This window comes from Bacillus cereus group sp. MYBK222-1 (assembly GCF_051916425.1).
GTDB lineage: Bacteria > Bacillota > Bacilli > Bacillales > Bacillaceae_G > Bacillus_A > Bacillus_A paranthracis.
In genome coordinates this window covers 111,963-168,162 of the sequence record NZ_JBQAGP010000002.1, presented here as the reverse complement: position 1 = coordinate 168,162, position 56,200 = coordinate 111,963, and the positions used below count along the sequence as shown (strand labels likewise).

The following is a 56,200-nucleotide window of genomic DNA, read 5'->3' as shown; positions in this document are numbered from 1 at the left end:
GCAATGCAAGGATTAGATGCATTCTTTAAACCAGATTGGAGTCGTATTTTTGACGGAAAAGTATGGCTTGCTGCTTACGGTCAAATCTTCTTTAGCTTATCTTTAGCATTTGGAATTATGATTACGTATTCTAGTTATTTACCGAAAAACTCAGATACAACAAATAATGCCTTTATTACTGGATTTGCAAACTCAGGATTTGAATTATTAGCAGGGATTGGGGTCTTTGCGGCTCTTGGATTTATGGCAAATAATATGGGAGTACCAGTTGATAAAGTGGCAAGTGCTGGTGTAGGGCTTGCGTTCGTAGTATTCCCGCAAATTATTAATGAATTACCGATGTCACCTTTATTTGGCGTATTATTTTTCTTATCATTAACGGTTGCCGGAATTACATCCCTCATCTCGCTTGCGGAAGTATGTTTTGCTGCTGTATCTGAAAAGTTCAGCTTAAGTCGCCAAAAAACAATTGGAATTATGGGGACGCTTCTCGTACTCGTTTCTCTCGTTTTTGCGACACGTGGCGGGCTTATGTTCCTAGATGTTGTGGATTACTTCGCTAATAACTTCGGATTAATTACAATTGCTCTAGCGGAAGTAGTTACGATAGGACTCATTTTACGTCGTTTACCAGTTTATCAAAATCACGCAAACTTCGTATCTGATATTAAGTTAGGGACGTTTTGGAGAGTGAGTTTACTCGTTATTACTCCGCTTATGTTAGGGTACATGTTAATTGATGGTACAATCCAAAATATTAAAAAGAACTATGGAGGTTACCCAACGGAGTTTGTCGTAACATATGGTTGGTCAATTGCAGCAGCGTTCCTTATCATTGCGCTAATCATTAGTTTAAAGAAATGGAATGCACAAATACATTCAGATTCTGCTAAGCTTGAAAAAGAATGGAAAGATCGAGGTGTTTCATAATGAGTGGATCAGCGATTATGATGATGGTTATTGGAATAGTAGTCATTTGGGGAGGGCTCGCATTAAGCATTGCAAATTTATTTAAGAAAAAAGCATAAACTAAAAAACATCTGTACCGAAATGGTACAGATGTTTTTTTATGAAAAAATTGTATTAGAAAAAAATTGAATAACCATACTACAACTACGAGGAAGAGTGAAGAGGTGAATGGAAATTGGAACAAACAATTTATATTAAAATGCGTAATCGATTAAAAGTTTCTCCTACGTATGAAGTAAAGCTGGGAGATGTTGCTCAACTTGCCGGAGATGCTGCAGTAGTTCAGTCGTTACAGGATGAGGTAATTTATAAAATTACAGCGCGTGATAAAACGCATGTTGTAATTGATGTTATGAAAATAATTGAGATTATTAGGCGAAAAACCGCTCATATACAAATTAATTTACTCGGTTCTGGACAAACTCTTGTTGAAATTATATATGAAAAAAAGAAAGTACATCCGATTTTTTTCGGACTTGTATGGTTGTTACTTTTCATTGGAGCAGCTCTTGCCATCATATATTTTCATGAAGATGTAAGCATGCAACAAGTGCACCAACGGTTATATTACATGATTACGGGAGAATTTAAGGCGCAACCACTTTTATTTCAAATTCCTTATTCATTAGGTCTTGGGCTAGGCATGGTTTTATTTTTTAATCATGTATTTCAAAAGCGTATTAATGAAGAGCCGAGTCCGTTAGAAGTGGAGATGTTCCAATACCAGCAATCACTTGACCAATATGTAATTGTTCATGAAAACAAGGATAATATGAAACAACTTACCGATGATTGAGTCTGGATTCGTTATTTTAATTGCTTTAGCAGGAGGAATTGCTGTAGGTAGCGGATATGTTGCGTTTTTAGCTGTACTTGGTATAATCCCTCGTCTAGCTCAATTAACGAGAAGTGGAAAGCACATTCAATATTTTGAGTGGGCAGTTATTGCAGGTACATTAACAGGAGCTTGGTGTAGTTTGAAAAACATTACATTTCAAACATCGCAATATTGGCTTGTTATATTAGGAATATTTTGTGGTACATTCATTGGAATGCTCGCTGCCGCATTAACGGAAGTGTTAAATGTTCTACCTATTTTAGCGAAACGAGTAGGGATAGAGGGGAAGATTGTTGTTTTACTCGTTGCTCTTGTACTTGGAAAAGTAATAGGCTCGTTGTTTCACTGGATTTATTTCGTAAAGTAGGAGGCAATATATAAATGACAGGGCGAAAACTAAAGAACGATTACGTAAATAAAGTGAAGGAATACCATCCGAAGCCAAATTATTTTATAAATTGTGTTAAGGCATTTTTTGTAGGTGGATTCATTTGTACAATCGGAGAAGTATTGATGAAATTTTATATACATTATTTTCATTTTAGTGAACAAGAGGCAGGGAATCCAACAGTCGCAACTCTTGTACTATTATCGGCGATTTTAACAGGTTGTGGTGTATATGATAAAATCGGTCAATTTGCTGGAGCAGGTTCGGCCGTACCTGTTACGGGATTTGCGAATTCTATGGCAAGTGCTGCGCTAGAGCATAAGAGTGAAGGAATTGTACTTGGGGTTGCTACAAACATGTTTAAGCTAGCGGGAAGTGTAATCGTTTTTGGTGTTGTCGGTGCGTACATTATTGGGTTAATAAGATATACTTTTAAAATTTTTATGTCTTAAAGGAGGGGCTAGTATGAGGTTGACAGGAAAACAAACGTGGGTATTTCAAAATGATATTTATGTGAATGCAACCGGTACTGCCGTCGGTCCAAAAGAAGCTGAAGGCCCTCTTGGAAAGGAATTTGATATTTCATATGATGATTTACATTGCGGAGAGGAAAACTGGGAGCTTGCGGAACGAAGATTAATGTCAGATTCTATTCAACAAGTCATGCAAAAAGCAAATGTAGAAACATCACAAATTGATTTCTTTTTAGCGGGTGACTTATTAAATCAAACAGTAACAGCAAATTACGTTGCGCGTAAGTGGGGAATTCCCTTTTTAGGCATGTTTAGTGCTTGTGCGACCTCGATGGAGACTTTAGCGGTCGGATCAGCCTTTATAGATGGCGGATTCGCAAATCGTGTTTTAGCGACGGTAAGTAGTCATAATGCAACAGCTGAAAGACAGTTTCGTTATCCAACAGAGTATGGGGGACAAAAACCAGGAACAGCAAATTCCACTGTTACAGGTGCGGGATCCATATTAATTAGTAAAGAAAAAAGTGCCATTAAAATCAAGGCGGCTACGATTGGAAAAGTGCAAGATTTAGGAATTGCGAACCCTTTAGATATGGGATCGGCGATGGCACCTGCTGCAGCTCATACAATTCAGCAACATTTTGAGGATTTGAAGAGAAGTGCAGCCGATTACGATTTGATTGTTACCGGTGATTTATCAGCTATTGGGACACCAATTGCGAAACAACTGTTACTGGAAGAAGGTTATGATATTGGGCATATATATAACGATTGCGGATTAATGATTTATGATCCCGGTCAAGAAGAAGTATTTGCTGGTGGTAGTGGTTGTGCTTGTTCAGCTGTTGTCACATATGGTCATTTATTAAGCGAGATGCAAAAAGGGAATTTACAACGAATTTTTGTCGTTGCTACTGGTGCGTTATTAAGCCCGATGATGATGCAGCAAAAAGAAACAATTCCAACAATTGCACATGGTGTCGTATTTGAGAGAGTGAAGGGAGAGTGAATTGTGGATTATATATATGCATTTCTTGTAGGAGGCGCTATTTGTGTAGTTGGGCAAGTATTGTTAGATTTCGCAAAGTTAACACCAGCCCATTTAATGGCTACCTTTGTAGTGATAGGAGCAGTTTTAGATGGATTCGGATTGTACGATAAGCTTATAAAGTTTGCTGGTGCTGGGGCGACAGTTCCTATTACAAGTTTTGGACATTCCCTATTACACGGGGCAATGCATGCTGCAGAGAAACACGGATATATAGGGATTGGTATGGGTATGTTTAGTTTAACGTCTGCAGGTATTTCAGCAGCAATATTATTTTCATTTTTTGTAGCACTTATATGTAAACCGAAAGGATAAATCAAATGAGACGAAGGGTTGTTTTGGTCACAGATGGAGATGAATATGCAAAGCGAACAATTGAGCTTTTAACGAAGGAATTTGGGGGAAGGTGTATTTCAGCATCACAAAGTAATCCAACCAAATTGACAGGGAAGAAAGTTGTTGAGCTTATTATGCAAACGCCATATGACCCTGTATTTGTCATGTTTGATGACAGTGGATTTATTGGAGAAGGATCTGGTGAAAAAGCTTTAAAATATGTAGCCACGCATAAACAAATTGATGTACTTGGGATTTTGGCAGTAGCGTCTAATACACACCATTGGGAATGGGCACGTGTAGATGTAAGTGTAGATCGGAACGGGAATTTAACGGAATATGGTGTTGATAAATTTGGACTTCCAGATGGTGAAATTGGCAGAATTAGCGGAGATACAATTTATTGTTTAGATGATTTGAATGTTCCCGTCATTGTTGGTGTTGGTGATATTGGTAAGATGTGTGGAAACGATGAATGGGAGAGAGGCTCACCAATTACGAAAAAAGCAATTCAGTTAATTTTGGAAAGGAGTGGATTTTATGACGAAGCCTAAAAAAATAGATATTCCGATTTCAACTTTCATAAGTGACAATGAAAATTATTTAAAACAAACGGCTGGATTAGGCGTCACATTTGATGTTGGTATTCGTAAATTTCAAATTTTGAATAAAGAAATTGCAGTGTTATTCGTAAATGGACTTTGTGATACAAATTATATTATTCCTATTTTAGAAGAAGCTGTGGATACGAATGAAATAAGGGATGTTGAAGAAGATACTGTAAAGCTTTTAGAGAATCGTTTAATTCATCAGCAAGTAAGTAAAGTGAAAACGATGGATGAAGTAATGCTTCAAGCGTTATCAGGGCTTATTGTTATATTTGTGGAAGGCGAAACAGAAGCGTTCGTGATAGATGTTCGTAGCTATCCAGGACGAACACCGACAGAGCCAGATACTGAAAAAGTAGTACGCGGTGCGAGGGATGGATTTGTTGAAAATATCGTTGTAAATACAGCGTTAATTCGTAGAAGAATTCGAGATCCACGTCTTCGAAATGAAATTATTCGAGTAGGGGATCGATCGCAAACGGATATTTGTATTACATATGTACAAGATGTTGCAAATCCAGATTTAGTAAAGATTATAAAACAAGAATTAAATAACATCGATGTCGATGGCATTACGATGGCGGATAAAACAGTGGAAGAATTTGTTGTAAAGCAAAGCTATAATCCATTCCCGCTTATTCGATATACAGAAAGACCGGATGTAGCAGCAAATCATTTATTAGAAGGACATGTTCTAGTACTAGTTGATACATCACCGAGTGCTATGATTACGCCAACAACATATTTTCATCATTTACAGCATGCAGAAGAGTTTAGACAAAATCCAGCTGTCGGAACATTTTTACGTTGGGTACGCTTTTTAGGTGTTTTATTCTCCTTGTTTTTACTACCGTTTTGGTTAGTGTTTGTATTTGATCCAACTCTTTTACCAGAAAATCTTGCTTTTATTGGACCGACTAAGATGACACATTTACCAATTTTATTACAGGTGATAATGGCAGAAGTAGGACTTGAATTTTTAAGGATGGCAGCCATTCATACTCCAACGCCGTTATCGTCAGCAGCAGGATTAATTTCTGCCATATTAATTGGTCAAATAGCAATCGATGTAGGTTTGTTTGTACCAGAAGTTATTTTGTATGTAGCAGTTTCTATGATCGGTGCTTATGCAACACCGAGCTATGAATTAGGGCTAGGGAATAAGGTTGGAAAATTATTTGTTATTATTTTAACGGGTCTCTTCCATGAGATGGGCTTTGTAATTGGTATGACGATATTGATTTTATTTTTAACGTCTATAAAAAGTTTGCAAACCCCTTATTTATGGCCGTTTTTACCATTTGATTGGGGCGCATTAACAAAAATTCTACTCCGTCCGACGATGTCTAGTTTAAAAGTACGACCAAGTATTGTAAGACCTCAAAATGTAAAAAGACAAAAATAAACGGGATTATACACCCGTTTATTTTTTTAGCAAAAATTTATTGTTTTTTAACAAAAATCAAACATTTTTTGTGTACACTTAGAGTAGATATTGTGTATGGAAGGGGAAGAGGACATGATTAAATTATTTGTAAGTGATTTAGACGACACGCTCGTTTACAATGTAAATCATATGCAAAAAGAAGATGAACGTGCAATTTGTTGGTTAGCTGAAAAAGGGACAAATATTTGTTTTGCCTCAGGCCGCTTTACTCATCGAATTGATGAAGTCGTAAATAGGTTTGAATTCCCATATTACACAACTGGCTTAAATGGAGCGACAATGTTACTTCCGGATGGGAATTTGTTTTATGAATCGAGTTTTGAAAATACGGTTGCCCAGGAAATATATCGATATATACATAAAAAAGGACTAGCGGATATTGTTTGTGCAAATGAGCAGCGATATACAAAAAGGAAGAATGAACATCACCATAATTTTGAAGCGTATATGGGCGTGCATATCGCTGAAATTGAAGCGTTAGAAGAGGAATTTGGTAAAACTGTACATCCTGCGAAATTGTTTGTTTTTGGGGAAGAAGAGACAATTGAAGCATTAGATCAAGAATTACGAGATACATTTCAGAATGAAGCGGAAGTTTTTATGTCTGGTAAACGCTATGTTGACATTATGCCAAGGGGAGTAAGTAAAGGGAGTGCTTTAAGACGACTAATGGAACATTTGCAAATTGAAGCAAATGAAGTTGCATGCATTGGAGATTCTTTCAATGATATTTCTATGTTTGAAGTAACCCCGCATTCATTTACTCTGCACCATGCTCATCCATATGTGAAGGAGAAAGCGAATCATATTGTTCGTTCGGTTGAAGAAGCTATTATGAAATTGCCGTTACTTGTATAAAAAAGAAGCTCGCTACTAGCGAGCTTCTTTTTACTTGAATAACGATTTAACAAAATCAATGATACTTGAGAAGAAATCTTTCACTTTATCTAGGAAACTTTGCCCTTCTTCAGATCCTAAAAAGGCAGAAACGTGTTCTTTTGCTTTATTTAACTGACTGCCAACTTGATTCCAATCAATGTTAAGATTTTTCATTTTATCAAATAGAGCAACTAAGTTATCTAACTGTTCATCCGTTAATGTAATACCAAGTTGATCCGCAATTTTTTTAATTAATGAACGTAAATCTTCAGTCGTTTTTGGCTGCTCTTTCGCAATTTCTTCTTTAATTTTCGCAACAAGTTGAACTGCTTTTTCTTCACCAATTTTATCGCCAAGCTGGGATGTTTGCACCATTTCTTCATTGGCTACTTTTTTTACTTCCTCAGGAATTGCTTTGTTTGATGTTGTCTCATAGGCTTTCATTAAACCAGTTAAAGCAGCAGTTCCAGAAACTTTAAATGGTGCAGTAATTTGAATTTCTGCATCTTTCACACCTGCTGTAATAAGTGCGTTTGTGTACATTGCATCTGTTATTGAATTAATGTTTTTTGAACGTACAATGAGACCAGAACCTGGCTTTGTGTATGTGATCATAGAAGAGGAAATTGCTCTCGTACCAATTTGCGCTTTTGGAACAATCCCTTCTAGAAATTTATGTTCTTCCGCATTAGACACAGTAATAATTGTAGCATCTTTTGGTGCTTTCATTTCTTTTAACAGATCTTGTTTTTGTTGTTCAGACAAGTTTTCTCCTAGTGTAACAATTGATTCTCCTTCGATGATGTCTGCAAACGAAGCTGTTGGCATAATAAATACTGCTACAGCTAATAGCAGAGCTAGTAATTTCGTTTTCACGAAAAATCGCTCCCTTTCTCTTTCTAAAATTTTCGGGCAACACAGTTATTATAGTATATATTTCTTATTTGTCACCTAGCTTTTTCCACATTTCAAAAAAGAAGTATGTAGATTGTCGGATTCTTTTTGTTTCTAGTCATGAATGTGGTAATATAGTGCTGAGATAGTTGAAAGGAGACATATACGTATGAAAACTTTAGGATACATAGTAATGGAAAATGGTGAAAAAATCGATTTGGAATTTTTCCCAGAAGAGGCACCAAAAACAGTAGAAAACTTTAAAAAACTAGCAGAGCAAGGATTTTATGATGGTGTGACATTCCACCGCGTTATTCCTGGCTTCGTAAGCCAAGGTGGAGACCCAACAGGAACAGGTGCGGGTGGCCCAGGTTACTCTATCCCATGTGAAACTGATGGAAATCCTCATAGACACCTTGTAGGATCACTTTCTATGGCTCATGCTGGCCGTAACACAGGCGGTAGCCAATTCTTTATCGTTCATGAGCCACAGCCACACTTAGATGGTGTACATACTGTATTCGGTAAAGTAACAAGCGGTATTGAAACAGTATTAAACATGCGTCAAGGTGATGTAATGAAAGAAGTTAAAGTTTGGGAAGAATAAGTGAATGAGAAAAGAGAGCTATTGCTCTCTTTTTTTAATAGGAATGGGTATTTCGTTTACGGTACATGATACAAGTAGTAATGTGATTGTAGTGAAAATAAGTCGCTTATGAGAACAAAATATTAACAAATTACATAGAATACATTAGATTACAGATTTCAATAAAAGTTGTTTATTACATTCATTTTGCTAGAATTCATCTGCTCTAAGGTGATGAATAGTGAAGTGATAATGAGCGGTGGATGTTTCTTTTCACTTTCATATAACAGTGTTTCTTCTTTTATCTACTTAACAAAAATAGTAATGAAATGTATATTTGACTTTCTTCTTTTCGCTTTGTATGATTATCAAGTTGTTTTAAGCTCTTCTCACTCTGTTGAAAATATTGTAAAATGAATGTGATATGAAAAGAGTGATTGAGGGGATTTAATAGTTTGTAACTTTTGTAAGAAGGGATAAGGGTTATGTTAATTCGTTTTAAAAAAAGTTATGAAAAGATTGCAATGGGGCTTCTTTCATTTATGCCAACTGAAAAAGATGTGAAAACATTACAATTGACTATGAAAGATTATGAAGCAAAGGATGATTGGCAATTGTATTTGTGGAAACAAAACGAAGATTTTGTTGGGATAATGGGGATTGTAAAAAAAGAGAATCAAGTTTTGGAAATTCAGCATTTGAGTGTGAATCCATCTCACCGTCATATGGGTATTGGGACGAAGATGGTTCAAGAGTTAAAGAGTAAATTTCTTGAATTTACAATTTGCGGAAATGAGCAAACAGCAAGTTTTTGCAAAAAGTGTAAAGGGCTTGAACAAAATATACATTCGTGAAAGCAGAGATAAGTAGTTTATTATCTCTGCTTTCTTTTTTGTAATTGTTCGTTTCGTTCAGCGATGACTTCTGTTCGATCACGTAATGTGTGCTTATGTATTATAAATTCATTAGAAGTAGCATTCACGTCTTTCCAAGGAAGGTTTTGTTTCTGACATAATTCTATGCAGTACTTTTCTAATGTTGTATCCGACAATGGTAAAAATAACGGTGTAAAACTTTCTTTTTTCTGGATAGATTGCAATTTATCTTTGAGTAAGAACAGAAGTTGTGCCTCATTTATTCCTAAACGAAGTAAATGTGCACTGTTTTTTTCTAAAATCGTTATGGCGCTTTTCATCATCTTCTCTGCGCCATTCCAGTTAGAGCGTCTGTGATGGTATAAAGAAACTGCAATTTGAATGAGGCCGACTAAATAATGATCCCGATTTCCTCTCGGTTTTGTTTTCCAATATTCTTCCAGTATTTCGTGGCATTCAAAATAATCATAATCTCCGTGAAAATGAATTAAAAACTGTATGTATTCCGTAGGATACATTTTCTTCGCCCCTATCTAACGGTTATAAGTATAAGTTTATCATAGAAATATGAACAATAAACGACTAGGGAATTTCTCCCTAGTCGTTATTGTTCATATTAGCAGAAGCAAGCTGCCCCTACAATAATGAGTAAAATAAACAATACAACAAGTAATGCGAACCCACCGCTAAAACCACAATCAACGTGACCCATAGTTTTTTGACCTCCTACATTGTTCTTACTACACTGTTATCATATGAAGTGGTGGGCATGATGCTATAGGCATAGGTCTATTTTTAATTAAATTTCTTAAAAAGGTTGGATAGAACATGAGTATGCTCTATACTTATGTTGTTATAGAAAAAATGTGGTGGGATGCTTTGTGCAGTATAATTTTAAAGTAGAGGCTTTTGAAGGGCCTTTAGATTTATTGTTACATTTAATACATCGTTATGAAATTGATATATATAATATTCCTGTAGCGGAAATTACAGAGCAATATTTATCTTATGTTCATACGATGAAAGAACTACAATTAGATGTTGCAAGTGAGTATTTAGTAATGGCTGCAACGTTATTACAAATTAAAAGTAAAATGTTGTTGCCGAAACATGAAGAAGATGTACTTGATAACGGTGATGACTTTATAGATGATCCTCGTCAAGAATTGATGGAGAGGTTAATTGAATATAAGAAATATAAGCAAGTTGCTACTGAACTAAAAGAAAGAGAACAAGAAAGAGCACAGCTATATACACGTCCGCCAATTGATTTTACATCGTTGCAACAAGAAGAGGAGACAAGCTTGCCTCTTGATGTTACGTTATATGATATGCTAGCGGCATTTCAAAAATTAATGCGCCGTAAAAAAGCAAAGAAACCTGTGACAACACGTATTACTCGTCAAGAAATACCAATTGAACAGCGTATGACGGATATTTTAAAGCTGTTAGAAATACAAGGTGGTCGTCAAAGTTTTTATGATTTGTTTGTTGATGATGAACGGGAAATAATGGTTGTAACATTTTTAGCGGTTCTTGAGCTTATGAAAAATCAACAAATCGTAATTGAACAAGAACATAATTTTGATGAAATTTTCGTATCAAGCTATACTAAATCTGCATAGAGTTAGTATGGAAAATGGGATAGAAATAGTATATCTCATGCTAGGTTTGAATGTATCGTTTGGAACAAGAGAAAAAATATTGAACCGAACGCATTGATTGTGATTCGGTTTTTTGATGTGTATTTTTATGGAGAAAATAGGAGGAAGGAGCTCGTAAGATGGATAGAACAGAACAGAAATCAATCATTGAAGGGCTTTTATTTGTTTCTGGTGATGAAGGGATTTCTCCTGAACAAATAGCAAAAGTCCTTGAAATTGAAGGAAACGAAGTAATCGATATTTTAGAAGAAATGCAAAAAGAATGTGAAGGTGCACACCGAGGTTTGCAAATTGTACAGTATGCAAAAGTATATCGTTTTGCTACAAAGAAAGAACATGCGTCGTACTATCAAAAACTAATAGATATCCCAACAGCTGCTTCACTCTCTCAGGCTGCGCTAGAAACGTTAGCAATTGTTGCATATCGTCAACCCATTACAAGAACAGAAATGGAAGAGATTAGAGGAGTAAAAACTGATAAGGCGTTACAAACGTTAGTATCACACTTACTTATAAAAGAAATGGGAAGAGCAGAAGGACCTGGGCGTCCGATTTTATATGGAACGACGAAAGAATTTTTAGACACATTTGGATTAAAAACATTAGATGATTTACCTCCGCTTTCTGAAGAAAACGAACAAATGAATGAAGCGGATTTATTCTTTGGTTCTTTACAAGAGATATCGAAATAAAAGCTTAGCATTTTGCTAAGCTTTTTTTGTATATCAATTATATACCGTGCCATACTAATTGAAAAAAGGAGACGAGTTATGAGAGGTATACGAAGTATTTTATTATTAGTTTCTGTTTTGTTATGCTTTTCTTTAAATAGTGCATCGGCAAAAAGGTATATGATGTCTATTCATACCGCGTCTCCTTTACATATGCAGCGGCAACATTTTGGTAAAATGAAAGTGAGTTTCTTAAAAGTTGGGCAAGGTGATGCAACACTTATTATATTGCCAAATGGACAAACGATGTTAATTGATGGAGGACCTTATGAAGCTGGTGAGGTTATCATCCAAAAGCTAATTGAAAAAGGAATTAACCATTTAGATGCTATCGTCAGTACTCATCCTGATATGGATCATATTGGAGGGCTCATTCCGATTGTAGAGCAAATGCCGGTATCACTTATATTAGATAGTGGAAAAACATATAGTTCTCTTACTTATCATACGTATCGAAATCATATAAAGAAAAGGGGAATCCCTTTCATTTCAGTAAAAGAGGGCCAATACATACCGCTAGATCCGCATGTTTCCATACAAGTATTAAACAATGGGAAGTCCAAAGATGAAAATAATGAATCTTCAATTGTATTAAAGGTTCGGTATGGTAAGGCAGATTTTTTACTAATGGGTGATGCTGATGTGCGGACGGAAACTGAAATATTAAAGCAATTTGATGTACATGCAGATGTGCTAAAGGTGGGACATCATGGCTCATATACTTCAACAAGTGAAAGGTTTATAAAGAAGGTAGAACCACAGTTCGCGATTCTTTCTTATGGTAGCAAAAATCCGTATGGGCATCCGCATCAAAGTGTAGTGAGACGATTAAAACGGCGTGGTATAATGATGTATGGAACAAATAGACGTACGGTAGAAATGGAAACAGACGGCGAACATATTACAATAGGGTCTAGCGGATTAATGCCATTACTTAAGTGATTCATACGTTAGATGATATAGTTCCTTTTTGGAAAAAATGAATAACATATATTATAATTGCGAGAGACGTACTAAGCTTCCTTTTTGTTAAGCAAAGAGGAAATTTCATTAGAATGTATAGACAACTACTCGTGCATATATTAAGATGGAATTAGGCGAATAAGGTAATAATAACAAGTAGGTATTTCATGGGAAAGGATCGATGAAAATGAAAACGCAAGTTGTCATCAATGCCAAAATTTATACAGGTCAAGAAGTAGTAGAAAACGGATTTATTCGTTACGCAGAAACAATTAAAGAAATTGGTTTGATGGCTCAATATGTATCACAAGAAAATGAAACTGTTTTAGATGCGGCAGGGAAAATTGTGATTCCAGGTATGATTGATGTTCATATTCATGGTGGATACGATATTGATGCGATGGATGCAAATAGCGATGGGTTAGTAACTCTAGGGAAAGAAATGTTAAAAGAAGGAGTTACAACTTACTTCCCAACAACAATGACACAAGCTCCAGAAGCAATTGAAGCAGCACTACATGCTGCGAAGGAAGCGAAAGAAAAAGGAGCGCATTTCGAATATATTCACTTAGAAGGACCGTATGTTTCAAAAAAACGTGCAGGTGCACAACCACTTGAACATATTGTTCCTGCGAATATTGAACAATTTAAACAATGGCAGGAAGCAAGCGGAAATTTAATTAAATTAGTAACATACGCACCTGAAGAAGAAGGAGCGTTAGAGTTTGAGCAGTATCTTGCTGAAACTGGTGTTGTCGGCACAATGGGGCATACAGATGCAATTGATGCGCAACTAAAAAATAGAAACATTACACATGCAACGCATTTATACAATCAAATGCGTGGATTACATCACCGTGAACCAGGAGTTGTTGGTCATGTGTTATTAAATCCAGATGTAATGGTTGAAGTAATTACAGATGGTATTCACATTCACCCAGATATGGTGAAATTAGCATATAAATTAAAAGGACCGAAAAAAGTAAGTGTTATTACTGACGCAATGCGTGCAAAAGGTCTTGAAGATGGATTATATGAGCTTGGCGGACAGCCAGTACATGTAAAAGATGGTAGTGCTCGATTAGAAGATGGAACGTTAGCTGGTAGTATTCTAAAAATGGATCAAGCTTTCCGAAATGTAATTGAATTTACAGGTTGTTCAATCGAAGATGCAGTACTAATGACATCAGTGAACCAAGCAGAAGAGTTTGGATTAAATAATAAAGGTGCATTAGCGGTAGGAAAAGATGCAGACTTTGTTGTGATGAATGAAGATTTACATGTATATGATACGGTTCGTTTAGGAATTCATATGAAGGAAGGGAAGTAATGAAATGAATATTCTTGTTGTAAAAACTCCAGAAGAACTAGCAGAAGCAGGTTATAAATTAATTGAAGAAGTTGTAAAAACAAAAGAAAATCCAACATTAGGAATGGCTACAGGAAGCTCTCCATTAGGTATTTATGCAGAAATGCGAAAAAATAAACTTGATACAAGCCGTGTAACCACTGTAAACTTAGATGAGTACGTAAATTTACCACATGAAGATAAAAACAGCTATCACTATTTCATGCAAGAACAGTTGTTTGATCATCTTCCATTTAAACAAACTTATGTACCAAACGGGATGGCAAGTGATTTAGAGGAAGAGTGCAAACGTTACGAGGGCATTCTAGCTGCTAACCCAGTTGACCTACAGATTCTTGGAATCGGTGAAAACGGTCACATCGGATTTAACGAACCAGGAACACCGTTTAATTCTCCAACAAACATTGTTGAATTAACAGAATCTACACGCCAAGCAAACCTTCGCTTCTTCGAAAAAGAAGAAGATGTGCCAACTCATGCAATTACAATGGGAATTGGAAGCATTATGAAAGCGAAACAAATTCTACTTGTTGCTATGGGTTCTAAAAAGGCAGAAGCTGTTAAAGAATTATTGCAAGGTGCATATAGTGAAGCGTGTCCTGCTACAGTTTTACAACGTCATCCGAATGTAACCGTAATCGCTGATCAAGAAGCTCTATCTTTATGCAGTGAGGCGATTGCTGATGAACATCGACAAGTATTCACCATTTCCGATCTATTATCAGATTCAAGAGTGGGTGAAACAGCTAATTGAGGACGGCGAATGGAAGCCGGGAGATAAAATCCCATCTGAGAATGAACTTTGCGATAAGTTCGAAGTGAGTCGTATGACAATCAGACAGGCGATTAATAATTTAGTGGAACAAGGTTATTTATATCGGAAACGTGGAATCGGTACGTTTGTCCAACTTCCGAAAGTGGAACAAAAACTGCAAGGAATGACAGGATTCACGGAAGATATGATTTCTCGTGGGATGAACCCAAGTAGTCAATTATTAAGTTTCCGCCTAGTTCCAGCTACTGTGAAAATAGCAGACCGGCTGAGAATACAGGAGGGAGAGTCGGTTTATGAAGTGAGGCGTATTCGCTTAGCTGACGATGAACCGATTGCTTTTGAGACGACATATTTGTCGCCAGCTCTTGTAAAAGATATTAACGAAGAAATATTGCAACAATCTTTATATGAACATTTAGAGAAAAAACTGGGCTTCAAACTTGTTAGCGCTACTCAATCAATTGAAGCTTCAATTGCAACGGATAATGAAGCGGAACATCTGCATATTCCTAAAAAGGCGCCAGTGCTTGTCATGCGTCAATGGTCATATTCAGAAGGTGAAGTACCGTTAGAGTATGTGAAATGTATTTATCGTGGAGATCGTTATAAGTTTATTACAAACATCGCACGTAACAAATAATATATTTCAGTTTGTGAAGTACAGTAAATGTCAAATTGTTTAACATGTAAAGAAAAAATACGACTCATCCTTACAAGGAGTGAGTCGTATTTTTATTATGAGCAATTACGTGGTTAACAGCTTCTTTAACTGTATTTACTACATAGTGAGCGTGTTCTTTTACTGCGTCATCTGCTTGAGCCATAGCAAAACTGTGAGGAGTTAGAGCAAACATTGGAATATCATTATAAGAATCCCCTATGCAAGCAACTTCCTCTGGTTGTAATTGAAACTCTTTTAATAAAACAGAAATAGCAGAACCTTTACTAATATTAGGTGGCATTACATCTAAGCATTGTTCTGCTGAAATGAACGTACTAACTTTTCCATGAAATTTTTCATCAATTTTTTTCTGAAGGAGTTGTAAGCTCTCCTTTGTGCCACCGACAGAAATTTTATTCGGGAAAATTGTATCATCTATTTTCTGTAATAAATTTGGTTCTTCGACAGAAGTCATCGTTACTTGTTGCTCAAGTTCGTGAATAAACGGTGTTTTTTCTTCAATGTAGTAATTATGTTCATCACTAACATAACGGAAATAAGGATCTTCATTCGTCATGTGTAACAATTCAGGAAGAATGCTGGAATCAAAAGTTGCAGATAATAGCTGCTTATTTTCATTTGTATATACAAAAACACCATTAACACTAATGCGGTGGAAATTTGTATTTACAGCTTTCATTAAGTCTGCAATTTCATTATCAAGTCGGCCAGAAGCGAAACAAAGAATCACATTTTGTTCAGCAAGACTACGAAGTGCTACAATATCCTGTTCGTCAATTAAACCTCCGTGTTGCATCATTGTACCGTCGATATCACTTACAAACATTTTAATCATGTTGTTATCTCCTTTCTATGTACAGTTGCTCTTACATTATACGCATCATATATAAACATGTCTAAAAAATGAATTTTTATGAAATGGTAGATGTTTTACATTGACGACAAAGAAGAATATTCTGTAACATAAAAGCAGGCTATTTAAGTACGAGGGTGGTGTTATATGAGTAATTATCTAGAAATTAAAAAAGTTTTAAATAATAATGTCATCATTGCTAGCCATCCTGAACATGAGGAAGTAGTAGTGATTGGTAAAGGAATTGGATTTGGGAAAAAAGCGAAAGATATATTGGAGCAAGAACAAATTGAAAAAATGTTTGTTCTAAAAAATGAACGTGATCGTGAACAATACAAACTGCTAGTTCCGCATGTGAGTGAAAAATTAATTGAATTAATGAATGATATTATGTTCTATATTCAAGAAAAAGCAAAATCCTCATTGAATGAACATATTCATATCGCTTTAACAGATCATATTTCTTTTGCAATTAAGCGTTTAAAACAAGGGTTTACAATTGATAATCCTTTTTTAGTTGAAACGAAAATGCTCTATCCAGAGGAATATAAAATTGCTGAAGGTGTTGTAAACCTTTTAAATTCTCGTTTGCAAATTACATTGCCAGAAGGAGAAATCGGGTTTATTGCACTGCATATTTACAGTTCACTTACAAATTCAGATTTATCTTCAGTTAATCAAAACTCCCGTCTCATCGCACAGCTTGTATCTTTAATTGAGACGAACTTACAAATTACATTAGACCAAGAAAGTATTCACTATTTACGCCTTATTCGTCATCTTCAATATGCTATTGAGAGGGTGAAAAAAGGAGAAAAAGTAGAGGAATCGCAAAGTTTTGCTGATTTATTAAAGGCGGAATATCCTGTCTGTTATAATTTAGCTTGGAAGCTAGTTAAGGTTATGCAAAAAGAATTGCAACTTCCTGTTTATGAAGCAGAGAGTATATATTTAACGATGCACCTGCAGCGCTTAGTGAAGGCAGAGCATGTGTAAAATGACATATATTTTTGTCGAAAATGAAAACGTTAAAAAAAATCATTGAATCGCTTACAATAGTTATGTATAATAACTATTGCAAAGTTATACAAATTTCGACAAACACATTAAGGTATAAAACGAAAACGTTTGCCTTAATTATAGTGAACTTATACGTAAACCTATTTTTGACACGTGTTACTGATTCGATCAGGCATGAGTGGAGAAAAGTAAGGAATGTAAGCTAGAGAAAGGGATATACTACCCTTTGTATAGCTATCGTTCTATCTTTTTTTCCTCATGCCTTTTTGGCGTTTGTCGGAAGGTATCAATATAGATAAGAGAGGAAGGGTTTCCATGTTTAAGAAGATCTTTGGTGTTCTTCAAAAAGTCGGAAAAGCGCTTATGCTTCCAGTAGCGATTTTACCGGCAGCAGGTATTTTACTTGGATTTGGTAATGCATTTCAAAATCCACAGTTAACAAATGTTATTCCTGCTTTAAAAGCAGATTGGTTCGTAATGGTAGCAAAAATTATGGAACAATCTGGTGATATTATTTTCGCTAACCTTGCATTACTATTCGCAGTTGGGGTAGCAATTGGCTTAGCTGGTGGAGACGGAGTAGCTGGTTTAGCAGCATTCGTTGGCTACTTAATTATGAACAAAACGATGAGTGTGTTCTTAGAAGTAGATAAGCTAGTGAAAGTAACAAGTTCTGGAGCAGACCCAGTAAAAGTTGGATTTGCAGATCCAGCGTATGCAAACGTATTAGGAATTCCAACGCTACAAACTGGAGTGTTTGGTGGTATTATCGTCGGGATAGTAGCGGCATATTGCTATAATAAATACTTCAACATTGAATTACCATCATACTTAGGTTTCTTTGCAGGTAAGCGTTTCGTACCGATCGCAACTGCAACATTCTCTTTAATAGTAGGTATTATCATGTGCTTCGTTTGGCCATACATTCAAGGTGGCTTAAACACGTTCTCACATCAAATGATTGATGCAAATAGAACGTTAGCAGCATTTATTTTCGGTTTAATTGAACGTTCACTAATTCCATTTGGATTACATCACATTTTCTATTCACCGTTCTGGTTCGAATTCGGTCAGTATACAAATGCGGCTGGCGAATTAATTCGTGGTGACCAAAAAATCTTTATGGCACAGTTAAAAGACGGTGTAGAATTAACAGCAGGTACATTTACAACTGGTAAGTATCCGTTCATGATGTTCGGTCTTCCAGCGGCAGCTTTAGCAATGTACCATGAAGCACGTCCAGAAAATAAAAAATTAGCAGCAGGTATTTTAGGTTCTGCTGCATTAACATCTTTCTTAACAGGTATTACAGAGCCACTTGAATTTTCATTCTTATTCGTAGCACCAGTATTATTCGGAATTCACGCTGTATTCGCTGGTCTATCATTTATGACAATGCAAATTTTAGGTGTTAAAATTGGTATGACATTCTCTGGTGGTTTAATCGACTTCCTATTATTCGGTGTACTACCAGGCCGTACGGCATGGTGGTGGGTAATTATTGTTGGTCTTGTACTAGCGGTTATTTACTACTTCGGATTCCGATTTGCAATCCGTAAATGGGATTTAAAAACACCTGGCCGTGAAGTTGCAAATGCGAATGAAGGTGCAGGAAAAGCAGAAGCTGGTGAACTTCCTCGTGAAGTATTAGTAGCACTTGGTGGTAAAGAAAACATTGCTTCTTTAGACGCTTGTATTACTCGTTTACGTGTTCAAGTTAACGAACAAAAGAATGTAAATAAAGATCGCTTGAAAGAACTTGGAGCAGCTGGTGTACTTGAAGTTGGAAATAACATTCAAGCTATTTTTGGACCGAAATCTGACACATTAAAATCACAAATTCATGATATTATGTCAGGTCGTACACCTCATGTTGAAAAAGCAGAGCCTGTAAAAGTAGAAGAAGCTCCTCAAAAAGTTGATGAAAACGAAACAATCGTTTCACCAATTGAAGGGAAGATCCTACCTATTACAGAAGTGCCGGATCAAGTATTCTCAGGAAAAATGATGGGAGATGGATTTGCAATTGAGCCAACAGAAGGAACAGTAGTTTCTCCAGTTAATGGTGAAATTGTCAACGTATTCCCTACAAAGCATGCAATTGGTATTCAATCTGAAGGTGGAAAAGAAATTTTAATCCACTTCGGTATTGATACTGTAAAATTAAATGGTGAAGGTTTTGAAGCACTTGTAGCGCAAGGTGACAAAGTGAAACAAGGACAACCATTATTAAAAGTAGATCTTGCATTTGTAAAAGAAAATGCACCATCTATCATTACACCAATTGTATTTACGAATTTACAGCAAGGGCAGCAAGTCGAATTGAAAAAAGATGGAAATGTTAAGAAGGGCGAAAACGCTATTATTGACATTCAGTAGGAATTTGACGCAAAATGTTTATAATTATAATAGGTGATGTGGTTGACCGAACATCGCCTATTATATACAATAGATGATGTAGTACTCACGTCTATACAACTAAAAAATACTGTAATTTAAAGGAGATAAATTATCATGGAAAAAATCTTTAAAGTAACTAGCGACTCAGGAATTCATGCTCGTCCAGCAACTCTACTTGTAAACACTGCAAGCAAATTTGGTTCTGACATTAACTTAGAGTATAACGGAAAGAACGTTAACTTAAAATCAATCATGGGCGTTATGTCTTTAGGTATTCAACAAGGCGCGGAAATTAAAATCACTGCAAATGGTGATGATGCAGCTCAAGCACTAGCAGCTATCGAAGAAACTATGAAAAACGAAGGATTAGGAGAATAATGACTCTTAACATTCAAGGGATCGCTGCATCAAGTGGGATTGCTATTGCAAAGGCTTTCAGACTTGAAAATCCTGAATTTAACATTGAAAAGAAATCAATTACAAACGAAGCTGCAGAAATTGCACGCTTAGAAGCTGCGCTTGAGAAAGCAAAAACTGAATTAGAAGCTATTAAAGACCACGCTTTTGCTGAGCTAGGTGCTGACAAAGCTGCGATCTTTGAAGCACATTTATTAGTGTTAAATGATCCAGAACTAGTAAACCCAGTAAAAGATAAAGTAAATAGTGAAAAAGTAAATGCTGAATTTGCAATGGATGAAGTTGCATCAATGTTTATTTCTATGTTTGAAAACATGGATAACGAATATATGAAAGAACGTGCTGCGGACATTCGTGACGTAACAAAACGTGTTCTTGCACATTTACTAGGCATTAACTTCTCAAATCCTGGTACAATTTCTGAAGAAGTAATCATTATTGCTGAAGATTTAACACCATCTGATACAGCTCAGTTAAACCGTAAGTATGCAAAAGGTTTTACAACTGATATCGGTGGACGTACATCTCACTCTGCAATTATGGCTCGCTCTATGGAAATTCCAGCTGTTGTTGGTACGAAAGTTGTTATGGAGAAAATCCAAAACGGCGATATCGTAATCATCGATGGTTTAGATGGAGAAGTAATTGTTAATCCATCAGAAGAAACTCTTCGCTCGTTTGAAGAAAAGAAAGCGAAATTTGAAGAGCAAAAAGCTGAATGGGCAAAATTAAAAGATCAAGCTACTGTAACAAGTGATGGACATCACGTTGAGCTTGTTGCAAATATCGGAACACCAAATGATGTACAAGGTATTATCGATAATGGCGGAGAAGGCGTTGGTTTATACCGTACAGAATTCTTATACATGGGCCGTGATAATCTTCCAACAGAAGAAGAGCAGTTCGAAGCGTATAAAGCAGTTCTTGAAGGTGTAAAAGAAGGTCAACCTGTTGTTGTTCGTACACTTGACATCGGTGGAGATAAAGAGCTTCCATACTTACATTTACCAAAAGAAATGAACCCATTCTTAGGATACCGTGCAATTCGCTTATGTCTTGATGAGCAAGATGTGTTCCGTACACAACTTCGTGCATTACTTCGTGCTAGCGTATACGGTAACTTAAAAATTATGTTCCCAATGATTGCAACTCTTGATGAGTTCCGTCAAGCGAAAGCAATCCTATTAGAAGAAAAAGCGAAACTTGTAGAAGCGGGTACAACTGTTTCTGATTCTATTGAAGTGGGTATGATGGTTGAAATCCCAGCTTCAGCAGTATTAGCAGATCAATTTGCAAAAGAAGTTGATTTCTTCTCTATCGGAACAAACGACTTAATTCAATACACAATGGCTGCAGACCGTATGAACGAACAAGTATCTTACTTATACCAACCATATAACCCATCTATTTTACGTCTTGTAAAAATGGTTATCGATGCTGCTCATAAAGAAGGCAAATGGGCTGGTATGTGTGGTGAGATGGCGGGAGATTCACTTGCGATCCCATTATTATTAGGATTAGGTTTAGATGAGTTCAGTATGAGTGCAACATCTATTCTTCCTGCAAGAACACAACTAAGCAAGTTGTCAAAAGCAGAAATGGAAACATTAGCAGAAAAAGCATTAATGATGTCAACTGCTGAAGAAGTTGTTGAACTAGTTAAAAGTATATAATCAATAAAAAAACCTGAGTCGATTTGAAATCGGTCTCAGGTTTTTTCTATGAGAAAAGTAAAACTTATTTTCTTACTTTTGAAGATAAGGAACAAAATTAGATAGCGATAGCAACGATATCAGCTGGGCATACACGTAAAATACCAGTAAAAGTATTTCGGTTTTGATTGTGCTTATCGTCTTTATTGTTATCTTTGTTATCTTTGTCATTGTTATTACGAGCTAAAGCAGAGAAAAGAGCAACACCGTTACAGAAACCTTCAAAAATTACATTGTTGAAAGATCCAACACCTTTAACGCTTAATAGAGAAAGCTCTGTTCCAACTGAAATGCTAGCAAGTACGTTACATACAGCTGGTTGTTGTGGTCTAACTACTTCTTTCTCTTTCTCTTTCTCATGATGTCTGCACTCTCTTTCATGATGATGACAGTCTCTAAAGTTATCACAGCATCCAAATGATCCAAACATAATCCTCATCACCCCCTTCACACTTATAATCTATGTAAGTTCGGTAGTGAGTGACTGGACAGAGAGTGGAATTTTTTCTAGGGGAATTTCTCATTTTAAAAGACTAGCTGGGTGTTTATTACGGAATGATGTTTAAAATAGGATAGATATCACAAAAAAGTGTAAAGACCACCGAAATGAATGAAATAGGTAGCCTTTACACTTTTTTGCTTTTATATAAAACGATGATATATACAGGAAGAGCTAACAGTAGCGGTACAATGGATCGTGCAGTATGTTTTTCTGATTCTAATTGGAATGCTTCTTCTTTTGGAAATTGTAAAACTGAAATATTTGCAGCATCGCCAATAAAATATAGAAGCAGTACAGTTACTATGTAACATAAAAGTGCAATAAAGCTTCCGTATGAACTCAATGAAAATCCCTCTCTTGTTATCTATTTGTTATCATTGTATCATAATTGTAACAAAAACACACGGTTATATTTCGATGCTTTAACAAAATTCGACACGAAACGTCATTTATATGTATGTGAATAGCATGAAATTTACTGTTTTTTATGTGTGGATGTCGAATCATACATTTTAGTATTACGGATGTGTGACAGAATAAAAAAGAAACGAAGGTAATGAAATTACCTTCGTTTCTTTTTTATTCGTATGAAAGGGCAGTAAGACCCTCACACTGATTCAAGTTTCGCTTTATTATTTTGCCCATTCACTCACTTGTTCTACGCTCATTCGTGGTGCAGGATGGCCTTTTAAAGTTGATTCCCCAATTGTAATAAGCATAATTGGTACATAGCGAGATGAAACATTGAATTCTTCTGTAAGTGCTTGTGGGTTGAAACCACCAATCGCACAAGTATCCCAGCCAGTTGCTTTAGCTGCAAGCATAAGTTGCATTGCTGCTAAAGATGCATTTGAAAAGGCTGCATCTCTTGGGAATTGCTCACGGGCATATGCAGACTCAATATTTTTAGCTAAGCGTTCTTTTGCTTCTTCTTTCATAAATCCTTGTTCTACAATTGGACCATAAACGGGTTCAACGTTTTTATAAGCTTCTAAATCACCTAAAATAGCGACTACAGCAGAAGCATCAAGAATTTGTTGTTGGTTATAAGCAATTGGATGTAATCGTTTCTGTACATCTTCACCTTGAAATACAAGGAATTTCCAATGCTGTAAATTCCAAGCGGAAGGTGCTTGAGCAGCTCCCTTTAAAATCTCGTGTAACTCTGTAGATGAAATTTCTTTCTCTGGGTTGAATGCACGTGTAGATGTGCGTTCATATAAAACATTAAAAAAGTTTTCATTTGTCATTATATATCCTCCAAATTACATATCAAATTATGAAAAAAATACATGTAATATATTCTACTTACATTTTGTAAGTTATCGAATTTAAGAATATAATATCTTTATTTTAATTGTCAAGTTTTCAAGCGGAAGCTAGGGCATTCATACAAACGATACAATTCCTATAATCATACACTAAAAAAGGAATTTATAGAGTGAAAAAGCAAAGATAACATTCTCAATTAGCTTGTTAACATGTATCCCTCACTCATTAAAGTTTTTAGAGAACAGTTTTTTATAAAATGTTTGTGAGGAATTCTGTAGAACAAGATATATGAAGTGAGTGAAGACTAGTGATGAACATACTACATTTTTTATTAGAGAATACGGTTTTCCAAAATGTATTACAAGATCTTCAGTTAAATGTCCTTTATATAGAAAATGGATGCACACATCAACAAACGATAGAAAATATCCATCCAAAATGTATGTTTATAGCAAATAGTTTTGAAGAAGGAGAAGTATTATTTCAGAGGACTAAACCACATATTGTAATTATGTATGTAACAGATTTTTCTCAAATAAAATATATAAAGAATATGTATAATCCACAGAGTACATTTATTGTCATTTGGGATCAACAAATAACAAGCGAGTTTGCAGAGGTGCTTACGTTAGGAATACGTAATATTGTGATAGCCCCTGTGACTCCGCAAATGGTGTTAGAGGAAGTAAATAAAAGTTTATATCAGCTTTCTTTAGTGCGGCAAGTAAGTTTGCAACAAGAACTACTTCAAACGATGTTTGATTTTCGAAATGATCTATTATTTATAGTAGAAGACGATGAGATTGTTGATTGTAATACAAATTTTTTAGAGTTTTTCGGATATGAAAATTTGTTTGCTTATCGTGAGCAACATTTAGTATTTGCTGAACATCTTATTAGAGAAAATGGATACTATTCAACAACTCATGATATAACATGGTTAGATGATACATTATCATATGATAGAAGAATTAAGATGTCCAACTATGAAGGGGAAGTGTCAACTTTTTTATTGCGTGCGATACCATTGCCAGAAGATTTATCAAGATTTATTGTGAAGTGTACAGAGATTACCGAATTAGATGAAATCTATCAAGAACAAGAAAGACTTGCTATGATAGATTCGTTAACAGAGATTTATAATCGTTTGAAATTCCAACAAATACTCGAGGCAGAATGGGATAATGCGATGCGTAATAATGAAAACATAGCACTTATTTTATTTGATATAGATAATTTTAAAGCAGTAAATGACACGTATGGCCATGATTTTGGTGACTTAGCATTAATTGAGCTTGCAGAGCTCATGAAATCTAAAGTGGAGCAGCAACATGTATTTGCTAGGTGGGGAGGAGAAGAATTTATTATTTTAGTAACGAATACAGTAGAAAAAGAAGCATTTCAAGTTGCGGAATCATTACGATTTTTCATTGAAACAAAGCAATTCTCAGGGATTTCGAAATTAACAGCGAGCTTTGGAGTTGCATTATATGAAAAAGGGATTACAAGAGAAGAATTAATGCAACGAGCGGATATTGCATTATATGAAGCGAAAAAAAATGGGAAAAATCAAGTGTGTGTATATAGAAAAGAAAAAAAGTGATTTTTCGCAACAAATTGTTGCGATTTTTTTTTATTACTTGATAATAGAGTGTAGGGGGGATTTTGAACGAAGGAATTATGGAGGAACAAAATGATAAAAAAAATAATGATGATAGTTTCAATATGTGCTTTAGTTTGTGGAGGAGTATACTATTTTCTCTATAATTCTAATATAAAGGAAAATAAAGAATTAACAACTAAGGTGAATCCTGCTGTTGAATCAGAAGTACAAGAGAATATAGAAGAAGAAAAAGAAAAGCAAATTGATTACGCTAGCATATCTCAAAAATTAGATCAATATTTAGTCGGAAAGCAATTCAATGGAACAGTTTTGGTAACAGATAAAGAGCATGTTATATTGAATAAAGGATATGGGTATGCTGATGTTCAAAATAAAATAGAAAATACGCCTCACACAAAATATCGTATCGGTTCTATTACGAAAACAGTTGTGGCCACATCTATTTTACAACTGCAGGATCAAGGTAAGCTAAATATTCAAGATAATGTAAATAAATATATTCCTTCATTTCCGGAGAATAAAAATATTACGTTATATCATTTATTAACGCATACCTCTGGTTTACCTGAACACGCAAAAGGCAATGTTAATGCTGCTTCCCGTTTACAGTTAATTAATTGGATTGGACGTCAAAATTTAGAATTTCCTGCAGGAACAGGTTGGAGATATACAGATTATAATTATATGGTGCTTGCCTATATAATAGAACATATATCGAAAAAACCTTTAGGAGATTATATAAAAGAAAATATATTTACAAAAGCAGATATGTATGAATCTGGTATGGGAAATATGGTACCTGGAGATAAAAATTTTACAAAGGGTTATGTGAAAAAAAATCAAGAGCTTGTACCAGCGCAGAAGGTAGGCATAGATTGGCTATATGGTTGTGGTGAGATGTATACGACAGTTGGAGATATGAAGAAATTAGACGAAGCAATTATAAATGGAAAACTTCTTTCTGAACAAAGTATACAAGCGATGTTTTCACCTTCACCAGAACGAAAATATGCATTTAGTTTTTACATATATCCGGATTATTTTCATAATCATGGTGTACTATCTGGTTGGAACACTTTCAATAATTTTAATAAAGAAAAAGGGACTTTTGTTATTTTATTTTCAAATGTGAAAAATAGTATGGATGATGACTTCAATAAAGATTTCCGAAAGATGGTAAGTGATTTATTAGAACAAAGGGGATGAGAAAATGAAACATAAAAATGTATCAATTGGTTTCATTGGTATTGGTGTAATGGGAAAAAGTATGGTGCGTCATTTCATGCAAGACGGTCATACAGTATATGTATATAATAGAACAAAATCGAAAACAGACTCTTTAGTACAAGATGGTGCAAATTGGTGTGATACACCGAAAGAGTTAGTAAAGCAAGTTGATGTTGTAATGACTATGGTTGGGTATCCACATGATGTAGAAGAAGTGTACTTTGGGATAGATGGAATTTTGGAGAATGCAAATGAAGGTACGATTGCAATTGATTTCACGACATCTACACCAACATTGGCAAAACGTATTAATGAAGCCGGTAAAAGTAAGAATGTATATACGTTAGATGCACCTGTATCTGGAGGAGACGTTGGTGCGAAAGAAGCAAGACTCGCAATTATGGTCGGTGGAGAGAAAGAAATATATGATAGATGTTTACCGTTATTTGAAAAACTAGGAACAAATATTCAGTTGCAAGGGCCTGCTGGAAGTGGACAACATACAAAAATGTGCAATCAAATTGCGATTGCTTCTAATATGATTGGAGTATGTGAAGCTGTTGCTTATGCAAAAAAGGCTGGATTAGATCCTGATAAAGTATTGGAGAGTATTTCAACGGGAGCAGCAGGTAGCTGGTCATTAAGTAATTTAGCTCCTCGAATGTTAAAGGGAGATTTTGAACCAGGTTTTTATGTAAAGCATTTTATGAAAGATATGAAGATCGCGTTAGATGAGGCTGAAAGATTACAATTACCAGTACCAGGTTTAAGTTTGGCGAAGGAATTGTATGAAGAGCTAATAAAAGATGGGGAAGAAAATAGCGGAACACAAGTGTTATACAAAAAATATGTAAGGGGGTAAATGAGATGGATCTTCAAAAATTTGATGAGATGATTGATACTGTACAAAGAGCAACATGTATACAAATTAATGAAAAACAAAAAGAAGCTTTTAAACAAAAATATGATTTTGAACCGAATTTCGAATATGGAAGAGATGAGAAAGGGCATTACGTTATTCGAACTTCAAAAAAGATGCTAGAAGAAATGGAATTTTATTTGGCATTGAAATATGATCGAGATGGAGTTGACCTTTACATGGAAGCGGAGATTGATGGTATATATCATGTATCTGTTAGCTATAGTGAAGACGCTTTGCACCTACAAGAATTGTTTCAATTTCTAGAAGAAAAAAAATAAAAGTCCTCATTTGAGGACTTTTATTTTTAATTTTGTAATTATAAGCTAGAAGCCCGGCGGCATCGTTCCATTGGGAATGGAATAACTTGCGCGATGTGATTAGGACCAAATTGTTTTGTACGAGCATGGCGTATTATATAAAATGCACACAGAATTGAAACAGGAATAGCACCGAACAACCCGAAAAATAAAGCGCTTACACAAGATGCAACAAAACCTAAAACACCAACTTCTAATTCTTCCATAATAGCTCCTAGAATAATAGGAAGTGCTCCACACGTAACCCCTAGTATAAGTGCGATAAGTAAACTCATGATTATCCCCCTCTGTTTGCGATATTTTTTCCTTCTTAGTTAATTGTAGTATATCATATATAAAACAGAATTTTCAGAAAAAATTCAAAAAAAGTTCAATAAATGTTCAAAAAGTATTAATAAATATACTTGAAAAATTGAAGGGAGAGATTGTACTGAAAAGAAGGAATAATACGGTTAGAACCATAAAAAATCAGGCTTATTTCAAAATGAAATAAGCCTGTTCCATAGGAGGATGTATATATGTAGAGTGAATAAAAGGTTGGAAAAGGGGGTCCAAGACCTTTTATTCAACTAACTACCTTAATAGATTGGAACCCAACCTTCAGTTGTAACAAAAATACGAATAGCTACAACTTGACGATCATCTTGCAAGGTAAAATAATGTCTTGCATTTTCAGGAACAGATATGAGATCGCCTGGCTCAAGTTCAACGTCAAAGAATGTCCCATCTTTTCCTTCAATGGCAAAGATGCCATGACCACTAACAATAAAGCGAACTTCATCATCAGTATGATGGTGTTCTTTTTGAAAATTAATTAATAATTCGTCAAGGTTAGGTGTGCTATTTGAAAGTGAAATTACATCATGTGCTTTATAACCTCGGCGTGCTGAAACATCAGCAATTTCTTTTGAAAACACAGCTAATATTTCAGCTTTGTTTTCATCTGTTAATGAGTAATTTTCTTTTAAATGAGTAGGAAGTTTGGAAATATTCCATTTCTCATATAAAACGCCTTCCTCTTGTAGAAATTTTGATACTTCCACTTCATTTTCAATGCGAGTATTTATTTCATGAATACGAATTTGCGCCATTAGAAACGCCTCCTTGAATTGATAATAGTTTTATATGAAATTGGAATAAAAACTCATAAGCTTCTAATCTTTTCTTTGCATCAAAGCTATCTCGGCCCCATACGGTAATACCATGGTTACGGATTAATACTGCCCCCGAATCTCCCTGTATATGCTTGCGGAAGTTTTCTCCAAGCGTTGGGATATGAGCATGGTTTTCGATAATAGGAATGTGAATTGTTGCATCTTCTTCCCAAATATCGAGAGCTTTAATAATTTCTTGATTTTGAAGTGTGACTGCATCACTATATAAATTTGTGATAACATTGTTATCAGTTGTATGAACATGAAGGACACACCCAGCATTCGTATTGTTATAAATATGTGTATGCAAGATTGTTTCTGCTGAAGGGCGTAATTCAGTCTCTAATACGGGAACCCCTAGATGATCTACTAGTAGAAAGTCATCTGGAGTCGTTTTTGTTTTATCTTTACCGCTTGCTGTAATGAGAAAAGTGAGTGGTTCATGACTAACCTTTATAGAAATATTACCACTCGTTGCTGGAAACCAATTTCGTGTTGTTAATTCTTTTTTTATCTCGCTTAAGTCATACCATTGACGAAAAAGTTGTTTCATAATTTCACCTCCAACAAATGTTTTAATTCAGTTTGAACATCGTGAAACGTTTCAAATGCTGTATAAGAAATATGATTTTCTTCGCATTTTGTAATAAGGAAATCACGAGCGAACACTTTATCCGCTTGTTTCGCAGCTTGTAAATCGGTAATTGAATCTCCAATTACAATATGGAAGTCATTCGTATCACTCAATTTACGGATGAGTGATGATTTACATAATCCGCAATGATTTTGACAAAGACGATCACAAGGATGAGGCCAATTCACCATAATGTATTCATTTGAAAAATCTGTTTCATTACAGTAAATTTGCTCTTTTGGAATGAGTCCTTGTAAGAGTGGATAGACGAAGAAATCCATTCCACCTGATATAACATAAAAGGAAATATTGTTTTCATTTACAAATTGTATAAATTCATGAAAACCGTTACGAATTTCAGCAGTCTCTATTAAAAATTGAATAATTTCATCGTGCAGATTAGTAGGTATGAATTGAAATAATTGAGAAACACCTTCTTGAATAGATAGCTCTTGTGATAAAATTTTATTCTTTACTTCTTCAGCTTCTGGTGGTGCGAATTTTTCCATAATGGACATAATGTTATCATTATTTGTAATCGTGCCATCGAAATCACAAAATACTTGAATACTCATAATTTCACCTCATGAGAGGGATTTCCCCATATTTGTAGTGCGCTATGCAAATTTATGTCATCTACTTCATGGAGTGGTTTATTTTGCAAAGTAGCATCAATTGCAGCACGGAAAGCTTTACCGCCGCCCTGCGCCCCATTTGGATGTCCATGTATCCCGCCGCCAGCATTAATAACAACATCTTTACCGAAATCTCGTACAATAAAGGGAACGAAACCAGGATGAATACCAGCAGACGGAACAGAAAAGCTCTTCTTGAAAAATACATCGTCTTCAGTTAAATATTTTGAGATAGCAAGAGCCTCCTCTTTTTCTAGCGCAACACTTCCGTATGGAGATGGGAATAATGAAAAGTCAGCCCCAGCATAACGGAGTAGCTTTCCAAGTAATAATGGTGATGAAACTCCATATAACTTGGATGCTGAATAAGCACCACTTACAGCAGGATGTGCCATAATAGGAACTGGGATTTCATCATCTTCTGCAAGTGATTGTAGTACATCTAGTCCGTAAGAGAATACGTTAAATAATAGAATATCGGCTCCAGCTTGCACTGCACGTTTCGCATTTTCTTTTAAATCAAAAGTTCGTCCTGTTAAATTTACGGCATATAACGTTTTATGTCCGTACGTTTCATATACGGATTGTAAAACTTCTTTTCCAGATATGATGCGTTTCGTAAGTGGTGTTAATGCATTTTCAAATAATATTTCATCATCTTTTACGATATCTACACCACCAATTGCTTGATCGCGTAATTGCGTTTTTAAATACCCAATATTTCGTCCAATCATTCCTTTAAAAATACTCATTAAAAGGGGACGATCATGTACTTGTAAAAGATTTCGAATACCATCTATCCCGAATTTTGGACCAGGAAAATGTTTTTTTAACTCGTCTGAAAAAGTTAAGTCAATTAATTTTACTTCGCCATCAAGGGATAGCTTTCCGAATGTAGTTGTTAAAATAGCTGGTAAATCTGGACTGAAATTTAATAACGGATATTCAATTTTAATAATCCCGCGTGTTACTTTTTTACGTAAATACGAATTGGTATGTTCATGTTCAGCTAATTCCTCAACATGAATGACGTTGCCTTTATGTTGTTTTAATTGTTCTTGCAATAAATGCGGCAAATGAGTCCAAGAGCCAATTGTTAAACCGAGTGCAATTTGTTCAGCTTTTTTTTCTAAGTTATGTGAATCATTATGGATTAAATATGTCGCTATAATTCCGCTCATTGTTATAACCTCCTAGTTAAATAAAAAAACCTCTCAGCTAAGGAGAGGTTTTTTTACAACCAGCTCCTTATCTGTCAGCGTAATGCTGCGAGAATTAGCACCGTGTCTACAATTGTAGATCGGTTGCCGGGTTTCGTCGGGCTCGTCCCTCCACCTGCTCTTGATAAGAAGTATTTAGAAATGTTTAAATTTTTAAGATAACTGAATTTTGTCAGATATTTTTCATGTTGTCAATTACTTTTTGAAAAAATTTAATTTATCGATTCGATTAATGGCTTCTCGTAATCTATCTTCTGTATGCAAGAGACCAACGCGGACGTACCCTTCACCATGCTCACCAAATCCAACACCAGGAGCAACTGCGACATGTGCTTTTTCTAGTAAAATATTAGAAAATTGCTCAGAAGTATATCCTTTTGGAACAGGAAGCCATGCAAAAAATGACCCTGTTGGAATGTCTACATTCCAACCAATTGAGTGACAAGCTGAAATAAGAGCGTTTCTTCGAGATTCGTAACTATTTACAAGGTCTATGACGCAAGACTGTGAACTTAATAGTGCTTCGCGGGCAGCATCTTGAATGGCACCAAAAATACTAACATACATATGATCTTGTAATAAGTTAATGGTTTCAATGACACTTTCATTCCCTACCGCAAAAGCGATGCGCCAGCCAGCCATATTGAAAGTTTTCGATAATGTGTAAATTTCGATTCCTGTATCTTTGGCACCATCTGCTTGTAAGAAACTAACAGGTTTTTGACCATCGAATCCAATCGCACCGTAAGCAAAATCATGAACGACTAATATATTATGTTTATTAGCAAAATGAATGGTTTCATCAAAGAAATCTTTTGATGCAGTAGCACCGGTCGGATTATTTGGATAGTTTAAAAACATTAATTTTGCACGCTCGGCAATAGAGTCGTCAATTTTTGTATAATCTGGTAAAAACTTATTTTCTGCAATAAGCGGCATTGTTTCAAATTGTGCTTTCGCTAAAGCAACTCCTGATAAATAATCTGGATAGCCTGGATCGGGAACGAGAATTGTATCACCAGGGTTTGTAAAGCAAACTGGTAATTCTACTAATCCAGCCTTTCCACCAAACAATATAGCAACTTCAGTTTTCGGATTTACTACTACATCATATTCACGTTGATAGAATGTTACCACGGCTTCTTTTAAGCTTTCATGTCCGCGAAATGGCGGATATTTATGATGAATGGTCTTTTCTGCAGCATCTTGCAAAGCTTTTACGATATGCTGCGGTGTTGGTTGATCTGGATTACCTTGACCTAGATTAATAACATCGTGACCAGCTGCTACAACTTTGTTAACTTTTGCAACAAGTGAAGCGAAAAATTGTGTTGGCAATGATGTTACTATCTCAGAAGGTTGAAATGATTTCATACTTTCCACCTCTTTTGAAAGTTGTTACAATTCTAGTGACAAATGATATAATCTTTCCAGTATTTTGTAAAGAAAAAAATAAGAATGGGGCTGAAAAAATGAAAGTCGCATGTATTCAAATGGATATTGTCTTTGGAGATGTAGAAAAAAATATTGAGAATGCTAAAAATAAAATAAGTGAAGCGATGAAAGAAAGACCAGATGTTATTGTTTTACCAGAACTATGGACAACAGGTTATGATTTAACGAGACTCTCTGAAATTGCAGATAGGGATGGATTGGAAACGAAAGAAAAGTTGATAGAATGGTCGAAACAATATGGTGTACATATTGTTGGTGGTTCTATAGCAAGGCAAACGGAACAAGGTGTTACAAATACAATGTATGTTGTAACGAATAAAGGAGAACTAGTCAATGAATATAGTAAAGTGCATTTATTTCAGCTTATGGATGAACATAAATATTTAATCGCTGGAAATCGTACTGGTGAATTTAAGTTAGATGATGTAGAGTGCGCCGGCACCATTTGCTATGATATTCGTTTTCCGGAGTGGATGCGCGTTCATACTGCTAAAGGTGCAAAAGTTTTATTTGTTGTAGCTGAATGGCCATTAGTTCGTTTAGCGCATTGGCGTTTACTATTACAAGCAAGAGCAGTTGAAAATCAGTGTTATGTTGTAGCATGTAATAGGGCAGGGAAGGATCCAAATAATGAGTTTGCTGGCCATTCTTTAATTGTCGATCCTTGGGGCGAAGTTGTTGTAGAAGCAAATGAAGAAGAATCAATTCTATTTGGAGAGCTTACACTCGAGAAAATTAAAGAAGTACGCAAAGGAATTCCAGTTTTTGCGGATCGACGTCCAGAATTATACAAATAAAATGTTGACAAGTGATTTTTATTCTTGGTATAGTCTTCAACATAAAGTTAAAAATTCTAAAAAATTATACAACTCTTATCAAGAGCAGGTGGAGGGATTTGGCCCGATGAAGCCCAGCAACCGACCGTAATACCATTGTGAAATGGGGCGTTTATGACGCCAAAAGGCACGGTGCTAATTCCAGCAGAAAGTAAAACTTTCTGGCAGATAAGAGGGGAGAAGATAAACTTCAAACCTCTTTCTTAGTGGAAAGAGGTTTTTCTGTGTTAGAAAAACCTCTGAATTAAAAAAAGGGGGAGAAGACGATGGGATATTATTCATTAACAGAAGTAACCGCTGTACAATATGCGAAAGAACATGGCTATTTTGAAAAGAAAGCAAATGTAGTTTGTCATGAAATTGGAGATGGAAATTTAAATTATGTGTTCAAATTAGATGATGGAGAGAAGTCTATTATAATAAAACAGGCACTGCCATATGCGAAAGTAGTTGGTGAGAGCTGGCCATTGTCTATAAAAAGAGCAACGATTGAAAGTAAAGCATTACAAATTTTCGCGAAGTATGTACCTGAATATGTGCCGGTAGTGTACAGTCATGATGAAGAGTTAGCAGTAACAGTCATAGAAGACTTATCAAGATTAACTATTACAAGAAAAGGATTAATAGATGGAGAAGAGTATCCACTTCTATCCCAGCATATCGGTCGTTTTCTAGCGAATGTTTTATTTTATACTTCAGATTTTGGTTTACAGTCAGAAGAAAAAAGGGTACTAGAAGGTACATTTGTAAATCCAGACCTTTGCAAAATTACAGAAGATTTAGTGTTTACAGATCCGTTTGGGCATTACGATACGAATGATTATGAGTCGGAGTTACAATTGGCTGTAGATGAACTATGGAGTGATAAAACTTTAAAACTAAAAGTAGCGCAATATAAATATAAATTTTTAACGAGAAAAGAGGCACTCATTCATGGAGATTTACATACTGGAAGTATTTTTTCATCACCTTCTGAAACGAAAGTGATTGACCCAGAATTTGCAACGTACGGTCCATTTGGATTTGACATCGGGCAATTTATTGCAAATCTATTATTAAATGCTCTATCTAGAGAGGAAGAACAGAGAAGTGTGCTATTTTTCCATATTGAGAAAACATGGAGCTATTTCGTAGACACTTTTACGAAGTTATGGATTGGAGAAGGTGTAGAAGCATATACGAAAGAGAAACAATGGTTGCCGATTATTTTGCAAAATATTTTTACGGATGTGGTCGGATTTGCTGGATGTGAGCTTATCCGAAGAACAATTGGCTTAGCACATGTAGCTGATTTAGATGAAATAGCAAATAAAGAAACGAGAATTCAAGCTAAGAAACAAGCGTTATCCTTAGGTAGAGAACTAATAAAATATGAATCTAAAAACGCTGATATTCAACTGTTCCGATTATTATTCCAACAGACAGTTTCTGGAGGGGTAAAAGCATGAGTACAGTTGTTACGATTCCGAGGTCTGTCAGTTGGAAAGGTGATGCCATTGCAGTATTAAATCAAACAAAGTTGCCGCATAGCACAGAATACAAAACATTAACGACGATTGAAGAGGTATGGAAAAGTATTGTCATGCTAGAAGTACGAGGAGCACCTGCAATTGGAATTGTAGCTGCATTTGGCTTGGCGCTTGCATCAAAAAAATATACTACTTTACATATTGAAGAATTTCAAAAGAAGTTTAATAGAGATTGTAATTATTTAGGGACGTCACGCCCGACAGCAGTCAATTTATTTTGGGCAATCGATCGTATGAGAGAATCTATTCAAGAAATTACTACAATAAAAGAAGCGCAAAAAATATTAGAAGAAGAAGCGCTTTGTATTCAGCAAGAAGATGAAGCGGTATGCCGGAGTATTGGAGAACATGCATTAACATGCTTTAAAGACGGTGATAACATTTTAACAATTTGTAACGCTGGCAGTATTGCAACTGCTAAATATGGTACTGCATTAGCACCGTTTTATATTGGGAAAGAAAAAGGTGTACATTTACATGCATATGCATGTGAAACGAGACCGGTTTTACAAGGCGGTCGCTTAACGACTTGGGAATTAAAACAGGCAGGTATTGATGTAACACTTATTACAGATAATACGGCAGCTCATGCTATTCAAACGAAAGAAATCAACGCAATTATTGTAGGAGCGGACCGAATTGTCGCAAATGGGGATACAGCAAATAAAATCGGAACGATGAATTTAGCTATATTAGCAAAGTATTTCGATATCCCGTTCTACGTTGCAGCTCCACTATCTACATTTGATATTACGAAACAAACAGGTGCAGAAATTGTTATTGAAGAAAGAGATGAAACAGAAGTTACGAAAATTTTTGGGAAACAGGTAACGCCAGTTGGAACTACTGTTTATAATCCTGCATTTGATGTAACACCGAATGAATTAATTACAGGTATTATTACTGAGCAAGGTATTATACGTGGAGATTATAAGCGAGAAATTGCATCATTGTTCGAAAAAACAAGCTAATACATAATAGCTTGTTTTTCTATGCCTAAATGTGTTCTTTTTTCTTATTTATATAATGAAAGGAGGAGAAAAAGATGGAAGAGTGGATCAAGATGATAGGTAATGTAGGGTTTCCAATTGTTGTAACATTATATTTACTTCATCGAATTGAAAGTAAATTAGATGGGGTAATTGTTGCAATAGAGAAGTTGCCACGGCAATTACTACAGTATGATGATCCTCGCGATAAAAAATAAAGTTTGCTCTTCGTGAGCAAACTTTATTTTTTATTGAGCAGTATAACCACCATCGATAACGACAGCTTGTCCAGTTATACCTTTAGCTTTTTCGCTCGCTAAAAACATCGCATAATCAGCAATCTCTTGTACTTGTAATAAGCGTTTTTGTGGGACAAGTGGATAAATGACATCCTCTAAAACATTTTCAAGTGGTACATTTCGTGTAGTGGCCAAGTCTTGTAATTGATTCCGTACGAGAGGGGTATCGACATAACCGGGACAAAGCGCATTAACAGTAATTCCGTGAGTAGCTCCTTCTAAAGCGGCAACTTTTGTTAATCCAATTACACCATGTTTTGCGCTATTATAAGCAGCTTTTCCAGCGAATCCAACGAGGCCATTAATGGAAGCTACATTAATAATTCGGCCATATTTTTGCTTTTTCATAATGGGAAAGGCATGCTTAACGGTGATAAAAGGAGCGATTTGCATAATTTTAATTAGTAGCTCGAATTTTTCGGTTGGAAAATCTTCAATTGGTGAAACGTGTTGCATGCCTGCATTATTAATTAATATGTCTAATGAACCGAAATGAGTAACAGTTTGAGAAATGGATGCTTCTATTTCTTCTTCGGATGTAACATCACATTTTAAGCCGATAGCTTGAAAGCCCTCTTTTTGTAGTTGTTCAGCAGCTTCTTTTGCACGTTCTTCAAGACGATCGGTAATAACAACTTTTGCCCCTTCTTTTGCAAAAGCGTTTCCCATTTCATATCCAATACCACTTGCAGCACCTGTTAAAAAAACAACTCGATTTGTAACCATGATGAAAAACATCCCTTCGTAATAAAGTTCTCATATTGCTCTATTTAGAGAGTGGATAAGAAAAATCCTGCAAAGATTTGGAAAAATATTGTTAGCTATCTTGTTTTGCAAAATAGTCTCTGCTATACTATTTTGTAAAGCAAGATACTTACGCTTATCTATCTTGTAAAACAAGATAGTAGGAGGATTTGAATTATGTCGACAAGTCAAATGCTGAAAGGGATTTTAGAAGGATGCTTACTTGCTATTATTTCTGAAGGTGAAATATACGGTTATGAAATGAGTGAGAAGCTAGCAAAGTATGGCTTTACAATGGCGAGTGAGGGAAGTATTTATCCGTTATTAATACGAATGCAAAAAGAAGGATTCATAAAAAGTGTAATGAAGGAATCCCCATCTGGTCCAAAACGGAAGTATTACACGTTAACAGAAGATGGCGAAGATGCACTGGATGAATTTATGGATCGCTGGGAAGCGATGCAAAGTAGTGTGGAACGTCTACTTGAAGGGAAGGGGAGAAGAAAATAATGCTATCAAATGAAGCACGAAAGTTTTTATTAGATATGAGGTTGTTTTTGACTGCAAAGAGTGTGAAAGAAAGCGATATTGAAAGCTTTATTGAAGACGCAGAACTTCATTTAATAGAAGGTGAGAGTAATGGAAAAAGCGTAGAAGAAATTTTCGGAAGCTCACCGAAAGAATACGCAAATGAACTTGTAAAAGTGATGGAAAGAGATAGACAGGAAACGTGGAAGCAAATTGGTTTTACAGTAATGAATATCGTATCGTTTTGGATTATTGCTTCTGTTCTAATAGTAAATAACGGACTATTACAGATGTCACTTATTCAGTGCGTTGGATATAGTTTGTCATTAATTTTAGTTGTGATAGGTCCTAATTTTCTACTTCGCAAAATGACTTTCGTAACAAGTTTTACAAAAACATGGTTTGCTATGTGGTCGTTAGTCATAATCGCACCAATGTTTCTAATAGGGGCTGTAACGATATTAGATGTGATTTATCCTACAAAAATGTTTATATTCACCCAAATGCAAAGTTATATATTAGCTGGTAGTATTTTCATCATTACAGTAGCAATAAATATATATTTTAATGGATGGTTTAAAAACTTATATTTAATCATCCCGCTTTCTATTATGTTAGTGTTTAAAATATTTACATCAGAAGACCTTGTTCCAATGTTATTTCAAATTATATGTTTATACGGAAGTTTGTTTATTTTAATTTTTGTTGAAATTATGATGAAGACGAATAGAAGAGAAGCGATTAAATAAGGGAGGGAGTATCATGCAGATTTCTAAAGAAGGAGAAAAGTTTTTAATCGATACGAAAGTGTATTTAACAACAAAAGGAATGAAAGAAGAAGATGTGGATGCCTTTTTAGAAGATGCAGAGCTTCATTTAATAGAAGGTGAGAAAGAAGGGAAAACGGTAAGTGATATATTTGGTGATTCGCCAAAAGAGTATGCGGAAGAATTAGCGAAAGAGATGGAGAAAGATAAAGGCGGGAGTATAAAGACTATTTTAGGAATGATAATTGGAATAGGGGGATATTGGTTACTTACAAATATTTTATTTGAAAGCCCAAATCATGAATTTACATTAACGAATGTACAATTAATTGGATACCCAATTGTTTTAATGATTACGATTGTAGGAATTATATTTGCTTTTAAAATGTCATCATTTAAGAGTAAAATAAAAGAATTTAGCATTATTTATGTAGCAGCATTGCTACCGATTTTATTACTAGTATTATTAATGTTTATGAATAAATGGTATGGGACACCTGTATTACAATTAACGACTATACAAAGTTATATACTAGCTGGAGTTATCTTGTTAGTACTGTTAATTGGAGAAGCATACATACTTGGCTGGATTGGGATATTAACTGTTATTGTCCCGCTATTCATTATGTTTGTATTTAAAGAATTAGGGAAGAACAACCCATATTGGGGAATGCTAGAGCCGTTACTTCTGTACGGAAGTTTATATGTATTAATGAGATGGTCTTTGAAAATTGAGGAGAAAAAAACTGTAAGCTAGCTTTATATTAATAGCGAACGAACTGAATTTTTTATTAAGAGGAGAACAAATATGCAAAGTATATTTCTAGGTATATTGTCTATTACATTTTTAGGTTTAACGATTTTTGGGCTATATACTACCTTTTCTAAAAAGGTACACGATGACTATTTCGATACTTTATTAGATGACACATCAGGTTATGTTTTGTTCTTCAGTTTAATAGGAAAGTGGCTGCTCTGGATATGCAAAAAAATATTTCCAAAGAAATATTATATAGAGATTTTTAGAGTAATTGTATTTATGTTTAGTTGTATATTTGCATCCGTTGCAGCCGGAATGTAGTTTATTGATTGGAATCTATTGTTTTAAACAGTAACAAAATCGTTACTGTTTTTTTCTTTGCAATAAAGAGCTTTGTAAAGAGAGTGCTTTTTGTTCGTTCGTTAATAGAGACTGAATATGGACATTTTCAGGGCGAGGGACGATCGGATACATAAGATTTGTTGGAGAAGGATGGTGCTCCGAGCCAGTTGGGGAATGAGGATCTGCGTGAGTAAGTTTTCCGTGAACACGTCTTGTAAATAAAATATGACCAATTTCATGAGCGAGCGTATATATATTTTTCATAGGAGCAGCCGAGTTTGTTAAAACGATATACCCTGTAAGTTGCTGTTGTTTTGCTAAAGAGTAGGCACAGGCAATTACTGCTGTTTCTTTGAAATAATCACTGCCAATATAACAAATGTAAAGGTCGCATTCAGGAGCTTCATTTACACAAGTTTGAAAAAAGGATGCTAATTTTTCCTGACTTTGAATAGAATCTTTATAACTAATTTCACGGTCAGAAAAACGAAAAAGTTCATTTAAAACAATTACTTCTTGAATTTGAAATGTAATGGGGTGCCAAATTGATTCTGCAACTGCTAAATCTTTTGCAATACGGTCATCAGAAATATCGGCGCCTGGCGTAATGCAAATACATATATTGACGTATGGATCCATAAGGAACACCTCAACTGAAAAAATTCTTTCTATAATATATGTTGGGAAAAGATCCTATGTATGGATAAACGCCTTGTTTATTACAAGTCGAAAAAATTTCATAGTTCTATAACATGGTTTGGCTGTCTTTTTGATATAGTAAAGGAAAGGGGGAGAATATATGTATACATTAAAAATCGTTTCAGACAGAGAAGCACTGTATCAATTTGCAAGTTATGTAAGAGTTGTACAAGGGGTGGAAGATGTATATGTAGAGGTGGGAGAACCTTTATATGAACATCCTTTAATGAAATTTTATGTACATATTAAGCTTGAGGAAACATATGAGCAACATAAAGCGTTACAAGAAATAGCAAGATTAGTAGAATTAGGGCGTTTTACATATGTCCATTATCGTAATGATGAAATAGAAGAAGCTTTTGAAGCTGTAAAATATGAAAGTTTTAAGAAATAAAGGTGAAAAAAGGGAGCGAAAGCTTCCTTTTTTCTTTAAAATTACATCAACAAAAGGAGAAAAATTTTGTTATGATAAGGGAGGGTGAGGAAAGGAGAGTTTACATATTGGGGTATATTGAAGAGTTACGCAAAGTCGTTGGTACAAGGCCGCTTATTCTAGTAGGATCAGCAATTATTATCTTAAATGATAATCAAGAAGTATTGCTTCAATATCGTTCAGATACATATGATTGGGGTGTACCTGGCGGGGCGATGGAGCTAGGAGAAACGACAGAAGAAACTGCTCGTAGAGAACTATTTGAAGAGACGGGACTAAATGCGAAAATTATGCAATTTATCGGGGTTCTTTCGGGAAAAGAAGTGTACTTCCAATATCCAAATGGAGATGAAATTTTTAATGTCATTCATCTGTATCAGGGGCATCATGTGAGCGGGGAATTAAGGCTTGACCATGAAGGATTACAGCTTCAATATTTTCCTGTAGATAAGTTACCGAATTTGAATAAAACAACTGAGAAAATTTTACAAAAATTTCTATATGCATTAACAGAATAGAAGGTTAATTCCTTCTATTTTTATTATATTAAATATTTTGATTTTTTAGTATGTTTATAGTATGATAGGTGTAGACATACATCTTATGGAATTTCACCTAAAAACTGACTAGGGTACATAAGAGAGGGGCAAGTGCAAAATGCATAATGTTGTTATTACAGCTGCAGTTCGTTCGCCAATTGGAACTTTTGGGGGAGCGCTAAAAAATGTAACGCCAGTAGAATTAGCTGTTCCTGTACTTCAGGAAGCTGTAAAACGAGGCGGGGTAGAACCACACGAAGTTGATGAAGTGATTTTAGGTCATTGTATTCAAAGAACTGATGAAGCAAATACGGCAAGAACGGCTGCATTAGCGGCAGGATTTCCTGACACAGTTACAGGTTATACAATCCAACGCCAATGTTCTTCAGGTATGCAAGCAATTATGTCGGCTGCAATGCAAATTCAATTAGGTGTAAGTGAAGTTGTCGTTGCAGGTGGAGTAGAAGCAATGAGTTCAAGCCCTTATGCATTAAAACAACACCGCTGGGGACAACGCCTACAACACGGAGAAATTCGTGATACGGTGTGGGAAGTATTAGAAGATCCAATTCATCATATTATGATGGGGGAAACAGCGGAAAATTTAGTTGAACAATATGAAATTACAAGAGAGGAACAAGATGAAGTTGCGCTTCGTAGTCATACATTGGCATTGAAGGCAATCGAGTCTGGATACTTTGACGATCAAATTGTTCCTATTACAATAAAAGAACGTAGAAAAGAAGTAGTATTTTCAAAGGATGAACATCCACGTGCTGACATTACAGCAGAAAAATTAGCAGGATTAAAACCAGCTTTCCGTAAAGACGGATCTGTAACGGCAGGGAATGCATCTGGCCTGAATGACGGAAGTGCGGTTCTAGTATTAATGAGCGAAGAAAAAGCGAAAGAAAAAGGCTTACAACCGTTAGCTAGAATTGTTGGATATTCAGTAGCTGGAGTAGATCCTAAAATTATGGGTATTGGACCAGCACCAGCAATTCGTAAAGGGTTAGAAAAAGTAGATTGGTCATTAGAAGATGCAGATTTACTGGAAATTAATGAAGCTTTCGCTGCACAATACTTAGCTGTAGAGAAAGAATTAGGTTTAAATCGTGAAAAGGTGAATGTAAACGGTAGTGGTGTAGGACTTGGACATCCAATCGGTTGTACAGGAGCTCGTATTACTGTAAGTTTAATTCATGAATTAAAAAGACGCGGGTTAGAAAAAGGAATTGCCTCTCTATGCGTCGGCGGCGGTATTGGAGTAGCATTATTTATAGAAGCACTATAAAAAAGAAGCAGCAATCGCTGCTTCTTTTTTTATGATTCAAATAAATGATGAAATAATCGATCACGATTTTCAAAGAAAAGTTTCGTCGTTTGGTAATGCTCAGTTTCTTCTAATGTGGATTCATGAATCCCTTCTTGTGTTAAAGAATATATAGTGGATTCAGGATAAGCCATTAAAATAGGAGAATGCGTTGCGATAACAAATTGTGAACCTTGTTCCGCTAGTTCATGCATTCGAATGAGCATAGAAAGTTGTCTCATTGGTGATAGAGCGGCCTCGGGCTCATCTAAAATGTATAAGCCTTGTCCTGAAAAACGATTCATAAATAAGGAGAAAAATGACTCACCGTGTGATTGGGCGTGTAGTGAAGTACCACCATATGAGTCAATAATTGGATTTCCACGTGCTTCTGAATCGGCATCCATTTCATCAATATAAGAAGCAACATTATAAAACGATTCAGCACGAAGAAAGAAACCATCGTTTGGTGTATTGAAACTTTTGGAAATTCGAAGATGTTCATGTAAAGATGAATGTGAATCGTTTGTACTAAAACGGAAGTTTTTCGTCCCACCTTCTGCATTAAATCCTAAAGCAATTGCAATCGCTTCGAGTAATGTTGACTTCCCCGTTCCGTTTTCTCCAATAATGAATGTTACATTTGGATGGAAAGCTAGTGATTGTAATGTTCGAATAGCGGGTAAACAGTAAGGATATGCGGAGAAACTAGGGATATTTTCTTTTTTTAATGTGACATTTTGTAAAAAGGGTACGTCAATCAATATAGAAACCTCAATTCATAACGGATTTTGATTCTAAAAAAGCAGCAAATACAAGGGTAAGACAACTTGCAAATAGTATTGTATATTGAAGTGCGCCAAAGCCAAGACCTTCCCAGCCGAAAGTCATTCTCTTCCATATGAAAATAAAAAGAATGCTTATAAAACCAACGAGAGCAGGTATATATTTTATAATTTTGTAGTGCTTCCATAGATAGAAGCCAATGTATGTACTTAAAAACAAGGTAAACAGAACAAGAAAAAAGACAAGTGTTAATGACACGTGAATCCCTCCTTATTTTCTGAATATTTTATGTGGATTATATCATTTAAACTATCATATTCCAATGTGAAAATAAATATTGCATGGAGATTATTCATGTCGTTATGATAGTATGTAATCTATTGTAATTATAAAAAGGAGTTAAAACATGCCGTTTACATTTGCACATCCAGCAGCAGTTCTTCCTTTTGCAAAAAAGTATTCTCAACATATTTCAGTAACGGCTCTTATATTAGGTAGTATGGCGCCTGACTTTGAATATTTCCTACACTTTAGACCGTATGGTGTAATTGGGCATACGTGGCTTGGATTCTTATATTTTAATTTACCACTCGTATTTTTATTAGCATACATATATCACTACATTTTAAAAAAGCCGTTTATAACACATTTACCTAAACCATTTGCTGGCTACTATACATATGCAGTAGATGAGAGGTGGGGGCTTTACACAAGGAAAGATTTCTTTGTATTTTGTTATTCAGCATTATTCGGTATGTTAACGCATGTTGTTTGGGATGCATTCACTCATAAGACAGGCTATTTTGTTATGAAAATACCATTATTGCAAAGAGAATGGTACGGTATCTCTGTTTATAAATATATGCAACATGGAAGTACATGTATTGGTTTTCTGTTATTAGTATACGTTTTATGGAAGTGTAGAAATGCAATGGGTAAAGACCTTATTTTAGCTTCGGAAAAAATAAAATATTGGATTTCGGTAATTGTTGTGGCAACTATTATATTTATCGTGCACGCGTTCGTAGATCCCTATTTTCATATTTTCCAAATAGGGGGTATAATAGTATCTGGACTGACAAGTTCGTTTTGTGGACTTCTCATTGTTTCTATAGTTTACAAAGCAAAGGACTAATTAATATTAATGAATGATAGTGTTAGGAGAAATTATATGATGAAAGCATGGAAAAGTATTTTTGTTTTATGTAGTTTTCTTCTTATGTTAAGTGGTTGCTTCCATCAAGAAGAAAAGAAAGCTGAACCGAAGAAGAAAGAATCTATTCCTGAAACAAAAGAATATGGTGGGCGTGAGCTGAAAAAAGTAGGACAAAAAGTGAAAGAAACAGGATGGGGTACTTTTAAATTAGAACAAATTCATTCTGTGAATCAAACATTTGAAGTAGCACCAATGAAAATTCACGTACAAGATGTGAAAGTAATCTCTTTATCGCAGATGAGTAAAGATGCAAAAAATACATTAAAAGTATATACGGCATTAACTCCTGAAGAAGTAAAGCGTAGATTAGGAGATAAAGTCAGTCAAGAAGATGCGGAGTTATATGCATCGCTAAGTGGTACAGAGATTAGTGATACGATTCGTTACGTTGAAATTACATATAAGGTGGAAAATAGCGGGAATAAAAATATACAATTTTTCTCTATGAATGATGTTGCGATTAATGATAAACAACATTTTAAAGTAGCAACGCAAAACTTTTTATATGATGAAGATACGCTCGTTGGTACAAAAAATGTATCAAGGGAAGACTATAAGCCAGGTGAAACAAGAGATGGTATTATCGGCCTAATACTTGATGATGGAAAAGAAAAGGTAAAGGATATTAAATTTACAACAGATAATGTAATCGCAGCAAATACAGAAACGCAAGATGTTGTAAAAGAGCCACAAACTTTTAATATCTCACTTTCTGAGTAAGTTGTTTTTAAATATATGCAAGAAAAAACAGTCAGCGCTCAAACTATTATGCTGACTGTTTTTTCTGTTCTTCTATGTATGAATCTACACTTTGAAAAGGTACCTTAATTTTAAACGCATCTTTTTGTTCATGAAATTGTTTTTCATTATAGGGGCCAAAACGTTTATTATGCTTTACGTCAATAATCCAATAATGCTCGCTTTTTTTATTTGCAATTGCTGCGTCAGGATTATTAGGATCTGACTTTTCCTCAGTTTGTTTTGCAATAATGTATTTATCATCCCAGGCTATGTCTGTAATTTTTGCAGGAATGTATTGTGTGGCATATACAGCATCTTGCGTGGGGAAAAGTTCAAATGCATTTCCAGAAGTACGTATGAGTTCGTATTCATCGTTAATCGTATATGTTATATGATTTGTATTTCCAGCACAACCGGCTAATAGGAATGCGACGAATAGGATTATCCATTTTTTCAATATGGGAACCTCCTTTACAATGCTGTTGTAACACATTGTACAAGAAAAGTAAGAGAAACGCTAGTTTACAATGTTTTTTAGAAGTGGTACGATGAGACGGGTAAAGAAGGATATGAAGGAGTCGACATAAAAATGAAGTTAAAGATGCATCGTCCAGCGCTTGTAATGAACCGCATAGGTGCTTCCCTAATTGACATGTTTTTAATCTCGGTTATGTATGGTGCAGTAGTAGCTGTTATGACTGGAAATTATAGTGCTATTTTTAATCGCTTTAATATTAGTTTTGGCGATTATAGATATGATCTTGCAGTAGTTTTTATATTAATGGCGATATATTTTATTTTGCTACCCTTTATTTGGAACGGTGTAACACTTGGTAAAAAGGTAACGAGAATAAAATTAATTTCATTGAAGAGTGAAAAGTTAACATTACAAACATTAACGATTCGATTTTTTGTATTGTTATTACCGAACATATTACTGCTTGGAATTCCGATATTATGTAACGTATATATGATGTTATTCCGCAAAGATAATTGTGGTTTTCAGGATTTAATTACAAAAACGAAAGTGATAAGTCTTGTATAACAAAAAGAGACCTTTTTATGTAAAAAGGTCTCTTTTTGTTATACAAATATATTTTAGTGGATATATAATAGGGAAAAAGTTAATCTATATCATTTTTGAATTTAATAGATTGAAAATTAAGAAAATGTTATAATGATTAAAATAATATGTTTATATAATAAGGGGGAAATTGAAGTGACTGGAGGTAGCGTAATCTTTTGGGGGATTTTAATTTTCATCGGTTTAGTTTTCGATCAGCGTAATAGTAAGAAAAAAGAAGGAGTAAAAAAGTAACCGTTTACAAATGAATAAGCAACTTTTCTTGCTTGCAGACTAATCTCATAAAGGAGTATACTGAATGACGGTAAGACTTATAGAAGGGGTAATGAAAATGAAGCTTGCAGGAAAAGTTGCTATCGTAACTGGCGGTGGCATCGGTATTGGACGTAATACAGCTCTTTTGTTGGCTAAACAAGGCGCAAAAGTAATTGTGACGGACATTGATCAAGAAAGTGGACAAGCAACAGTGGAGGAAATTACGAATCTAGGCGGAGAAGCACTTTTTGTATCCTATAATATGGAAAAACAAGGAGATTGGCAACGCGTAATCAGCATTACTTTGAATGCATTCAGTCGCATTGATATGCTTTTTCAAAATGCTGGTTTATATAAAATAGATTCTATATTTTCACGCCAACAAGAGAACGATTCCAATGTACTTTGTATTAATGACGTATGGATAGAGATAAAACAATTAACGTCATCTTTTATGAAACAGCAAGAAGAAGTGGTGCTAAGTGACTTACCGATTTTCGGTATTATTAGCACGAAAGGACAATCATTTCATACAGTAGAAGCCCTCGTATAATAGTGAAAACCGCCCTCAATATATGTGGACGGTTTTTTTGTATGAAAATTATTTTTTAACGAATGCGTTGTTCGTTTTGACTATCAAAGAAATGCGCTTTATTCATATCAAATGCTAGTTTAATTTGGTCACCAGGTGAAAATGTATGTCTTGCATCAACACGTGCTGCAAAATCTTGATTTCCAAGTTTCATATATAAAATAGATTCAGCACCTAATAACTCAGCAACTTCAATTTTTGTTGTGAAGGCAGTAGATTGTGAAGCTTCTAAAAATAATAGTTCATCATGAATGTCCTCAGGACGAATACCTAAAACAATGTCTTTATTTACATAGCCTTGTTCACGTAATATCTTCATTTTTCCTTCAGTTACTTTAATTTTTGCAGCATTGTCTATAACGAAATCGGTTTCAGTTAATTTACCACGGAAGAAATTCATCGCTGGAGAGCCGATAAATCCACCAACAAAAATGTTTTCAGGTGTTTCATATACTTCTTTTGGAGTACCGATTTGTTGAATTTTTCCGTCTTTCATAACAACAAGACGAGAAGCCATTGTCATCGCTTCAGTTTGATCATGCGTTACATAAATTGTTGTCGTACCAAGGCGGTGGTGTAACTTAGAAATTTCTGAGCGCATTGCAACACGTAATTTAGCGTCTAAGTTAGATAATGGCTCATCCATTAAGAACACTTTCGCGTCTCGAACGATTGCTCTCCCTAACGCAACACGTTGACGTTGTCCACCAGATAATGCTTTCGGTTTTCTATCTAAATATTGTTCCAGTCCTAAAATTTTTGCTGCATCTTTTACACGACGATCAATTTCATCTTTTGGTATTTTTCTAAGTTTTAATCCAAATGCCATATTATCATATACACTCATATGTGGATATAGGGCATAGTTTTGGAAGACCATTGCGATATCGCGATCTTTTGGAGGGACATCATTCATTAGCTTACCATCAATTGAAAACTCTCCTTTTGAAATATCTTCTAGTCCAGCAACCATTCGTAATGTTGTAGATTTTCCGCATCCAGAAGGACCGACAAATACGATAAATTCTTTATCTTGAATGTGTAAATTGAAGTCTGTTACAGCTGTTACATTATTATCATATATTTTATAAATGTTTTCTAATTTCAGTTCTGCCATGGTATTTCCCCCTAGAAATAATTATGCAAACGTTTTCTTTGAGTTCATTATAAACGAATAGATTCAAAAAATAAACAAAAAAATAAAACGTTTTCATGAATTGGAATAATATTAGTAAATTTCGTATGTTTTCTTAGAAAAATAAGAATAAAAGTTGTAAGCGCTATTTTAAATTAAGATAGAATCTGTTATCATTCATTAATGAAAACGTTTGCGCCTTGAAAAAGAGAAAATCGAATTATGAATGAAATGGGGTAGCATAATGGAAAAACAGTGGTGGAAAGAAAGCGTAGTATATCAAATTTATCCTCGTAGCTTTATGGATAGCAACGGTGATGGCATCGGGGATCTTCGCGGTATTATTTCAAAGTTAGATTACTTAAAAGAATTAGGGATTGATGTAATTTGGTTATCACCAGTCTATGAATCTCCAAATGATGATAATGGTTATGATATAAGTGATTATTGTAAAATTATGAATGAGTTCGGAACAATGGAAGATTGGGATGAGCTATTACATGAAATGCATGAACGTAATATGAAACTTATGATGGACTTAGTTGTTAATCATACTTCTGATGAACATAATTGGTTTATTGAATCACGTAAATCAAAAGATAATAAATATAGAGATTACTATATATGGCGCCCTGGAAAAGAAGGAAAAGAGCCGAATAACTGGGGAGCAGCGTTTAGCGGATCTGCATGGCAGTATGATGAAATGACAGATGAATATTATTTACATCTGTTTTCTAAAAAACAGCCAGATTTAAATTGGGATAATGAAAAGGTAAGACAAGATGTTTATGAAATGATGAAGTTTTGGTTAGAAAAAGGAATTGATGGCTTCCGTATGGATGTTATTAATTTTATTTCTAAAGAAGAGGGATTACCAGCTGTTGAAACAGAAGAAGAGGGGTATGTTTCAGGTCATAAGTATTTTATGAACGGTCCAAACATTCATAAATATTTACATGAAATGAATGAAGAAGTATTGTCTCATTATGATATTATGACGGTTGGTGAAATGCCTGGTGTAACGACAGAAGAAGCGAAATTGTATACCGGGGAGGAACGAAAAGAACTGCAGATGGTATTCCAATTTGAACATATGGATTTAGACTCAGGAGAAGGCGGAAAATGGGATGTAAAACCATGTTCACTTCTTACTTTAAAAGAGAATTTAACGAAGTGGCAAAAAGCATTAGAACATACAGGCTGGAATAGTCTGTATTGGAATAACCATGATCAGCCTCGTGTTGTATCTCGTTTTGGTAATGATGGAATGTATCGCATTGAATCTGCGAAAATGTTAGCGACGGTGCTTCATATGATGAAAGGAACACCTTATATTTATCAAGGCGAAGAAATCGGAATGACAAATGTTCGATTTGAATCGATTGATGAATATCGAGATATTGAAACATTAAATATGTATAAGGAAAAAGTGATAGAGCGCGGTGAAAATATAGATAAAGTGATGCAGTCTATTTATATAAAAGGCAGAGATAATGCTAGAACACCGATGCAGTGGGATGATAAAGATCATGCTGGATTCACAACAGGTGAGCCCTGGATTACGGTAAACCCTAACTATAAAGAAATCAATGTGAAACAAGCGATCCAAAATAAAGATTCAATTTTTTATTATTATAAAAAATTAATTGAGTTACGCAAAAATAACGAAATAGTTGTGTATGGATCATATGATTTAATATTGGAGAATAATCCATCTATTTTTGCATATGTAAGAACGTATGGAGAAGAAAAACTTCTTGTTATTGCAAACTTTACTGCGGAAGAATGTGTATTTGAATTGCCTGAGGACATTAGTTATAGTGAAGCAGAGTTATTTATACACAATTACGACGTAGAGAATGGACCGATAGATAACATGACATTACGTCCGTATGAAGCAATCGTGTTCAAATTGAAATAAGAAAAATCCTTATACCACTTTGGTATAAGGATTTTTTTGGTTACCATTTTAATATGGAGAATCCATATGGAGGAAGTGTAACTTGTAATACACTTGCTTCCGCTGAAAATTCTTCGTTTGTATAAATATTAATGATTTTCTTTCCAGTAACATGGAGAGGCAGTGAAGCTGTAATATCACTATTAGTCGGATTTAAAACGAAAAAGATAGTTTCATCTTCATATGTTTTTGTATAAGAAATATAATTATGTTCATCATTTGCTTCAATGAATTGGAAAGTACCATGTCCTCCAAATGCTTTATATTGCTTTCGTAACGAAATTAATGTTTGTACATGTGTAAATAATAGATGATCTTGTTCTTTCGTATCCCAAACCATACATTTGCGGCAATCAGGGTCCATACCGCCATCCATACCAATTTCGTCTCCATAATAAATACAAGGAGAGCCGATGAAAGAAAGGTGGAATACATAAAGTAACTTTAACTTATTTTTATCTCCGTTACATGTTGTCAATATTCTTGGTGTATCATGGCTGTCTAATAAATGAAATGCTGCTTCATTTACATTCATAGAGTAGGAATGTAGAGATTCTATAATTTGTTTCATAAATTCATTTGCCTTAATGGAATTGTTAGCAAAGTAAGACAGTAGAGCGTTTGTAACAGGGTAGCTCATTACAGCATCAAATTGATCTCCTTGTAGCCAAGGAAGTGCATCGTGCCAAATTTCTCCTAAAATATATACTTCAGAATTTAATGCTTTTATCTCACTTCGGAACTCTCTCCAAAATTTATGGTCGACTTCATTTGCTACATCAAGGCGCCAACCGTCTATATTGAATTCTTTTACCCAATAACGCCCTACTTCAAGTAAGTATTCTTTTACATCCGGGTGTGCAGTGTTTAATTTCGGCATATACGGTGTAAACGCGAAAGTATCATAATTCGGAAGTGGCTCAGTTCTAATTGGGAACTCATGAATATGAAACCATTCTTTATATGCTGACTGTTCACCATTTTCTAGTACGTCTTGAAATTTATCGAAAAAGTATCCACTGTGATTGAATACGGCATCGAGCATTACTTTTATACCGTGTGTATGACATGCCTCAACGAGTTCTTTGAATGTTTCTTTTGTGCCAAATTGAGGATCGATTTCCATGTAGTCAATTGTGTCATATTTATGGTTTGAATGTGCTTTGAAAATAGGTGTGAAATATATTCCTGAAATTCCAAGCTTAACAAGGTAATCGAGGTTTTGCATAATACCAGCAAAATCTCCGCCGAAAAAATTAGTTGGAGTTGGTTCAGCGCTGCCCCAAGGAAGGGTGTTTTCTGGATTCAACGTACGATCTCCATTAGCGAACCGTTCTGGGAAAATTTGATACCAAACAGTATCTTTAATCCAGGAAGGTGCTTTGAATACATCATTTGCATGAATAAATGGAAAACAGAAAAAGTTACCAACGTCATCATTTGGAATGCTAGAAAAAAATCCGCGTTCTGCATAAATAAGCGTTTCTGTCTCTGCTTTTAATTCAAATCCATAACGTAAGCGCTTAAATTTTGGCTCGATGGAAATGGACCAATAATCAAATAATGCAGTAGAACCAGTTTTTTTCATCGGTGTACTTGAAGAAATCCACTTCCCGTCTGTCCATTCATAAGGATCACCATAAATAAGATTGGTGCTTTGAACATCGTCTCTTTTCGTACGTATTCGGATATGAATCGTTTTTTCATCGTAAGCGTATGCGTAATTATCTTTTGGCCTATGATAGATGGCGTCTTTAAGCATATAAAAAATCCCCCTTTACTATCTCTATGCATATTGTTCCCTTAAGTATAATAATAAAGCATATGTTGCAAACGATTGCTTTTTGCATAGCTTTAATATTGCTTATAAGAGTAGTATTCATTTCATATAAAGTCAATCTATAAAGAGTGTAGTAATAATATTTTAAAAATTAATATTTGCAAAATGAATAAAAGAATGTATAATGATAGACAAATAGCGCAAACGTTTTCATAGATTGAGATATCGTTTGTGCTTCTATTAAACTATTTAATGCAAACGTTTTCAATTAGTAAGGTACATATACAATTCAGGGAGGTTTTTGGGATGAAGAAAGCATTATCATTATTAACGGTTTCAGCATTATCAATTGGTATGTTATCTGCATGTGGACCGAAAGATTCAGGGAAAAAAGAAGAAAGTAAAGCAAAGAAAGATTACGATCTACTCGTTTGGGAAGATGATAAAAAAGGTGTTGGTTTAGAACCAGCAGTGAAAAGCTTTGAGGAAAAATATAAAGTAAAAGTAAAAGTTGTTGAAATGCAAATGACAGATCAAGTGAAGAAGTTACGCCTTGATGGACCAGCGGGGACGGGACCAGATGTTGTAACATTGCCACATGATCAAATCGGAAATGCAGTAACAGAAGGTTTACTTTCTGAAGTGAAAGCTGATGATGCTGTAAAGAGTAAATTTACTGATTCATCAATAGAAGCACAGACATATAACGGAAAATTATATGGTTTACCAAAAGCAATTGAGACACCAGTCTTTATTTACAATAAAAAACTAATGCCAAAAGCGCCAGAAACGATGGACGAGCTGTTTAACTTCTCAAAAGAATTTACGAAAGATGGCAAGTACGGATTTTTAGCATTAGGAGATAACTTCTACTTTGCTAATGCATTCATGGCAGGTATGGGTGGTTATGTGTTTGGTGAAAAAGATGGAAAGCCAAATGCAAGTGATGTTGGATTAAATAATAGCGGAGCAGTACAAGGTGCTGAGTATTTTCAAAAATGGTACAAAGAAAAGTTATTCCCGAAAGGTATTATCGGTGAATCTGGTGGACCTGCTGCTGATGGGCTATTTAATGAAGGAAAAGCAGCATCTATCATGAACGGCCCTTGGGCGTTCCAAGCAATGGAAAAGAACGGAATTGATTATGGCGTTGCTCCAATGCCGAAATTACCAAATGGTCAACCAATGAAAACGTTTGTTGGGGTTAAAGGATGGCATGTAACAAGTTTCTCTAAACAAAATGATTTAGCTACAAAGTTCACTGAATGGGTAACGAATGAAGAAAACGCAAAAATTCGATTTGAGAAGACGAAAGAAATTCCTCCAGTAAAAGCAGTAATGGAAGATCCAATTATTAAAGATAACGAAGCTGCAAAAGCAGTTGCAACACAATCTGAAAATGGAATTCCAATGCCAAACATTCCAGAAATGCAAGAAGTATGGAAACCAGCTGGAGATGCGCTTCAATTAGTTGTTACGGATAAAGAGGCACCAAAAGCAGCACTTGATAATGCAGTGAAGCAAATTAAAGGTAATATTGAGGCAAATCATAGTAAGAAAAAATAAGGTGAAATTCGTGCCTCTAATATGAGGGGCACGAATTCTCTCCCAAGAAAAAAGGGGGAAGGAACATGCAAACATCTATGGAACCAGCAAACGGCTTAAACGGTTCAAAACATAGGAAAATGGCAACCATGTTATCAATCATTCCAGGCGTGGGCCAAATGTATAATAAACAATTTGTAAAAGGTCTTATTTTTCTAGTATTAACAGGTTCATTTATTGTAGCCTTTGCTGATTTATTAAATATGGGATTATGGGGAATTGTAACGCTTGGTACAGAAGTTCCACGTGACCATTCTGTCTTTCTATTAGTAGAAGGAATCTTGGCACTCATTGTCATCGTGTTTGGACTCGGAATATATGCATTTAATTTATATGATGCATACCAAAACGGAAAGAAACGGGATATAGGAACACCGTTAAACTCTGTAAAAGAGCAATACCGTAATTTACTAGACCAAGGTTTTCCGTATTTAATGGTTTCACCAGGGTTTTTATTACTTATCTTTGTCGTTGTATTTCCAATCATTTTCGTAATTTTAATTGGATTTACGAACTATGATTTATATCATTCTCCTCCAGCTAAATTAGTAGATTGGGTAGGATTTAAAAACTTTATTGATATCTTTACATTACCGATGTGGAGAGAAACGTTTTTAAGTGTATTTTCTTGGACTGTCATTTGGACATTCGTTGCAACGACATTACAAGTTGCACTTGGTATTTTCTTAGCGATTATCGTAAATCAGCCTGGTATTAAAGGGAAGGCGATTATTCGAACAATCTTCATTTTACCGTGGGCGGTCCCAGCATTCGTATCTATTCTTGTTTTCTCTGGTATGTTTAATGAAACATTTGGAGCGATTAACAATCAAGTATTAGCTTTATTCGGAATTGAAAAGATTGCTTGGATGACAGATCCATTTTGGGCGAAGATTGCTTTAATTATGATTCAAACGTGGCTTGGATTCCCGTTCGTCTTTGCAATGACAACAGGTATACTGCAATCGATTCCAGGAGAATTATACGAAGCGGCTACAGTAGATGGAGCTACAGCTTGGCAACAGTTTCGTAAAATTACATTGCCACTTGTTCTATATGCAACAGCACCAATATTAATTACGCAATATACGTTTAACTTTAATAACTTTAGTATCATCTATCTATTTAACGGCGGAGGTCCTGCTGTAGCTGGACAAGACGCAGGTGGAACAGATATTTTAATTTCATGGATTTATAAGTTAACGATGACTTCCGCGCAGTACGGAAAAGCAGCAGCTCTTACAATGATCTTATCGTTAATCGTTATTACAGTTGCGTTATGGCAATTTAAGAGAACAAAATCATTCCAAGAAGAGGATATGATGTAAATGAATATTAAAAGACAAAAGATGTTACGTCTCTCATTAAGTTATCTCGTTATTTTCGTAATGTGTGCCATCATTTTCTATCCATTATTATGGATTATTGGCTCATCGTTTAATCCGGGTGATAGTTTATCTGGATCAAGTATTATTCCGCAAAATGCAACACTAGATCATTATCGTAAGTTATTAGATTTAGAGAATAGTAATTATTTACTATGGTATAAAAACACATTAAAAGTAAGTGTTTTAACGATGATTTTTTCAGTGTTAGCAATTAGTTTTACTGCTTATGCATTTTCGAGATACCGTTTTGTTGGAAGAAAAAATGGTTTATTAACATTTTTAATTTTGCAAATGATTCCAAACTTTGCAGCGTTAATCGCTTTATACGTATTAGCACAGTTAACAGGATTAATTGATACGCACCTTGCATTAATTTTAATTTATGTAGGCGGGGCAATTCCAATGAACACATGGCTTATGAAAGGGTATTTTGATACGATTCCGAAAGAATTGGATGAGTCAGCTCGTATGGATGGAGCAGGGCATTTTCGTATTTTTTGGCAAATCATTATGCCACTTGCAAAGCCAATCATAGCGGTTGTAGCGTTATTTACTTTCATCGGCCCATTTACAGATTTTATTTTAGCGAGTATTATTTTGCGCACACCAGAAAATTATACGTTAGCAGTTGGATTATATGAAATGGTGGCGAAGAAATTTGGGAATGAATTTACAACGTTCGCAGCGGGTTCCGTATTGATTGCAATCCCAATTTCAATTTTATTCCTATCACTACAAAAATACTTTATCTCTGGTTTAACTGCTGGAGGTACGAAAGGATGAAAAATGGGACATTATGTCCCATTTTTCTTTTCATCTTCCTATAAAACATTTTATAGGGAGATGAAAAGAAGTGAAATAAATAGTATATTATAGTATAGGAAAAAAGAGCTCTATCCCTTACAATACATGGAGAGGGAGAATATGATAGGTTTTACAAGATAGAATCAATGAAAGTTTATAACTTCCCCTATTACTTGCAACGGGTGCAA

Annotated in this window: 67 protein-coding genes and 2 riboswitches (1 of these 69 running past the window's edge); of the genes, 47 read left to right on the top strand and 20 right to left on the bottom strand. The window is 35.1% G+C overall.

All coding sequences use genetic code 11. From position 1 onward, the window contains the following. From ACTFR9_RS12775 to ACTFR9_RS12730, 10 genes are all read left to right on the top strand, one after another. Positions 1-930, top strand: the 3' portion of a protein-coding gene (locus ACTFR9_RS12775; protein WP_000450064.1) for a sodium-dependent transporter. It extends 597 nt beyond the left edge of the window; 930 of the gene's 1,527 nt are visible here — the last part of the coding sequence; its start codon lies off the left edge, out of view; its stop codon occupies positions 928-930. Continuing rightward, positions 930-1,028, top strand: coding sequence for a methionine/alanine import family NSS transporter small subunit (locus ACTFR9_RS12770; RefSeq protein ID WP_000016826.1), 99 nt, complete (start codon positions 930-932; stop codon positions 1,026-1,028). The genes ACTFR9_RS12775 and ACTFR9_RS12770 overlap by 1 nt, the downstream gene beginning before the upstream one ends. A 116-nt stretch (positions 1,029-1,144) precedes the next feature. Beyond that, complete coding sequence (gene spoVAA, locus ACTFR9_RS12765) at positions 1,145-1,765, top strand: stage V sporulation protein SpoVAA (protein ID WP_000438355.1); 621 nt, start codon at positions 1,145-1,147, stop codon at positions 1,763-1,765. Beyond that, a complete protein-coding gene (spoVAB, locus tag ACTFR9_RS12760; protein ID WP_098876783.1) occupies positions 1,758-2,174 on the top strand; it encodes a stage V sporulation protein SpoVAB in 417 nt (138 codons plus the stop codon). Before spoVAA ends, spoVAB begins: the two co-directional genes overlap by 8 nt. Before the next feature lie 14 nt (positions 2,175-2,188). Then, entirely contained in the window at positions 2,189-2,647 is a 459-nt protein-coding gene (spoVAC, locus tag ACTFR9_RS12755) for a stage V sporulation protein AC (RefSeq protein WP_103141805.1), read from the top strand. 13 nt (positions 2,648-2,660) lie between these two features. Continuing rightward, positions 2,661-3,677: a stage V sporulation protein AD gene (spoVAD, locus tag ACTFR9_RS12750; protein ID WP_001241148.1), complete on the top strand. Its 1,017-nt coding sequence runs from the start codon at positions 2,661-2,663 to the stop codon at positions 3,675-3,677. A gap of 3 nt (positions 3,678-3,680) precedes the next feature. Further along, positions 3,681-4,031: a stage V sporulation protein AE gene (spoVAE, locus tag ACTFR9_RS12745; protein WP_000384637.1), complete on the top strand. Its 351-nt coding sequence runs from the start codon at positions 3,681-3,683 to the stop codon at positions 4,029-4,031. Positions 4,032-4,036: 5 nt separating this feature from the next. Continuing rightward, entirely contained in the window at positions 4,037-4,606 is a 570-nt protein-coding gene (locus tag ACTFR9_RS12740; protein ID WP_001254415.1) for a stage V sporulation protein AE, read from the top strand. Beyond that, positions 4,593-6,065, top strand: coding sequence for a spore germination protein SpoVAF (spoVAF, locus tag ACTFR9_RS12735; RefSeq protein WP_000165582.1), 1,473 nt, complete (start codon positions 4,593-4,595; stop codon positions 6,063-6,065). The genes ACTFR9_RS12740 and spoVAF overlap by 14 nt, the downstream gene beginning before the upstream one ends. 96 nt (positions 6,066-6,161) lie before the next feature. Then, on the top strand, positions 6,162-6,965 hold the full coding sequence (locus ACTFR9_RS12730) for a Cof-type HAD-IIB family hydrolase (protein ID WP_002022291.1): 804 nt from the start codon (positions 6,162-6,164) through the stop codon (positions 6,963-6,965). Positions 6,966-6,995: 30 nt separating this feature from the next. Here the strand turns inward: ACTFR9_RS12730 and ACTFR9_RS12725 are convergent, their stop codons facing one another. Beyond that, the gene (locus ACTFR9_RS12725; RefSeq protein ID WP_000850502.1) at positions 6,996-7,862 is read right to left on the bottom strand and encodes a DUF1002 domain-containing protein; all 867 of its coding nucleotides are present in this window, start codon (positions 7,860-7,862) and stop codon (positions 6,996-6,998) included. A gap of 187 nt (positions 7,863-8,049) precedes the next feature. Here ACTFR9_RS12725 and ACTFR9_RS12720 point away from each other — a divergent pair, with 187 nt between their 5' ends. The 3 genes from ACTFR9_RS12720 to ribT all read left to right on the top strand — a co-directional run bounded on the left by ACTFR9_RS12720 (position 8,050) and on the right by ribT (position 9,320). Next, positions 8,050-8,487 (top strand): peptidylprolyl isomerase, encoded by a 438-nt coding sequence (locus tag ACTFR9_RS12720; RefSeq protein ID WP_000853792.1) that lies wholly within the window; start codon positions 8,050-8,052, stop codon positions 8,485-8,487. A 213-nt stretch (positions 8,488-8,700) separates the two neighbouring features. Beyond that, entirely contained in the window at positions 8,701-8,883 is a 183-nt protein-coding gene (locus ACTFR9_RS12715) for a hypothetical protein (RefSeq protein WP_002028396.1), read from the top strand. Positions 8,884-8,951: 68 nt separating this feature from the next. Beyond that, positions 8,952-9,320 (top strand): GNAT family N-acetyltransferase RibT, encoded by a 369-nt coding sequence (ribT, locus tag ACTFR9_RS12710; RefSeq protein ID WP_000908397.1) that lies wholly within the window; start codon positions 8,952-8,954, stop codon positions 9,318-9,320. 20 nt (positions 9,321-9,340) lie between these two features. Here ribT and ACTFR9_RS12705 read toward each other — a convergent pair whose 3' ends face one another. Together ACTFR9_RS12705 and ACTFR9_RS12700 are read right to left on the bottom strand one after the other, a co-directional pair. Beyond that, the gene (locus tag ACTFR9_RS12705; RefSeq protein WP_000283586.1) at positions 9,341-9,859 is read right to left on the bottom strand and encodes a DUF309 domain-containing protein; all 519 of its coding nucleotides are present in this window, start codon (positions 9,857-9,859) and stop codon (positions 9,341-9,343) included. A gap of 98 nt (positions 9,860-9,957) precedes the next feature. After that, positions 9,958-10,053 (bottom strand): YjcZ family sporulation protein, encoded by a 96-nt coding sequence (locus ACTFR9_RS12700; protein ID WP_000510194.1) that lies wholly within the window; start codon positions 10,051-10,053, stop codon positions 9,958-9,960. Positions 10,054-10,222: 169 nt separating this feature from the next. Here ACTFR9_RS12700 and scpA point away from each other — a divergent pair, with 169 nt between their 5' ends. From scpA to ACTFR9_RS12670, 6 genes are all read left to right on the top strand, one after another. Continuing rightward, positions 10,223-10,966, top strand: a complete 744-nt coding sequence (gene scpA / locus ACTFR9_RS12695; RefSeq protein ID WP_001199760.1) for a segregation/condensation protein A — start codon at positions 10,223-10,225, stop codon at positions 10,964-10,966. 158 nt (positions 10,967-11,124) lie between these two features. Continuing rightward, positions 11,125-11,697: a segregation/condensation protein ScpB gene (scpB, locus tag ACTFR9_RS12690; RefSeq protein ID WP_000376222.1), complete on the top strand. Its 573-nt coding sequence runs from the start codon at positions 11,125-11,127 to the stop codon at positions 11,695-11,697. Positions 11,698-11,775: 78 nt separating this feature from the next. Beyond that, positions 11,776-12,678, top strand: a complete 903-nt coding sequence (locus tag ACTFR9_RS12685) for a ComEC/Rec2 family competence protein (RefSeq protein ID WP_001214090.1) — start codon at positions 11,776-11,778, stop codon at positions 12,676-12,678. Positions 12,679-12,886: 208 nt separating this feature from the next. Next, the gene (nagA, locus tag ACTFR9_RS12680; RefSeq protein WP_001983978.1) at positions 12,887-14,029 is read left to right on the top strand and encodes an N-acetylglucosamine-6-phosphate deacetylase; all 1,143 of its coding nucleotides are present in this window, start codon (positions 12,887-12,889) and stop codon (positions 14,027-14,029) included. 4 nt (positions 14,030-14,033) lie between these two features. Beyond that, positions 14,034-14,822 (top strand): glucosamine-6-phosphate deaminase, encoded by a 789-nt coding sequence (gene nagB / locus ACTFR9_RS12675; protein WP_001024206.1) that lies wholly within the window; start codon positions 14,034-14,036, stop codon positions 14,820-14,822. Beyond that, on the top strand, positions 14,752-15,483 hold the full coding sequence (locus ACTFR9_RS12670) for a GntR family transcriptional regulator (protein WP_012644586.1): 732 nt from the start codon (positions 14,752-14,754) through the stop codon (positions 15,481-15,483). The genes nagB and ACTFR9_RS12670 overlap by 71 nt, the downstream gene beginning before the upstream one ends. Before the next feature lie 70 nt (positions 15,484-15,553). Here ACTFR9_RS12670 and ACTFR9_RS12665 read toward each other — a convergent pair whose 3' ends face one another. Continuing rightward, positions 15,554-16,360 carry a Cof-type HAD-IIB family hydrolase gene (locus tag ACTFR9_RS12665; RefSeq protein ID WP_000594236.1) on the bottom strand — a complete coding sequence of 269 codons (807 nt, stop codon included), beginning with the start codon at positions 16,358-16,360 and terminating at the stop codon, positions 15,554-15,556. Between the two features lie 165 nt (positions 16,361-16,525). Between ACTFR9_RS12665 and glcT the strand changes: the two genes are divergently transcribed. The 4 genes from glcT (at position 16,526) to ptsP (ending at position 21,888) form a co-directional block, all read left to right on the top strand. Further along, positions 16,526-17,374, top strand: coding sequence for a glucose PTS transporter transcription antiterminator GlcT (gene glcT, locus ACTFR9_RS12660; protein WP_229136228.1), 849 nt, complete (start codon positions 16,526-16,528; stop codon positions 17,372-17,374). Between the two features lie 339 nt (positions 17,375-17,713). Next, positions 17,714-19,777: a PTS glucose transporter subunit IIABC gene (gene ptsG / locus ACTFR9_RS12655; RefSeq protein ID WP_000473205.1), complete on the top strand. Its 2,064-nt coding sequence runs from the start codon at positions 17,714-17,716 to the stop codon at positions 19,775-19,777. 135 nt (positions 19,778-19,912) lie between these two features. Then, positions 19,913-20,176: a phosphocarrier protein HPr gene (ptsH, locus tag ACTFR9_RS12650; protein ID WP_000411079.1), complete on the top strand. Its 264-nt coding sequence runs from the start codon at positions 19,913-19,915 to the stop codon at positions 20,174-20,176. Beyond that, entirely contained in the window at positions 20,176-21,888 is a 1,713-nt protein-coding gene (gene ptsP / locus ACTFR9_RS12645) for a phosphoenolpyruvate--protein phosphotransferase (RefSeq protein WP_000174221.1), read from the top strand. The genes ptsH and ptsP overlap by 1 nt, the downstream gene beginning before the upstream one ends. Before the next feature lie 97 nt (positions 21,889-21,985). On the opposite strand, the gene ACTFR9_RS12640 is transcribed toward ptsP, so the two are convergent. The 3 genes from ACTFR9_RS12640 to ACTFR9_RS12630 all read right to left on the bottom strand — a co-directional run bounded on the left by ACTFR9_RS12640 (position 21,986) and on the right by ACTFR9_RS12630 (position 23,679). Next, positions 21,986-22,357 (bottom strand): DUF3915 family protein, encoded by a 372-nt coding sequence (locus tag ACTFR9_RS12640; RefSeq protein WP_000468014.1) that lies wholly within the window; start codon positions 22,355-22,357, stop codon positions 21,986-21,988. 196 nt (positions 22,358-22,553) lie between these two features. Continuing rightward, on the bottom strand, positions 22,554-22,772 hold the full coding sequence (locus tag ACTFR9_RS12635; RefSeq protein WP_000100487.1) for a hypothetical protein: 219 nt from the start codon (positions 22,770-22,772) through the stop codon (positions 22,554-22,556). A 289-nt stretch (positions 22,773-23,061) separates the two neighbouring features. Beyond that, entirely contained in the window at positions 23,062-23,679 is a 618-nt protein-coding gene (locus ACTFR9_RS12630) for a nitroreductase family protein (RefSeq protein ID WP_000180604.1), read from the bottom strand. Between the two features lie 332 nt (positions 23,680-24,011). Between ACTFR9_RS12630 and ACTFR9_RS12625 the strand changes: the two genes are divergently transcribed. From ACTFR9_RS12625 to ACTFR9_RS12610, 4 genes are all read left to right on the top strand, one after another. After that, positions 24,012-25,304 carry a GGDEF domain-containing protein gene (locus ACTFR9_RS12625; protein WP_229136289.1) on the top strand — a complete coding sequence of 431 codons (1,293 nt, stop codon included), beginning with the start codon at positions 24,012-24,014 and terminating at the stop codon, positions 25,302-25,304. 90 nt (positions 25,305-25,394) lie between these two features. Beyond that, on the top strand, positions 25,395-26,531 hold the full coding sequence (locus ACTFR9_RS12620) for a serine hydrolase domain-containing protein (RefSeq protein ID WP_000591950.1): 1,137 nt from the start codon (positions 25,395-25,397) through the stop codon (positions 26,529-26,531). Positions 26,532-26,535: 4 nt separating this feature from the next. Next, a complete protein-coding gene (locus ACTFR9_RS12615) occupies positions 26,536-27,414 on the top strand; it encodes an NAD(P)-dependent oxidoreductase (RefSeq protein WP_000681095.1) in 879 nt (292 codons plus the stop codon). 5 nt (positions 27,415-27,419) lie between these two features. Then, the gene (locus tag ACTFR9_RS12610) at positions 27,420-27,752 is read left to right on the top strand and encodes a DUF3909 family protein (RefSeq protein WP_000365613.1); all 333 of its coding nucleotides are present in this window, start codon (positions 27,420-27,422) and stop codon (positions 27,750-27,752) included. Positions 27,753-27,790: 38 nt separating this feature from the next. Here the strand turns inward: ACTFR9_RS12610 and ACTFR9_RS12605 are convergent, their stop codons facing one another. The 6 genes from ACTFR9_RS12605 to ACTFR9_RS12580 all read right to left on the bottom strand — a co-directional run bounded on the left by ACTFR9_RS12605 (position 27,791) and on the right by ACTFR9_RS12580 (position 32,808). Continuing rightward, on the bottom strand, positions 27,791-28,066 hold the full coding sequence (locus ACTFR9_RS12605) for a hypothetical protein (protein ID WP_000054669.1): 276 nt from the start codon (positions 28,064-28,066) through the stop codon (positions 27,791-27,793). Between the two features lie 303 nt (positions 28,067-28,369). Beyond that, positions 28,370-28,882 (bottom strand): 1,2-dihydroxy-3-keto-5-methylthiopentene dioxygenase, encoded by a 513-nt coding sequence (locus ACTFR9_RS12600; RefSeq protein ID WP_000057306.1) that lies wholly within the window; start codon positions 28,880-28,882, stop codon positions 28,370-28,372. After that, entirely contained in the window at positions 28,860-29,498 is a 639-nt protein-coding gene (locus tag ACTFR9_RS12595; protein WP_000811326.1) for a methylthioribulose 1-phosphate dehydratase, read from the bottom strand. The genes ACTFR9_RS12600 and ACTFR9_RS12595 overlap by 23 nt, the downstream gene beginning before the upstream one ends. Beyond that, on the bottom strand, positions 29,495-30,154 hold the full coding sequence (gene mtnX / locus ACTFR9_RS12590) for a 2-hydroxy-3-keto-5-methylthiopentenyl-1-phosphate phosphatase (RefSeq protein ID WP_229136227.1): 660 nt from the start codon (positions 30,152-30,154) through the stop codon (positions 29,495-29,497). Before mtnX ends, ACTFR9_RS12595 begins: the two co-directional genes overlap by 4 nt. Next, positions 30,151-31,395: a 2,3-diketo-5-methylthiopentyl-1-phosphate enolase gene (gene mtnW / locus ACTFR9_RS12585; RefSeq protein WP_229136226.1), complete on the bottom strand. Its 1,245-nt coding sequence runs from the start codon at positions 31,393-31,395 to the stop codon at positions 30,151-30,153. Before mtnW ends, mtnX begins: the two co-directional genes overlap by 4 nt. A gap of 64 nt (positions 31,396-31,459) precedes the next feature. Then, positions 31,460-31,565: riboswitch (SAM riboswitch) on the bottom strand. 64 nt (positions 31,566-31,629) lie between these two features. Next, positions 31,630-32,808 (bottom strand): pyridoxal phosphate-dependent aminotransferase, encoded by a 1,179-nt coding sequence (locus ACTFR9_RS12580; RefSeq protein ID WP_229136225.1) that lies wholly within the window; start codon positions 32,806-32,808, stop codon positions 31,630-31,632. Positions 32,809-32,822: 14 nt separating this feature from the next. Here ACTFR9_RS12580 and ACTFR9_RS12575 point away from each other — a divergent pair, with 14 nt between their 5' ends. From ACTFR9_RS12575 to ACTFR9_RS12560, 4 genes are all read left to right on the top strand, one after another. Further along, the gene (locus tag ACTFR9_RS12575; RefSeq protein WP_033671968.1) at positions 32,823-33,686 is read left to right on the top strand and encodes a carbon-nitrogen family hydrolase; all 864 of its coding nucleotides are present in this window, start codon (positions 32,823-32,825) and stop codon (positions 33,684-33,686) included. 72 nt (positions 33,687-33,758) lie between these two features. Further along, a riboswitch (SAM riboswitch) is annotated at positions 33,759-33,900 on the top strand. A gap of 91 nt (positions 33,901-33,991) precedes the next feature. Beyond that, a complete protein-coding gene (gene mtnK / locus ACTFR9_RS12570; protein ID WP_103141807.1) occupies positions 33,992-35,173 on the top strand; it encodes an S-methyl-5-thioribose kinase in 1,182 nt (393 codons plus the stop codon). Then, positions 35,170-36,225, top strand: a complete 1,056-nt coding sequence (gene mtnA, locus ACTFR9_RS12565) for an S-methyl-5-thioribose-1-phosphate isomerase (protein ID WP_103141808.1) — start codon at positions 35,170-35,172, stop codon at positions 36,223-36,225. Before mtnK ends, mtnA begins: the two co-directional genes overlap by 4 nt. 74 nt (positions 36,226-36,299) lie before the next feature. Continuing rightward, complete coding sequence (locus ACTFR9_RS12560) at positions 36,300-36,461, top strand: YvrJ family protein (RefSeq protein WP_000393331.1); 162 nt, start codon at positions 36,300-36,302, stop codon at positions 36,459-36,461. Between the two features lie 30 nt (positions 36,462-36,491). On the opposite strand, the gene ACTFR9_RS12555 is transcribed toward ACTFR9_RS12560, so the two are convergent. Continuing rightward, entirely contained in the window at positions 36,492-37,268 is a 777-nt protein-coding gene (locus ACTFR9_RS12555; protein WP_103141809.1) for a 3-hydroxybutyrate dehydrogenase, read from the bottom strand. A 195-nt stretch (positions 37,269-37,463) separates the two neighbouring features. Between ACTFR9_RS12555 and ACTFR9_RS12550 the strand changes: the two genes are divergently transcribed. The 4 genes from ACTFR9_RS12550 to ACTFR9_RS12535 are packed head-to-tail and all read left to right on the top strand — an operon-like array spanning position 37,464 to position 39,662. Next, positions 37,464-37,796, top strand: coding sequence for a PadR family transcriptional regulator (locus ACTFR9_RS12550; protein ID WP_000107963.1), 333 nt, complete (start codon positions 37,464-37,466; stop codon positions 37,794-37,796). Continuing rightward, the gene (locus ACTFR9_RS12545; RefSeq protein WP_229136224.1) at positions 37,796-38,563 is read left to right on the top strand and encodes a DUF1129 domain-containing protein; all 768 of its coding nucleotides are present in this window, start codon (positions 37,796-37,798) and stop codon (positions 38,561-38,563) included. The genes ACTFR9_RS12550 and ACTFR9_RS12545 overlap by 1 nt, the downstream gene beginning before the upstream one ends. A gap of 13 nt (positions 38,564-38,576) precedes the next feature. Beyond that, on the top strand, positions 38,577-39,338 hold the full coding sequence (locus ACTFR9_RS12540; RefSeq protein ID WP_103141811.1) for a DUF1129 domain-containing protein: 762 nt from the start codon (positions 38,577-38,579) through the stop codon (positions 39,336-39,338). Between the two features lie 51 nt (positions 39,339-39,389). Further along, complete coding sequence (locus ACTFR9_RS12535; protein WP_103141812.1) at positions 39,390-39,662, top strand: DNA-binding protein; 273 nt, start codon at positions 39,390-39,392, stop codon at positions 39,660-39,662. 42 nt (positions 39,663-39,704) lie between these two features. Here the strand turns inward: ACTFR9_RS12535 and ACTFR9_RS12530 are convergent, their stop codons facing one another. Continuing rightward, complete coding sequence (locus tag ACTFR9_RS12530; RefSeq protein WP_000371612.1) at positions 39,705-40,322, bottom strand: ImmA/IrrE family metallo-endopeptidase; 618 nt, start codon at positions 40,320-40,322, stop codon at positions 39,705-39,707. Between the two features lie 160 nt (positions 40,323-40,482). Here ACTFR9_RS12530 and ACTFR9_RS12525 point away from each other — a divergent pair, with 160 nt between their 5' ends. The 3 genes from ACTFR9_RS12525 (at position 40,483) to ACTFR9_RS12515 (ending at position 42,648) form a co-directional block, all read left to right on the top strand. Further along, positions 40,483-40,776 carry a DUF3928 family protein gene (locus ACTFR9_RS12525; RefSeq protein ID WP_000288327.1) on the top strand — a complete coding sequence of 98 codons (294 nt, stop codon included), beginning with the start codon at positions 40,483-40,485 and terminating at the stop codon, positions 40,774-40,776. Between the two features lie 107 nt (positions 40,777-40,883). Continuing rightward, entirely contained in the window at positions 40,884-41,333 is a 450-nt protein-coding gene (locus tag ACTFR9_RS12520; RefSeq protein ID WP_000540524.1) for an NUDIX hydrolase, read from the top strand. 139 nt (positions 41,334-41,472) lie between these two features. Then, positions 41,473-42,648 (top strand): acetyl-CoA C-acetyltransferase, encoded by a 1,176-nt coding sequence (locus ACTFR9_RS12515; protein ID WP_000552085.1) that lies wholly within the window; start codon positions 41,473-41,475, stop codon positions 42,646-42,648. Positions 42,649-42,677: 29 nt separating this feature from the next. Here the strand turns inward: ACTFR9_RS12515 and ACTFR9_RS12510 are convergent, their stop codons facing one another. Further along, positions 42,678-43,430, bottom strand: a complete 753-nt coding sequence (locus tag ACTFR9_RS12510; protein WP_000567994.1) for an AAA family ATPase — start codon at positions 43,428-43,430, stop codon at positions 42,678-42,680. Between the two features lie 10 nt (positions 43,431-43,440). After that, positions 43,441-43,710, bottom strand: a complete 270-nt coding sequence (locus tag ACTFR9_RS12505) for a hypothetical protein (RefSeq protein WP_000059970.1) — start codon at positions 43,708-43,710, stop codon at positions 43,441-43,443. 148 nt (positions 43,711-43,858) lie between these two features. Here ACTFR9_RS12505 and ACTFR9_RS12500 point away from each other — a divergent pair, with 148 nt between their 5' ends. Both ACTFR9_RS12500 and ACTFR9_RS12495 read left to right on the top strand, forming a co-directional pair. Continuing rightward, complete coding sequence (locus ACTFR9_RS12500) at positions 43,859-44,587, top strand: DUF4184 family protein (RefSeq protein WP_001116876.1); 729 nt, start codon at positions 43,859-43,861, stop codon at positions 44,585-44,587. Between the two features lie 36 nt (positions 44,588-44,623). Continuing rightward, positions 44,624-45,388 (top strand): hypothetical protein, encoded by a 765-nt coding sequence (locus ACTFR9_RS12495; RefSeq protein WP_000973892.1) that lies wholly within the window; start codon positions 44,624-44,626, stop codon positions 45,386-45,388. A gap of 46 nt (positions 45,389-45,434) precedes the next feature. Here ACTFR9_RS12495 and ACTFR9_RS12490 read toward each other — a convergent pair whose 3' ends face one another. Beyond that, positions 45,435-45,866 (bottom strand): DUF3997 domain-containing protein, encoded by a 432-nt coding sequence (locus ACTFR9_RS12490; protein ID WP_000758783.1) that lies wholly within the window; start codon positions 45,864-45,866, stop codon positions 45,435-45,437. 132 nt (positions 45,867-45,998) lie between these two features. Here ACTFR9_RS12490 and ACTFR9_RS12485 point away from each other — a divergent pair, with 132 nt between their 5' ends. The 3 genes from ACTFR9_RS12485 to ACTFR9_RS12475 all read left to right on the top strand — a co-directional run bounded on the left by ACTFR9_RS12485 (position 45,999) and on the right by ACTFR9_RS12475 (position 47,301). Next, positions 45,999-46,454: an RDD family protein gene (locus tag ACTFR9_RS12485; protein WP_000769088.1), complete on the top strand. Its 456-nt coding sequence runs from the start codon at positions 45,999-46,001 to the stop codon at positions 46,452-46,454. A gap of 174 nt (positions 46,455-46,628) precedes the next feature. Further along, positions 46,629-46,727, top strand: coding sequence for a hypothetical protein (locus ACTFR9_RS12480; protein WP_000145657.1), 99 nt, complete (start codon positions 46,629-46,631; stop codon positions 46,725-46,727). Between the two features lie 64 nt (positions 46,728-46,791). Then, positions 46,792-47,301, top strand: coding sequence for an SDR family NAD(P)-dependent oxidoreductase (locus tag ACTFR9_RS12475; protein ID WP_000218426.1), 510 nt, complete (start codon positions 46,792-46,794; stop codon positions 47,299-47,301). Positions 47,302-47,356: 55 nt separating this feature from the next. Here ACTFR9_RS12475 and ACTFR9_RS12470 read toward each other — a convergent pair whose 3' ends face one another. Next, positions 47,357-48,457 (bottom strand): ABC transporter ATP-binding protein, encoded by a 1,101-nt coding sequence (locus ACTFR9_RS12470; protein ID WP_000818923.1) that lies wholly within the window; start codon positions 48,455-48,457, stop codon positions 47,357-47,359. 262 nt (positions 48,458-48,719) lie between these two features. Between ACTFR9_RS12470 and malL the strand changes: the two genes are divergently transcribed. Beyond that, positions 48,720-50,396, top strand: coding sequence for an oligo-1,6-glucosidase (gene malL, locus ACTFR9_RS12465; protein WP_000415194.1), 1,677 nt, complete (start codon positions 48,720-48,722; stop codon positions 50,394-50,396). A 40-nt stretch (positions 50,397-50,436) separates the two neighbouring features. On the opposite strand, the gene ACTFR9_RS12460 is transcribed toward malL, so the two are convergent. After that, positions 50,437-52,197, bottom strand: a complete 1,761-nt coding sequence (locus ACTFR9_RS12460; protein WP_229136221.1) for an alpha-glycosidase — start codon at positions 52,195-52,197, stop codon at positions 50,437-50,439. A gap of 324 nt (positions 52,198-52,521) precedes the next feature. Between ACTFR9_RS12460 and ACTFR9_RS12455 the strand changes: the two genes are divergently transcribed. From ACTFR9_RS12455 to malD, 3 genes are all read left to right on the top strand, one after another. Then, positions 52,522-53,781 (top strand): extracellular solute-binding protein, encoded by a 1,260-nt coding sequence (locus ACTFR9_RS12455; protein ID WP_440048984.1) that lies wholly within the window; start codon positions 52,522-52,524, stop codon positions 53,779-53,781. Between the two features lie 65 nt (positions 53,782-53,846). Further along, positions 53,847-55,148, top strand: a complete 1,302-nt coding sequence (gene malC / locus ACTFR9_RS12450) for a maltosaccharide ABC transporter permease MalC (RefSeq protein WP_001194989.1) — start codon at positions 53,847-53,849, stop codon at positions 55,146-55,148. Next, the gene (gene malD, locus ACTFR9_RS12445) at positions 55,149-55,991 is read left to right on the top strand and encodes a maltosaccharide ABC transporter permease MalD (RefSeq protein ID WP_229136220.1); all 843 of its coding nucleotides are present in this window, start codon (positions 55,149-55,151) and stop codon (positions 55,989-55,991) included. The last annotated feature ends 209 nt before the right edge of the window (positions 55,992-56,200 follow it).

Coding starts and splice junctions, on each gene's coding strand:
- ACTFR9_RS12600 (WP_000057306.1), bottom strand. CDS start 28,882: ATGGCGCAAATTCGTATTCATGAAATAAATACTCGCATTGAAAATGAA.
- ptsG (WP_000473205.1), top strand. CDS start 17,714: ATGTTTAAGAAGATCTTTGGTGTTCTTCAAAAAGTCGGAAAAGCGCTT.
- spoVAC (WP_103141805.1), top strand. CDS start 2,189: ATGACAGGGCGAAAACTAAAGAACGATTACGTAAATAAAGTGAAGGAA.
- ACTFR9_RS12500 (WP_001116876.1), top strand. CDS start 43,859: ATGCCGTTTACATTTGCACATCCAGCAGCAGTTCTTCCTTTTGCAAAA.
- ribT (WP_000908397.1), top strand. CDS start 8,952: ATGTTAATTCGTTTTAAAAAAAGTTATGAAAAGATTGCAATGGGGCTT.
- ACTFR9_RS12535 (WP_103141812.1), top strand. CDS start 39,390: ATGCAAAGTATATTTCTAGGTATATTGTCTATTACATTTTTAGGTTTA.
- ACTFR9_RS12460 (WP_229136221.1), bottom strand. CDS start 52,197: ATGCTTAAAGACGCCATCTATCATAGGCCAAAAGATAATTACGCATAC.
- ACTFR9_RS12515 (WP_000552085.1), top strand. CDS start 41,473: ATGCATAATGTTGTTATTACAGCTGCAGTTCGTTCGCCAATTGGAACT.
- ACTFR9_RS12640 (WP_000468014.1), bottom strand. CDS start 22,357: ATGTTTGGATCATTTGGATGCTGTGATAACTTTAGAGACTGTCATCAT.
- ACTFR9_RS12545 (WP_229136224.1), top strand. CDS start 37,796: ATGCTATCAAATGAAGCACGAAAGTTTTTATTAGATATGAGGTTGTTT.
- scpB (WP_000376222.1), top strand. CDS start 11,125: ATGGATAGAACAGAACAGAAATCAATCATTGAAGGGCTTTTATTTGTT.
- ACTFR9_RS12605 (WP_000054669.1), bottom strand. CDS start 28,066: ATGAGTTTACTTATCGCACTTATACTAGGGGTTACGTGTGGAGCACTT.
- ACTFR9_RS12630 (WP_000180604.1), bottom strand. CDS start 23,679: ATGACAAATGAAAACTTTTTTAATGTTTTATATGAACGCACATCTACA.
- malD (WP_229136220.1), top strand. CDS start 55,149: ATGAATATTAAAAGACAAAAGATGTTACGTCTCTCATTAAGTTATCTC.
- malL (WP_000415194.1), top strand. CDS start 48,720: ATGGAAAAACAGTGGTGGAAAGAAAGCGTAGTATATCAAATTTATCCT.
- ACTFR9_RS12525 (WP_000288327.1), top strand. CDS start 40,483: ATGTATACATTAAAAATCGTTTCAGACAGAGAAGCACTGTATCAATTT.
- ptsH (WP_000411079.1), top strand. CDS start 19,913: ATGGAAAAAATCTTTAAAGTAACTAGCGACTCAGGAATTCATGCTCGT.
- ACTFR9_RS12700 (WP_000510194.1), bottom strand. CDS start 10,053: ATGGGTCACGTTGATTGTGGTTTTAGCGGTGGGTTCGCATTACTTGTT.
- ACTFR9_RS12625 (WP_229136289.1), top strand. CDS start 24,012: ATGAACATACTACATTTTTTATTAGAGAATACGGTTTTCCAAAATGTA.
- ACTFR9_RS12670 (WP_012644586.1), top strand. CDS start 14,752: ATGAACATCGACAAGTATTCACCATTTCCGATCTATTATCAGATTCAA.
- ACTFR9_RS12715 (WP_002028396.1), top strand. CDS start 8,701: ATGAATAGTGAAGTGATAATGAGCGGTGGATGTTTCTTTTCACTTTCA.
- ACTFR9_RS12615 (WP_000681095.1), top strand. CDS start 26,536: ATGAAACATAAAAATGTATCAATTGGTTTCATTGGTATTGGTGTAATG.
- ACTFR9_RS12620 (WP_000591950.1), top strand. CDS start 25,395: ATGATAAAAAAAATAATGATGATAGTTTCAATATGTGCTTTAGTTTGT.
- ACTFR9_RS12770 (WP_000016826.1), top strand. CDS start 930: ATGAGTGGATCAGCGATTATGATGATGGTTATTGGAATAGTAGTCATT.
- malC (WP_001194989.1), top strand. CDS start 53,847: ATGCAAACATCTATGGAACCAGCAAACGGCTTAAACGGTTCAAAACAT.
- ACTFR9_RS12550 (WP_000107963.1), top strand. CDS start 37,464: ATGTCGACAAGTCAAATGCTGAAAGGGATTTTAGAAGGATGCTTACTT.
- ACTFR9_RS12470 (WP_000818923.1), bottom strand. CDS start 48,457: ATGGCAGAACTGAAATTAGAAAACATTTATAAAATATATGATAATAAT.
- ACTFR9_RS12595 (WP_000811326.1), bottom strand. CDS start 29,498: ATGAAACAACTTTTTCGTCAATGGTATGACTTAAGCGAGATAAAAAAA.
- ACTFR9_RS12720 (WP_000853792.1), top strand. CDS start 8,050: ATGAAAACTTTAGGATACATAGTAATGGAAAATGGTGAAAAAATCGAT.
- ACTFR9_RS12730 (WP_002022291.1), top strand. CDS start 6,162: ATGGAAGGGGAAGAGGACATGATTAAATTATTTGTAAGTGATTTAGAC.
- mtnW (WP_229136226.1), bottom strand. CDS start 31,395: ATGAGCGGAATTATAGCGACATATTTAATCCATAATGATTCACATAAC.
- mtnA (WP_103141808.1), top strand. CDS start 35,170: ATGAGTACAGTTGTTACGATTCCGAGGTCTGTCAGTTGGAAAGGTGAT.
- ACTFR9_RS12485 (WP_000769088.1), top strand. CDS start 45,999: ATGAAGTTAAAGATGCATCGTCCAGCGCTTGTAATGAACCGCATAGGT.
- ACTFR9_RS12495 (WP_000973892.1), top strand. CDS start 44,624: ATGATGAAAGCATGGAAAAGTATTTTTGTTTTATGTAGTTTTCTTCTT.
- ACTFR9_RS12540 (WP_103141811.1), top strand. CDS start 38,577: ATGCAGATTTCTAAAGAAGGAGAAAAGTTTTTAATCGATACGAAAGTG.
- spoVAB (WP_098876783.1), top strand. CDS start 1,758: ATGATTGAGTCTGGATTCGTTATTTTAATTGCTTTAGCAGGAGGAATT.
- ACTFR9_RS12685 (WP_001214090.1), top strand. CDS start 11,776: ATGAGAGGTATACGAAGTATTTTATTATTAGTTTCTGTTTTGTTATGC.
- ptsP (WP_000174221.1), top strand. CDS start 20,176: ATGACTCTTAACATTCAAGGGATCGCTGCATCAAGTGGGATTGCTATT.
- ACTFR9_RS12455 (WP_440048984.1), top strand. CDS start 52,522: ATGAAGAAAGCATTATCATTATTAACGGTTTCAGCATTATCAATTGGT.
- glcT (WP_229136228.1), top strand. CDS start 16,526: ATGAGTAATTATCTAGAAATTAAAAAAGTTTTAAATAATAATGTCATC.
- ACTFR9_RS12555 (WP_103141809.1), bottom strand. CDS start 37,268: ATGGTTACAAATCGAGTTGTTTTTTTAACAGGTGCTGCAAGTGGTATT.
- nagB (WP_001024206.1), top strand. CDS start 14,034: ATGAATATTCTTGTTGTAAAAACTCCAGAAGAACTAGCAGAAGCAGGT.
- spoVAD (WP_001241148.1), top strand. CDS start 2,661: ATGAGGTTGACAGGAAAACAAACGTGGGTATTTCAAAATGATATTTAT.
- ACTFR9_RS12560 (WP_000393331.1), top strand. CDS start 36,300: ATGGAAGAGTGGATCAAGATGATAGGTAATGTAGGGTTTCCAATTGTT.
- ACTFR9_RS12705 (WP_000283586.1), bottom strand. CDS start 9,859: ATGTATCCTACGGAATACATACAGTTTTTAATTCATTTTCACGGAGAT.
- ACTFR9_RS12740 (WP_001254415.1), top strand. CDS start 4,037: ATGAGACGAAGGGTTGTTTTGGTCACAGATGGAGATGAATATGCAAAG.
- ACTFR9_RS12475 (WP_000218426.1), top strand. CDS start 46,792: ATGACGGTAAGACTTATAGAAGGGGTAATGAAAATGAAGCTTGCAGGA.
- mtnK (WP_103141807.1), top strand. CDS start 33,992: ATGGGATATTATTCATTAACAGAAGTAACCGCTGTACAATATGCGAAA.
- mtnX (WP_229136227.1), bottom strand. CDS start 30,154: ATGAGTATTCAAGTATTTTGTGATTTCGATGGCACGATTACAAATAAT.
- ACTFR9_RS12580 (WP_229136225.1), bottom strand. CDS start 32,808: ATGAAATCATTTCAACCTTCTGAGATAGTAACATCATTGCCAACACAA.
- nagA (WP_001983978.1), top strand. CDS start 12,887: ATGAAAACGCAAGTTGTCATCAATGCCAAAATTTATACAGGTCAAGAA.
- ACTFR9_RS12665 (WP_000594236.1), bottom strand. CDS start 16,360: ATGATTAAAATGTTTGTAAGTGATATCGACGGTACAATGATGCAACAC.
- spoVAF (WP_000165582.1), top strand. CDS start 4,593: ATGACGAAGCCTAAAAAAATAGATATTCCGATTTCAACTTTCATAAGT.
- ACTFR9_RS12530 (WP_000371612.1), bottom strand. CDS start 40,322: ATGGATCCATACGTCAATATATGTATTTGCATTACGCCAGGCGCCGAT.
- ACTFR9_RS12610 (WP_000365613.1), top strand. CDS start 27,420: ATGGATCTTCAAAAATTTGATGAGATGATTGATACTGTACAAAGAGCA.